General features: G+C 63.0%; 49 protein-coding genes and 2 tRNA genes (2 of these 51 only partly in view). 13 read left to right on the forward strand and 38 right to left on the reverse strand.

Features of this window, described 5'->3' with window-relative positions; all coding sequences use genetic code 11:
• Positions 1-192: 192 nt before the first annotated feature.
• Both P775_RS11690 and soxR read right to left on the reverse strand, forming a co-directional pair.
• Positions 193-268 (reverse strand) — tRNA-Val (locus P775_RS11690).
• A 54-nt stretch (positions 269-322) separates the two neighbouring features.
• Positions 323-805, reverse strand: coding sequence for a redox-sensitive transcriptional activator SoxR (gene soxR, locus P775_RS11695; protein ID WP_245875652.1), 483 nt, complete (start codon positions 803-805; stop codon positions 323-325).
• A 69-nt stretch (positions 806-874) separates the two neighbouring features.
• Here soxR and P775_RS11700 point away from each other — a divergent pair, with 69 nt between their 5' ends.
• The gene (locus tag P775_RS11700) at positions 875-1,090 is read left to right on the forward strand and encodes a hypothetical protein (protein WP_099911166.1); all 216 of its coding nucleotides are present in this window, start codon (positions 875-877) and stop codon (positions 1,088-1,090) included.
• A 71-nt stretch (positions 1,091-1,161) separates the two neighbouring features.
• Here P775_RS11700 and P775_RS11705 read toward each other — a convergent pair.
• From P775_RS11705 to P775_RS11725, 5 genes are all read right to left on the reverse strand, one after another.
• Positions 1,162-1,236 (reverse strand) — tRNA-Val (locus tag P775_RS11705).
• A 215-nt stretch (positions 1,237-1,451) separates the two neighbouring features.
• Complete coding sequence (gene lon, locus P775_RS11710) at positions 1,452-3,860, reverse strand: endopeptidase La (RefSeq protein WP_099911167.1); 2,409 nt, start codon at positions 3,858-3,860, stop codon at positions 1,452-1,454.
• A 332-nt stretch (positions 3,861-4,192) separates the two neighbouring features.
• On the reverse strand, positions 4,193-5,302 hold the full coding sequence (locus tag P775_RS11715) for an alkene reductase (protein ID WP_099911168.1): 1,110 nt from the start codon (positions 5,300-5,302) through the stop codon (positions 4,193-4,195).
• Positions 5,303-5,485: 183 nt separating this feature from the next.
• On the reverse strand, positions 5,486-6,610 hold the full coding sequence (gene tgt / locus P775_RS11720; RefSeq protein ID WP_099911169.1) for a tRNA guanosine(34) transglycosylase Tgt: 1,125 nt from the start codon (positions 6,608-6,610) through the stop codon (positions 5,486-5,488).
• A gap of 205 nt (positions 6,611-6,815) precedes the next feature.
• Positions 6,816-7,400: an NADPH-dependent FMN reductase gene (locus tag P775_RS11725; protein WP_099911170.1), complete on the reverse strand. Its 585-nt coding sequence runs from the start codon at positions 7,398-7,400 to the stop codon at positions 6,816-6,818.
• Between the two features lie 308 nt (positions 7,401-7,708).
• Between P775_RS11725 and rimK the strand changes: the two genes are divergently transcribed.
• Positions 7,709-9,118 carry a 30S ribosomal protein S6--L-glutamate ligase gene (rimK, locus tag P775_RS11730; protein ID WP_099911211.1) on the forward strand — a complete coding sequence of 470 codons (1,410 nt, stop codon included), beginning with the start codon at positions 7,709-7,711 and terminating at the stop codon, positions 9,116-9,118.
• Between the two features lie 237 nt (positions 9,119-9,355).
• Here rimK and ubiG read toward each other — a convergent pair whose 3' ends face one another.
• Positions 9,356-10,099: a bifunctional 2-polyprenyl-6-hydroxyphenol methylase/3-demethylubiquinol 3-O-methyltransferase UbiG gene (gene ubiG, locus P775_RS11735; RefSeq protein WP_099911171.1), complete on the reverse strand. Its 744-nt coding sequence runs from the start codon at positions 10,097-10,099 to the stop codon at positions 9,356-9,358.
• Between the two features lie 215 nt (positions 10,100-10,314).
• On the opposite strand from ubiG, the gene P775_RS11740 reads away from it, so the two are divergent.
• The 4 genes from P775_RS11740 (at position 10,315) to tpiA (ending at position 12,612) form a co-directional block, all read left to right on the forward strand.
• The gene (locus P775_RS11740; RefSeq protein WP_099911172.1) at positions 10,315-10,677 is read left to right on the forward strand and encodes an SUF system Fe-S cluster assembly protein; all 363 of its coding nucleotides are present in this window, start codon (positions 10,315-10,317) and stop codon (positions 10,675-10,677) included.
• A gap of 33 nt (positions 10,678-10,710) precedes the next feature.
• Entirely contained in the window at positions 10,711-11,271 is a 561-nt protein-coding gene (locus tag P775_RS11745; protein ID WP_099911173.1) for a sugar O-acetyltransferase, read from the forward strand.
• Between the two features lie 27 nt (positions 11,272-11,298).
• Complete coding sequence (locus tag P775_RS11750; RefSeq protein WP_099911174.1) at positions 11,299-11,685, forward strand: HesB/IscA family protein; 387 nt, start codon at positions 11,299-11,301, stop codon at positions 11,683-11,685.
• Between the two features lie 171 nt (positions 11,686-11,856).
• A complete protein-coding gene (gene tpiA / locus P775_RS11755) occupies positions 11,857-12,612 on the forward strand; it encodes a triose-phosphate isomerase (protein WP_099911175.1) in 756 nt (251 codons plus the stop codon).
• Positions 12,613-12,763: 151 nt separating this feature from the next.
• On the opposite strand, the gene P775_RS11760 is transcribed toward tpiA, so the two are convergent.
• From P775_RS11760 to P775_RS11780, 5 genes are all read right to left on the reverse strand, one after another.
• Positions 12,764-14,191 (reverse strand): TRAP transporter large permease, encoded by a 1,428-nt coding sequence (locus P775_RS11760; RefSeq protein WP_099911176.1) that lies wholly within the window; start codon positions 14,189-14,191, stop codon positions 12,764-12,766.
• A gap of 4 nt (positions 14,192-14,195) precedes the next feature.
• A complete protein-coding gene (locus P775_RS11765; RefSeq protein ID WP_099911177.1) occupies positions 14,196-14,879 on the reverse strand; it encodes a TRAP transporter small permease in 684 nt (227 codons plus the stop codon).
• Positions 14,880-14,946: 67 nt separating this feature from the next.
• A complete protein-coding gene (locus tag P775_RS11770) occupies positions 14,947-15,951 on the reverse strand; it encodes a DctP family TRAP transporter solute-binding subunit (protein ID WP_099911178.1) in 1,005 nt (334 codons plus the stop codon).
• Positions 15,952-16,369: 418 nt separating this feature from the next.
• On the reverse strand, positions 16,370-17,605 hold the full coding sequence (locus P775_RS11775) for a sigma-54-dependent transcriptional regulator (RefSeq protein ID WP_099911179.1): 1,236 nt from the start codon (positions 17,603-17,605) through the stop codon (positions 16,370-16,372).
• 61 nt (positions 17,606-17,666) lie between these two features.
• Positions 17,667-19,400 (reverse strand): ATP-binding protein, encoded by a 1,734-nt coding sequence (locus P775_RS11780; RefSeq protein WP_099911180.1) that lies wholly within the window; start codon positions 19,398-19,400, stop codon positions 17,667-17,669.
• 68 nt (positions 19,401-19,468) lie between these two features.
• On the opposite strand from P775_RS11780, the gene P775_RS11785 reads away from it, so the two are divergent.
• A complete protein-coding gene (locus P775_RS11785) occupies positions 19,469-20,641 on the forward strand; it encodes a cytochrome P450 (RefSeq protein WP_099911212.1) in 1,173 nt (390 codons plus the stop codon).
• Positions 20,642-20,683: 42 nt separating this feature from the next.
• Here P775_RS11785 and P775_RS11790 read toward each other — a convergent pair whose 3' ends face one another.
• The 3 genes from P775_RS11790 to P775_RS11800 form a co-directional block, all read right to left on the reverse strand.
• Positions 20,684-23,320 (reverse strand): AAA family ATPase, encoded by a 2,637-nt coding sequence (locus tag P775_RS11790; protein ID WP_099911181.1) that lies wholly within the window; start codon positions 23,318-23,320, stop codon positions 20,684-20,686.
• Positions 23,317-24,429 (reverse strand): metallophosphoesterase family protein, encoded by a 1,113-nt coding sequence (locus P775_RS11795; protein WP_099911182.1) that lies wholly within the window; start codon positions 24,427-24,429, stop codon positions 23,317-23,319. Before P775_RS11795 ends, P775_RS11790 begins: the two co-directional genes overlap by 4 nt.
• Positions 24,430-24,512: 83 nt before the next feature.
• The gene (locus P775_RS11800) at positions 24,513-26,789 is read right to left on the reverse strand and encodes an arginine/lysine/ornithine decarboxylase (RefSeq protein WP_099911183.1); all 2,277 of its coding nucleotides are present in this window, start codon (positions 26,787-26,789) and stop codon (positions 24,513-24,515) included.
• A 349-nt stretch (positions 26,790-27,138) separates the two neighbouring features.
• Between P775_RS11800 and P775_RS11805 the strand changes: the two genes are divergently transcribed.
• Entirely contained in the window at positions 27,139-27,696 is a 558-nt protein-coding gene (locus P775_RS11805) for a CHAP domain-containing protein (protein ID WP_099911184.1), read from the forward strand.
• 72 nt (positions 27,697-27,768) lie between these two features.
• Here the strand turns inward: P775_RS11805 and P775_RS11810 are convergent, their stop codons facing one another.
• The 6 genes from P775_RS11810 to P775_RS11835 all read right to left on the reverse strand — a co-directional run bounded on the left by P775_RS11810 (position 27,769) and on the right by P775_RS11835 (position 33,422).
• A complete protein-coding gene (locus tag P775_RS11810) occupies positions 27,769-28,422 on the reverse strand; it encodes a class I SAM-dependent methyltransferase (protein ID WP_099911185.1) in 654 nt (217 codons plus the stop codon).
• Between the two features lie 4 nt (positions 28,423-28,426).
• Entirely contained in the window at positions 28,427-29,650 is a 1,224-nt protein-coding gene (locus P775_RS11815) for a BtaA family protein (protein ID WP_099911186.1), read from the reverse strand.
• 5 nt (positions 29,651-29,655) lie between these two features.
• Positions 29,656-30,474 (reverse strand): UDP-2,3-diacylglucosamine diphosphatase, encoded by an 819-nt coding sequence (locus P775_RS11820; RefSeq protein ID WP_245875653.1) that lies wholly within the window; start codon positions 30,472-30,474, stop codon positions 29,656-29,658.
• Positions 30,475-30,695: 221 nt separating this feature from the next.
• A complete protein-coding gene (locus P775_RS11825) occupies positions 30,696-31,814 on the reverse strand; it encodes a C45 family autoproteolytic acyltransferase/hydrolase (protein WP_099911187.1) in 1,119 nt (372 codons plus the stop codon).
• The gene (locus P775_RS11830) at positions 31,814-32,920 is read right to left on the reverse strand and encodes an extracellular catalytic domain type 1 short-chain-length polyhydroxyalkanoate depolymerase (RefSeq protein ID WP_099911188.1); all 1,107 of its coding nucleotides are present in this window, start codon (positions 32,918-32,920) and stop codon (positions 31,814-31,816) included. Before P775_RS11830 ends, P775_RS11825 begins: the two co-directional genes overlap by 1 nt.
• An 85-nt stretch (positions 32,921-33,005) precedes the next feature.
• A complete protein-coding gene (locus tag P775_RS11835; RefSeq protein WP_099911189.1) occupies positions 33,006-33,422 on the reverse strand; it encodes a CopG family transcriptional regulator in 417 nt (138 codons plus the stop codon).
• Positions 33,423-33,660: 238 nt separating this feature from the next.
• Between P775_RS11835 and minC the strand changes: the two genes are divergently transcribed.
• The 3 genes from minC to minE are packed head-to-tail and all read left to right on the forward strand — an operon-like array spanning position 33,661 to position 35,575.
• Positions 33,661-34,416 carry a septum site-determining protein MinC gene (gene minC, locus P775_RS11840; protein WP_342749648.1) on the forward strand — a complete coding sequence of 252 codons (756 nt, stop codon included), beginning with the start codon at positions 33,661-33,663 and terminating at the stop codon, positions 34,414-34,416.
• Positions 34,413-35,264, forward strand: a complete 852-nt coding sequence (minD, locus tag P775_RS11845) for a septum site-determining protein MinD (RefSeq protein WP_099911190.1) — start codon at positions 34,413-34,415, stop codon at positions 35,262-35,264. Before minC ends, minD begins: the two co-directional genes overlap by 4 nt.
• 2 nt (positions 35,265-35,266) lie before the next feature.
• A complete protein-coding gene (minE, locus tag P775_RS11850; RefSeq protein ID WP_099911191.1) occupies positions 35,267-35,575 on the forward strand; it encodes a cell division topological specificity factor MinE in 309 nt (102 codons plus the stop codon).
• A 184-nt stretch (positions 35,576-35,759) separates the two neighbouring features.
• Here the strand turns inward: minE and cobU are convergent, their stop codons facing one another.
• From cobU to P775_RS11865, 3 genes are read right to left on the reverse strand one after another with little or no spacing between them, the layout of a single operon-like run.
• On the reverse strand, positions 35,760-36,266 hold the full coding sequence (gene cobU / locus P775_RS11855) for a bifunctional adenosylcobinamide kinase/adenosylcobinamide-phosphate guanylyltransferase (RefSeq protein WP_099911192.1): 507 nt from the start codon (positions 36,264-36,266) through the stop codon (positions 35,760-35,762).
• A gap of 12 nt (positions 36,267-36,278) precedes the next feature.
• Entirely contained in the window at positions 36,279-37,751 is a 1,473-nt protein-coding gene (locus P775_RS11860; protein WP_099911193.1) for a cobyric acid synthase, read from the reverse strand.
• The gene (locus P775_RS11865) at positions 37,748-38,617 is read right to left on the reverse strand and encodes an ABC transporter substrate-binding protein (RefSeq protein WP_245875655.1); all 870 of its coding nucleotides are present in this window, start codon (positions 38,615-38,617) and stop codon (positions 37,748-37,750) included. The genes P775_RS11860 and P775_RS11865 overlap by 4 nt, the downstream gene beginning before the upstream one ends.
• 201 nt (positions 38,618-38,818) lie before the next feature.
• On the opposite strand from P775_RS11865, the gene P775_RS11870 reads away from it, so the two are divergent.
• The gene (locus P775_RS11870) at positions 38,819-41,134 is read left to right on the forward strand and encodes a Tex family protein (RefSeq protein ID WP_099911194.1); all 2,316 of its coding nucleotides are present in this window, start codon (positions 38,819-38,821) and stop codon (positions 41,132-41,134) included.
• 184 nt (positions 41,135-41,318) lie between these two features.
• Here the strand turns inward: P775_RS11870 and P775_RS11875 are convergent, their stop codons facing one another.
• Genes P775_RS11875 through P775_RS11895 form a run of 5 tightly spaced genes read right to left on the reverse strand, consistent with a single transcriptional unit; the run spans position 41,319 to position 47,121 of the window.
• On the reverse strand, positions 41,319-42,593 hold the full coding sequence (locus P775_RS11875; protein ID WP_099911195.1) for an amidohydrolase family protein: 1,275 nt from the start codon (positions 42,591-42,593) through the stop codon (positions 41,319-41,321).
• Positions 42,593-43,540, reverse strand: a complete 948-nt coding sequence (locus tag P775_RS11880) for an ABC transporter permease (protein WP_099911196.1) — start codon at positions 43,538-43,540, stop codon at positions 42,593-42,595. Before P775_RS11880 ends, P775_RS11875 begins: the two co-directional genes overlap by 1 nt.
• Positions 43,537-44,583 (reverse strand): ABC transporter permease, encoded by a 1,047-nt coding sequence (locus P775_RS11885; RefSeq protein WP_099911197.1) that lies wholly within the window; start codon positions 44,581-44,583, stop codon positions 43,537-43,539. The genes P775_RS11880 and P775_RS11885 overlap by 4 nt, the downstream gene beginning before the upstream one ends.
• Entirely contained in the window at positions 44,573-46,096 is a 1,524-nt protein-coding gene (locus tag P775_RS11890; protein WP_099911198.1) for an ABC transporter ATP-binding protein, read from the reverse strand. The genes P775_RS11885 and P775_RS11890 overlap by 11 nt, the downstream gene beginning before the upstream one ends.
• Positions 46,096-47,121 carry a BMP family protein gene (locus P775_RS11895; protein WP_099911199.1) on the reverse strand — a complete coding sequence of 342 codons (1,026 nt, stop codon included), beginning with the start codon at positions 47,119-47,121 and terminating at the stop codon, positions 46,096-46,098. Before P775_RS11895 ends, P775_RS11890 begins: the two co-directional genes overlap by 1 nt.
• Before the next feature lie 281 nt (positions 47,122-47,402).
• Here P775_RS11895 and P775_RS11900 point away from each other — a divergent pair, with 281 nt between their 5' ends.
• Entirely contained in the window at positions 47,403-48,998 is a 1,596-nt protein-coding gene (locus tag P775_RS11900) for a gamma-glutamyltransferase family protein (RefSeq protein ID WP_099911216.1), read from the forward strand.
• A 155-nt stretch (positions 48,999-49,153) separates the two neighbouring features.
• On the opposite strand, the gene P775_RS11905 is transcribed toward P775_RS11900, so the two are convergent.
• Positions 49,154-50,443, reverse strand: a complete 1,290-nt coding sequence (locus tag P775_RS11905) for a PQQ-dependent sugar dehydrogenase (RefSeq protein WP_099911217.1) — start codon at positions 50,441-50,443, stop codon at positions 49,154-49,156.
• Between the two features lie 164 nt (positions 50,444-50,607).
• Positions 50,608-51,174 carry a PqiC family protein gene (locus tag P775_RS11910; RefSeq protein WP_099911200.1) on the reverse strand — a complete coding sequence of 189 codons (567 nt, stop codon included), beginning with the start codon at positions 51,172-51,174 and terminating at the stop codon, positions 50,608-50,610.
• Between the two features lie 4 nt (positions 51,175-51,178).
• Positions 51,179-53,653, reverse strand: a complete 2,475-nt coding sequence (locus P775_RS11915; protein ID WP_099911201.1) for a PqiB family protein — start codon at positions 53,651-53,653, stop codon at positions 51,179-51,181.
• Positions 53,650-54,273 carry a paraquat-inducible protein A gene (locus P775_RS11920; RefSeq protein ID WP_245875656.1) on the reverse strand — a complete coding sequence of 208 codons (624 nt, stop codon included), beginning with the start codon at positions 54,271-54,273 and terminating at the stop codon, positions 53,650-53,652. Before P775_RS11920 ends, P775_RS11915 begins: the two co-directional genes overlap by 4 nt.
• Entirely contained in the window at positions 54,270-54,947 is a 678-nt protein-coding gene (locus P775_RS11925; RefSeq protein ID WP_425439902.1) for a paraquat-inducible protein A, read from the reverse strand. The genes P775_RS11920 and P775_RS11925 overlap by 4 nt, the downstream gene beginning before the upstream one ends.
• 179 nt (positions 54,948-55,126) lie before the next feature.
• Positions 55,127-56,164, reverse strand: a complete 1,038-nt coding sequence (locus P775_RS11930) for a TRAP transporter substrate-binding protein (RefSeq protein WP_099911203.1) — start codon at positions 56,162-56,164, stop codon at positions 55,127-55,129.
• Between the two features lie 27 nt (positions 56,165-56,191).
• Positions 56,192-57,497: the 3' portion of a TRAP transporter large permease gene (locus tag P775_RS11935; RefSeq protein ID WP_099911204.1), read on the reverse strand. Its footprint extends 2 nt past the window's final position; 1,306 of the gene's 1,308 nt are visible here — the last part of the coding sequence; its start codon straddles the right edge of the window (only 1 of its three bases is visible, at position 57,497); it ends in the stop codon at positions 56,192-56,194.
• Positions 57,496-57,497, reverse strand: partial view of a TRAP transporter small permease gene (locus P775_RS11940; protein ID WP_180287420.1) — a 2-nt sliver only. It continues 481 nt past the right edge of the window; a 2-nt sliver of its 483-nt coding sequence is all that appears in the window; its start codon lies beyond the right edge, outside the window — the gene reads right to left on this strand; its stop codon straddles the right edge of the window (only 2 of its three bases are visible, at positions 57,496-57,497). Before P775_RS11940 ends, P775_RS11935 begins: the two co-directional genes overlap by 4 nt.

A 57,497-nucleotide genomic window follows, 5' to 3' on the forward strand; every position in this document is an offset into this window, starting at 1 on the left:
GATATCGACGCGCTGCTGCCGTGGAATTACGCCAAATAGGTGGGAACGGCGCACCGCTTACAGTTGATGACGTAAAGGTCAAAGTAATCTGACGTCGCACACTATTGGCAGCAAAACCCGATCAAAGAATGACGCTTCAGGTTCAGTGAACCCAGGCGCACTTCGCAAATCTTAGCTAAGTCATTGATTTTATGGTGGGTGATGAGGGACTCGAACCCCCGACATCTTCGGTGTAAACGAAGCGCTCTACCAACTGAGCTAATCACCCGACTGCGCGGCTTTTAGAATGCCCTGAGGCAGAGATCAAGAGAGCTTTGACCACTCAGCCCGCAGAATCTTTGTCCGCTGCGCCCAGCCAGCGGCGCGGACCTGCCCCCTGCCGCGCCAGAGCATCGCCCGGGTTGTAAAGCGGGCAGTTTTCCAGCGACAGGCAGCCACAGCCCATGCAGTGATCCAGCTGACTGCGAAGCTTGTCCAGCAGCGCCATGCGGCGGTCGATCTCGTCGCGCCACAGGGCCGAGGCATCAGCCCAATCCGCCTTGCCCACCGCTGCGCCCTGCGGCACATGGTGGAGCACCTCGCGCACCTCTGCCAGCGGGATACCCAATGTCTGTGCGACGCGGATGACGGAAACACGCCGCAGTTCGCGCCGGTCATAGCGGCGATGGTTGGACGGGGTGCGCCAGCTGGTGATCAGCCCTTCGGATTCGTAATAATGCAGGGTCGAAACGGCAACACCGGCGCGTTTTGCCATCTCGCCAACGCTCAGATCGTTGGGCACGGTTTTTCTGGCAGGCTTGGACATAGGGCTTGACCTCAAGTTCACTTGAGGACCGAGGGTAGCGAAACAATCCGATTCCACAAGGAGAGTTTCATGTCTGTTCAAGACCTAGATCCGTTGTTCCCGCAGCGCCGCCGAGCGAGCCTCTGGCACCGTCTGACGGGCTGGGCGCGCAGGCGCCGCGACTGTGCGCGGCTGGAGCAGCTGCGCCGCAGTCCACATCTGGCAGAGGACATCGGCCTGCTGCCCCTGCCCCAACGCCCGGCGTCGCATTTGCGGCTGGAGCAGGAGCGGCGCAGCCTGTGGTAGCGCACAGGCCAGACAGCAAACGCCAGAAACAGGAAAAGCGCGCCGGGTCTGGCGCGCTTTTCACAAAATTCTGGTGGGTGATAAGGGATTTGAACCCCTGACATCTTCGATGTGAACGAAGCGCTCTACCACTGAGCTAATCACCCGGTGGGCTTGGACATACCGCTCTGGGCGCAGCTGTGCAAGTGGGGAGTTGGTGATTTTACCCGCAGGATCGTCGCAGACCTGAAAGGGACCCGCGCGCCACGGCGGCCCATCGCGCGTGGCCTTGTCGGGGCCCCCCCGCGCCTGCGTGCGGGGACAGATGCAAACGCAAAAGGGCGCCCCGATGGGGCGCCCTTTTCAGTCATGTATCGCAGGCTTAGTGTGCTACGGCGCTTGAACCTGACGACTGGCTTTTGGCCAAGGCCTGGGCCGCAGCCTCTTCAGCCTCTTCATCCCACTCGATCGGTTCCGGCGCGCGGATCAGCGCCAGCTTCAGCACTTCGGAGACGTGTTCCACGGGGATGATCTCAAGCCCGTTCTTCACGTTGTCCGGCAGCTCGGTCAGGTCCTTTTCGTTCTCTTTCGGGATGAGAACGGTTTTGACCCCGCCGCGCAGTGCCGCGAGCAGCTTTTCCTTCAGCCCGCCGATGGGCATCGCATTGCCACGCAGCGACACCTCGCCCGTCATGGCGATGTCCTTGCGCACCGGGATACCTGTCAGCACAGACACGATGGAGGTCACCATCGCAAGGCCGGCGGAGGGGCCATCCTTGGGCGTTGCGCCGTCGGGTACGTGCACGTGGATATCCCACTTTTCGAACCGCGGCGGTTTGACCCCGATCTGCGGGCTGATGGAGCGGACATAGGACGAGGCAGCTTCGATGGATTCCTTCATCACATCCCCGAGTTTCCCCGTCGTTTTCATACGGCCCTTGCCCGGAAGGCGCAGCGCCTCGATCTGGAGCAGATCGCCCCCGACAGAGGTCCAGGCCAGGCCGGTCACCACACCAATCTGGTGTTCATCCTCAGTCAGACCATAGCGGTGCTTGCGCACGCCAAGGTAGTCCGGCAGGTTTTTCGCATCCACGACAACCGTCTTTTCGGTGCCTCGCACGATCTTGGTCACGGCCTTGCGTGCCAGCTTGGCCAGTTCGCGTTCAAGGTTCCGCACGCCGGCTTCGCGGGTGTAGTATCGCACGATGTCGGTCAGCGCCTCATCCGTGACCTCGAACTCGCCCTTTTTCAGACCGTGGTTCTTGATCTGCTTGGCGATCAGGTGACGCTTTGCGATCTCGGTCTTTTCGTCCTCGGTGTAGCCGGACAGCGGAATGATCTCCATCCGGTCCAGAAGCGGCCCCGGCATATTGTAGGAGTTTGCCGTGGTCAGGAACATCACGTTGGAGAGGTCATATTCCACCTCAAGGTAGTGGTCCGCAAAGGTTGCGTTCTGTTCCGGATCCAGCACCTCGAGCATTGCGGAGGCTGGGTCGCCCCGGAAATCCTGGCCCATTTTGTCGATTTCATCAAGCAAAATCAATGGGTTGGTTGTCTTCGCCTTTTTCAGCGCCTGAATGATCTTGCCCGGCATGGAGCCGATATAAGTCCGCCGGTGGCCGCGGATTTCGGATTCGTCCCGCACGCCGCCCAGAGAGATACGGATGAATTCGCGTCCTGTGGCCTTGGCGACGGATTTGCCCAATGATGTCTTGCCGACGCCCGGAGGGCCGACGAGGCACATGATCGGGCCTTTGAGTTTCTTGGAGCGCTGCTGCACCGCAAGATATTCAACGATCCGCTCTTTCACCTTGTCGAGCGAATAGTGATCGTCATCCAGCACCTTCTGCGCCAGACCAAGATCCTTTTTCACACGGCTTTTCACGCCCCACGGGATGGACAGCATCCAATCGAGGTAGTTGCGCACGACGGTCGCTTCGGCCGACATGGGCGACATGTTCTTGAGCTTCTTGATCTCGGCATCAGCCTTTTCACGGGCCTCTTTGCTCAGCTTGGTTTCCGAGATGCGTTTTTCCAGTTCGGCGACCTCGTTCTGGCCGTCCTCACCATCGCCCAGCTCCTTCTGAATGGCCTTCATCTGCTCATTCAAGTAATATTCGCGCTGGGTGCGCTCCATCTGGGATTTGACCCGGGTCTTGATCTTTTTCTCGACCTGAAGGACGGACATTTCGCCCTGCATCAGGCCATAGACCTTTTCAAGCCGGTCAGAGATAGCAAGCGTTTCCAGAAGCTCCTGCTTCTGAGCCACTTCGATGCCAAGGTGACCCGACACGAGATCAGCGAGTTTTGCCGCCTCGGTGGTTTCCGAAACGGTGCTCAGCGCCTCGTCGGGAATGTTTTTCTTGATCTTGGCATAGCGTTCGAATTCATCACCGACGGTGCGCACTAGCGCCTCGATCGCGGTGGCGTCGCCCTGCATTTCGGTCAGGTACTCGGCTTTTGCCTCAAAGAAATCGGGGTTGTCGAGGTATTCGGTGATACGCACACGTGCCTGACCTTCGACCAGCACCTTGACGGTGCCATCGGGCAGTTTCAGCAGTTGCAGCACATTTGCCAGCACGCCAGCCTTGTAGATCCCGTCGCTGGTGGGATCATCCACCGCCGGGTCGATCTGGGAGGACAGCAGGATCTGCTTGTCGTCCGACATCACCTCTTCCAGTGCCCGCACGGATTTCTCGCGGCCCACAAAGAGCGGCACGATCATGTGTGGGAACACGACGATGTCGCGCAGCGGCAGCACAGGATAAGATGTATTGAGAGGCTTTTTCATGCTCAATCCTTATTCTTGGCAAGATGGCACCGGCCCCGCTTTGCGGCAGCCCCGGCCATCTCCGGTCATAGAGGGTAAAGATGGGGTGTTTTACCCGGTTTTCAAGCGCTTCAAATGCGCCCCGTCTTTACGATCTGTTCGGGGTAACATGCCCGCCGCGTGTGGCAAGAGCAAGGCCCAGCTGGGTCTTGCCTGTGGCGAAGCGGAAAATCAGGGCAATCTTTTAAGTAACGTGTGCCGATGACCAACACAAAGCTGCGCTGGCTGTGGAGGATATCCGTCCGGGATGTGCTGCATGCCGGGGCGTTTGTCCGGCATGCAACAGAAAAGCGTCAGCCCGCTTTCTTGGCCTGTTCTTCGGTAAGGAAGGGGTAATCGGTGTACCCTTTTGCCCCGCCGCCGTAGAAAGTGGCTTTGTCCGGCGCGTTCAGCGGCGCGTTCATTTCAAGCCGCTGGGCAAGATCGGGGTTGGCGATATAGGGCACGCCAAAGGCCACCAGATCGGCGTGACCTTCGTCGACGGCCTTGATGGCCATGTCGCGATCATAGCCGTTGTTGCCCATCCAGGCGCCGCCGAAGGTCTTTTTCAGCTCGTCCATGTTGGTCTCGTTCGGCCATTCGCGCGGGCCGCCGGTCTGGCCTTCGATCATGTGCAGATAGGCGAGGTTATATTTCGCGAGTTTTTCGATCACGAATTCCGCCAGTTTCGCGGGATCGCTGTCGGTCGCGCCATTGGCACCCGAGAACGGGCTGAGGCGGATGCCGACGCGGCCCGGCTCCCAAACCTGCAGCAGGGCATCCAGCGCCTCGAACGTCAGCTTGGTGCGGTTTTCCAGCGATCCGCCATAGGCATCGTCACGCTTGTTAGGGCCGTCCTTCATGAACTGGTCCAGCAGATAGCCATTTGCCGCGTGCAGTTCGATGCCGTCGAAACCGGCCTTCTTGGCGTTCTCTGCCGCATGGCGGTAATCTGCGAGGATACGTGGGATTTCAGACAGTTCCAGCGCGCGGGGCTCTGACGTCTCGACCATCTGCGTGCCGTCAAAGGTCGGTGCACCCGAAGCGATGGCTGAGGGTGCCACCGGCTTTTTGCCATCTTCCTGCAGAGAAGTGTGCGAGACGCGGCCCACGTGCCAGAGTTGCATCACGATCTTGCCACCGGCGGCATGGACGGAATCTGTCACGCGCTTCCAACCCTCGACCTGAGCGTCGGAATAGATGCCGGGGGTCCAGGCGTAGCCCTTGCCCTCGGGCGTGATCTGGGTCGCTTCGGTGATGATGAGGCCAGCACCGGCGCGCTGGGTGTAGTATTCGACATGCAGGTCATAGGGGGTGTCATCTTCGGGCTTGGCCCGGTTGCGCGTCAGCGGCGCCATGACGATACGGTTCTTGAGGTCGATCTTGCCCGCGGTGAAGGGCGTGAATAGGGCATGCTCGGTCATCAGATAATCCTTTTGGTAGAGCCTGAAAGTTGCGGCTTCTTTAACTTAACGCGCAACGGCGGAGGCTGGGTCCCTGCTGTTCTGTTCAGCAGGGCACAGCGTCTGTGCTGAAGGGTCAATTGGGTATGAGCCTGAGCGCAGACAAGGCCCCGGGTAGGATCGCACCATCGGATTGTTAACGGATCAGAGCGGGTCTATGTCGCCCTCGGCGCGCTGTGCGTGGAACTCTGTCTCGAAGGCGGCAAAGGTGCCTGTGCTGATCGCGTCGCGCATGCCCTGCATAAGTTCCTGATAGTAATGCAGATTGTGCCAGGTCAGCAGCATACCGGAAATCATTTCCTGCGCGCGGAAAACGTGGTGCAGATAGGCGCGGGAATAGTTGCGGCAGGTGGGACAGGTGCAATGTTCGTCCAGCGGGCGCGGATCGTCCTGATGGCGGGCGTTCTTCATGTTGAGCTGGCCGCGCCGGGTCCAGGCCTGCGCTGTGCGCCCCGAGCGGGACGGCAAAACGCAATCCATCATGTCGATACCGCGCTTGACGGCACCGACGATATCGTCGGGCTTGCCCACGCCCATGAGGTAACGCGGCTTGTCCTTGGGCAGCATGTCTGTTGCGAAATCAAGGGTTTGCAGCATCATCTCCTGCCCCTCGCCCACGGCCAGACCGCCCACGGCATAGCCATCGAATCCGATGTTTTTCAGCGCCTCGGCGCTTTCTTCGCGCTGGTCGGCAAAGACGCTGCCCTGCTGGATGCCGAACAGCATGTGGCCGGGACGGTCGCCAAAGGCATCGCGCGAGCGCTGCGCCCAGCGCATGGAAAGGCGCATGCTTTCAAGGGCTTGCTCTTGGGTACACGGATATGGCGTGCATTCGTCAAAGGACATGACGATGTCGGAACCCAAAAGGCGCTGAATCTCCATCGAGCGTTCTGGCGTGATCTCGTGTTTTGAGCCGTCGATATGGCTTTTGAAGGTCACGCCGCGTTCGGTCAACTTGCGCAGGGCGGCCAGCGACATGACCTGAAACCCACCGGAATCGGTGAGGATCGGGCGATCCCAGTTCATGAATTTATGCAATCCCCCCAAACGGTTGACCCGTTCTGCCGTGGGGCGCAGCATCAGATGATAGGTGTTGCCCAGCAGGATGTCGGCGCCGGTTGCGCGGACAGATTCGGGCATCATCGCCTTGACCGTGGCGGCGGTGCCAACGGGCATGAAGGCGGGTGTGCGGATGTCGCCACGCGGGGTCGAGATGACGCCGGTGCGGGCCATGCCATCACTGGCAGCGAGGGTGAATGAGGTGCTCATGGGAGCCTGCTTTACGCCGCCCAAAGGGCCTGCACAAGGCATATGGAAGGCGTATGGAAACCGTATGGTTTGCGTATGGCTGGCAGTATGGCGGTTAAGGGACGGCAGATGCAGGCGTCGCGTTGCGGCCACATTAGGGAAAGACAAACCCCGGCCACCTGATCCGGTGCCGGGGTCTGCTGCGCGCTTGGTCTTGGTTTTACGATCAGCCGCGCGCGGCCTTGGTGGCATTTGCCCACCACACCATGTCGTCCAGCAGGTTGGTGGCCGAGGCCATCAGGTGGTCCTCGATGCTTTCGATCGGACCATTGGCGCCCAGCGGATGCACGGCCATGAAATCGCCGCCCGCGATATGCACCGCGCCATGCACCGGCACCATGTCCAGTTCCACCGCGATGTTGCGCAGATGTTCGACCGCGCGTGCGGCCCCGACACCGCCGTAGCCGATGGCCCCCATCGGTTTGCGGTTCCATTCGGTATAGGCCTGATCGAGGGCGTTTTTCAGCGCGCCGGTGATCGAGTGATTGTATTCGGCGGTGACGAAGATGTAGCCATCAAATTCGGCGATCTTCTTTTGCCAGGCGATGGCCTTGGGGTCGCTGGAGGGCATCCATTTGTTCGAGGCGGGTTCGTCAAACAGCGGCAGGTCGAAATCACGCAGATCGACCAGTTCAACCTCCATGTCTGTACGGGCCTTGGCCTGTTTCAGCATCCATTGGGCAGGCTTGTCGGCGAAACGCGTGGCGCGGGTCGAACCGATGATGAGGGCGATTTTGGGTGTGTCGGACATAAACTCTCTCCTGAGATTAGTGAAAGCGACTTGCAGCTTAGCTAGGCGCTATCCTGTCCCTAAACAATCTCTGTAAAAGCACGGTTTCTGTGCGCAAAAGACCAGCAGCCCCCGAAGCGCACCATGCTTGCCGGATCATGCCGCGGATCTTGGTCTGAACACACATCAACGGCAGGCTTCACTTGGGCGGCACCAGCCCCCGCGCCCAAACTGTAACATAAAGGTCATATCCGCCCGCTAGGCACGGCTTGCGGTGTGTCGCCCTGCTTGCTAGGGCTGAGCACCCCTTAGGAGCCACAGGCGTGATCATGACCGACGATATCCCCGCGACCCCAGACCTGATCCGTTTCGGATGGGAGGAATGGGTCGCGCTGCCGGACCTTGGCCTGCCTGCCCTGCGGGCAAAGGTCGATACCGGGGCCAAGACCAGCGCGCTGCATGCCTTTGACATCGAAACCTTCGGATCCGTCAGCGCGCCGCGCGTGCGCTTTACCATCCATCCGATTCCGGGGCGTGAGGATCTGGTGATTGCCTGTTCCGCCGCGATCATCGACCGGCGGTCCGTGATTTCATCCAATGGCGAGAGCGAGAGCCGCTATGTCATCGGATCGACCCTGCGGGTGGGCGGTGAGGTCTGGCCGATCGAGATCACGCTGACCAACCGCGACCGGATGAATTCCCGGATGCTGCTGGGACGTGAGGCGTTGAAAGATCACATTACCATCGTTGCGACCGACCGGTTCTGCCAGCCCGAGCTGAGCTATGATGTCTACTCCTCGCTTGAGGTGCGCCGCTCTGCCCCGCCCCGGGCGCTGCGGGTGGCGGTGCTGAGCCGCGAGAACAATTATTCCACCCGCCGTCTGGTCGAGGAAGGCGAGGCGCGCGGTCATACGGTCGAGGTCATCGACACCACGCGCTGCTACATGGCGATCAATGCCATGGCGCCCGAGGTGCATTATGATGGCAAGCGGCTGCCGCGTTACGATGCGGTGATCCCGCGAATCGGGGCGTCGGTCACATCCTATGGCACGGCGGTGATCCGGCAGTTTGAAACCATCGGGACGTTCTGTGTGAACGGGTCCGAAGGAATCACCGCGTCGCGCGACAAGCTGCATGCGCATCAGCTGATGGCGCAACACCGGATCGGGATGCCGAACACGGCCTTTGCCTCCTCGCCCAAGGATACGGATTCGCTGATGCGACTGGTGGGCACCGCGCCGCTGATCGTGAAACTGCTGGAATCAACCCAAGGCAAGGGTGTGGTGCTGGCCGAGACCAAGAAGGCCGCACAATCGGTGATCGACGCGTTTCGCGGGTTGCGGGCGAATTTCCTGGTGCAGGATTTCGTCAAGGAAGCGGCGGGCGAGGATGTGCGCTGTCTGGTGGTCGGCGGCAAGGTGGTGGCGGCGATGAAACGCACCGGGGCGGATGGGGATTTCCGGTCCAACCTGCATCAGGGCGGCACGGCCAAGGTGGTGCGGATCACCCGCGAAGAGCGCGATGTGGCGATCCGTGCGGCGCGGGCGTTCAAGCTGAACCTTGCCGGGGTGGATCTGCTGCGCTCTGAGACCGGGCCCAAGGTGCTGGAGGTCAATTCCAGCCCCGGTTTCGAGGGGATCGAGGCGGCGTCCAGGAAGAACATCGCCGGGATGCTGTATGATCATATCGAGGAGCGGGTACGCCCTGCCCCAGTCCGGAAGCGCAAGCTGGCGGAGTGAGGTCTTGCCCCGGAGGCGGGAGGCTTGAGAGGCACCTGCGGTACATCTTGTCAGGTGTTGCCCCTTTGGGGCAAACGAGAGGCGCTGCCTCTCGTGCTCTCCGGGATATTTATGGGCAGATGAAGGGGTTGGGGGGCGTGCGTCCCGGATTTGAGATGACATACGGCGCCTGCGTTTCGCCTTGACGGCTGGGCAGACGGGGCGCGAACACGCGGTCCGGGTTTGAGGCGGGGCGCCTCAGAGGCCTGAACCCGGTGCGGTCGGCGGGGGTTTGGCGGCTTTGCGGGCCGTGCCCATGTAGATCACCGTGCGCAGGGGCAGCGGGCCAAAGGTGAGGTCGCCGCGCCGGTTCAGGCCACGGGGGCCGAGGCCGGTTGTGGGGCCGGGTGTGAGGCCCGCCGTGAGGAGTGCGGCGCGCAGCTCTGCCGGGGTGATGAACAGCGCCGGATCATGGGTGCCGCGCGGCAGCAGGCGCAGCACATCCTCGGCCAGGGTGATGGTCGCGAGACGGGCAAGCGGGTTGCGGTTGATCGTGTCGAACAGGAACAGCCCGCCGGGTTTGAGCACGCGCGTGACCTCTGCCAGCACCTGCGCGAGATCCTGCACATGTTCGAGCACATCGACGCAGACCACACGGTCAAAGCACGCGCCTGGATAGGGCAGATCCTCGCCCACACCGGTGTCGTAGCGGATGCTCAGCCCCTCGGATGCGGCATGGCTGCGGGCGGCGGCGATGGCGTCGGTGGCGGGATCAATACCGGTGACGCTGGCACCGCGTCTGGCGAGCGCCTCGGCCATGAAGCCGCCGGCACAGCCGAGATCCAGCACGCTGCGGCCCGGCCAGTCGGTCTGCTGATCGAACCATTTCATCCGTCCGGGCACCATGTTGCGCAGGGTGCGGACCCAGCGGATGTCATCGGACCACCATCGGGCGGCGACATCGTCGTAGATCTTGAGGTCATTGCGGGGTGCGGCGGACATGGCGGGCTTTCTGTGGCGGATATTTCTGTCGCGGATCTTGCGGATCTTCTTGCGGATCTTTCTGTGGCAAAGGCGGCGGCTGGACAGGAGGTAAGGCGATTGCGGGCCCTGTCCAGAAACGGCGATCAGAAGGTGGCGCGACCCACACGCGACCCTTTACGACAGGCAGGCCATTCCCTATATGATTGGTCAGGTAAGACTTGGAAGGACCGTCCATGACCGACGCAAGCCCAAAGCTTGAAGGCACGCCCCTGATCCCGCCATCGAGCACTGATCATCCGCTGTATGATCAGGTGGTCGAGGCCTGTCGTGGTGTCTATGACCCGGAAATTCCGGTCAACATCTATGATCTGGGGCTGATCTATACGATCGACATTTCCCCGGAAAACGCGGTGAACGTGACGATGACCCTGACTGCCCCCGGCTGTCCTGTGGCAGGCGAAATGCCGGGCTGGGTCGCCGAGGCGATCGAGCCGCTGGCTGGGGTCAAGCAGGTGGATGTGGACATGGTGTTCGAGCCGCCCTGGGGGATGGACATGATGTCGGATGAGGCGCGGCTTGAGCTGGGGTTCATGTAATCCGCCGTCGCCGTAAGCAGAGCGCCTGACGCGATGGCCAGCGAAAAGCAGAAGATGATCGCCGGCGATCTGTATCGGGCCGGTGATCCAGAACTGGTGGCCGAGCGCAAGCGCGCGCAGGCGCTGATGCGCGCCTATAATCAGACGATCTATGGCGACGAGGACCGCGCGCCCCTGCTGGCCCAGCTGTTCGGGCGGGCCGAGGGTGTCGCGGTGCGCGCGCCGGTCTATGTGGATTACGGCTATAACATCAGCCTTGGGCGGGATGTGTTCGTGAATTACGGCTGCGTGCTGCTGGATGTCTGCGCGATCAGCATCGGCGACAACACGGCCATTGGCCCCTATGTGCAGATCCTGACGGCGGATCACCCGCGCGATGGGGCGAGCCGGGATGCCGGGCTGGAGTTTGGCCGCCCCATCACCATCGGGCGCAATGTCTGGATCGGGGGCGGTGCGATCCTGCTGCCCGGGGTCACCATTGGCGATGATGCGATCATCGGCGCTGGCAGCGTCGTGACTCGCGATGTCGCTGCGGGCATCACTGTCGCGGGCAGCCCGGCCCGCCCCCTTGTTTCCGGGCCCTCTTCGCCTTAGGTTACAGGCAACACAGGAGTTACGCGCATGTTCGGCATTCCCGGAAAATCCCCGATCACCATGACCCCCGCCGCGATCACCCAGATCAGTCGGCTGATGGCACGCGACCAGCGCGCCGGTCTGCGGATCGGCGTGAAGAAGGGCGGCTGTGCGGGCATGGAATACACCATGGAATACGTGGACATCGCTGACCCCCATGACGAGGTGGTGGAACAGGACGGTGCCTGCGTGATGATCGCGCCGATGGCGCAGATGTTCCTGTTCGGCACCAAGATCGACTACGAGACCTCGCTGCTGGAATCCGGGTTCAAGTTCATCAACCCGAACGTGGTGGATGCCTGCGGTTGCGGCGAATCGATCAAGTTCAAGGATGCGTCCGAGCTTGAATCAGAACAGGCGAACGGCAAGGCCTGAACAGGTCTGCTTTTGGCTGGCTCTGACGCCCAAGGTCCCTGCCCTGTGTGGCAGGGCCTGTGTCGCCCTTTTCCCGAATGGGACATTTGGCGGATCGACATGGGGTCAGAGAGAATATCCCGGTGCTTTGCGCCGGGCTTTTGATATTGAAACAACTGAAAAGGAGCGCGTATGCGACGCAAACTGGCGGCTGGCAACTGGAAGATGAACGGCACACAGGTGTCCCTGGCGGAACTGGCAGCGATGCAGGGGATGTCCAAGGGCAATGTTGAACCGCTGATCTGCCCCCCCGCCACACTGATCTACGCTGCGGCAGGCCTAAAGACCGGTGTGACCATCGGCGCACAGGATTGCCATGCGGGCGAGAACGGCGCGCATACGGGCGATCTGTCGGCGATGATGCTGGCGGATGCCGGTGCGGCCTATGTGATCACCGGCCATTCCGAACGCCGTCAGGACCATGGCGAGACGGACGGCGATGTGTTGGCCAAGACCGAGGCGGCCTGGGCTGCCGGGCTCAAGGTGATCCTGTGCATCGGTGAGAGCGAGGCGCAGCGCGAGGATGGCAGCACGCTTGAGGTATTGGCCACACAGCTGAAGGGGTCTGTGCCCGAGGGCGCGACGGGGTCCAATCTGGTTATCGCTTATGAGCCGATCTGGGCCATTGGCACGGGCAAGGTTCCGACCGTGCAGCAGATCACCGAAGTGCACCGTTTCCTGCGCACCGAGATTGCCAGCCGCTTTGGCGACGATATCGCCGGTGCGATGCGTCTGCTTTATGGCGGCAGTGTCAAGGCATCGAACGCGGCCGAGATCTTTGCGGTCGAGGATGTGGATGGTGCGCTGGTTGGCGGCGCAAGCCTGAAGGCCACGGATTTCATGCCGATCGTTTCGGCGCTGAACGCGTCGCCCACGGCGCAGTCCTGATGTACGGGGGCGGTTAGCGTCCCATAGACAGACACGTAAACGACGCCCCCGAAACGGGGCGTCGTTTTTTTGTGCTCAGGTGCCTGCAGACAAAAAAGGTGCCCGCGCAGAACGCGGGCACCGGTACGAGATAAGAACCTATGAAACGGGCTCAGTTGGTCATGATTTCCGGGCCCATGATCGCGTTGGGCAGGAAGGTCGAGATGATCGGGATGTAGGTGATCATGATCAGGAAGACGAAGAGCACGGCCAGGAAGGGCAGTGCCGCCTTGACGACCCGCATGATCGGCATGCCCGCAACACCGGAGGTGACAAAGAGGTTCAGACCGACCGGGGGTGTGATCATCCCGATTTCCATGTTCACCACCATGATGATGCCCAGATGGATCGGGTCGATGCCCAGCTGAATGGCAATCGGGAACACCAGCGGTGCGACGATCACGATCAGGCCCGAGGGTTCCATGAACTGTCCACCGATCAGCAGGATCACATTGACGATCACCAGGAACATCACCGGACCGAAGCCCGCGCTGAGCATTGAATTGGCGATGCTTTGCGGGATCTGTTCATCGGTCAGCACGTGTTTGAGCAGCAGCGCGTTGGCGATGATGAACATCAGCGTGATGGTCAGCCTGGCACCTTCGAACAGGGTGGCCTGCGTGTCCTTGTGAAAGAAGGCGGTGATGATCGCCAGCGGCTTGCGGTAGAGCGGGATCGGGCGACCGCCCTCTTTTGTGGCCGCGAGGGGCCCCATGTCGCGGTAGATGAAGCTGGCCACGAAGAAGGCGTAGACAGCGGCCACAGCTGCGGCTTCGGTCGGGGTAAAGGCGCCGCCCTTCCAGTAGACGAAGCTGCCGCCGTCGAACCGGATCCAGGGGTGGCCGTAGATGCCGCCCATGATGATCACGATCAGCAGCAGGCCCCAGATGGCATCGCGGAAAGAGGCATAGACCTCGCCCCAGCCGAGCCATTCGCCCTTGGGCATGTTCTTGATCCGGGCGATGACATAGATCGTCACCATCAGCATCACACCGGCCAGCAGGCCCGGAAAGACCCCCGCAAGGAACATCCGGCCCACGGAGACGTCGGTGGCCGAGGCATAGACCACCATCACGATGGAGGGCGGAATGAGGATGCCGAGCGTGCCGGCGTTACAGATCACGCCGGCGGCGAAATCCTTGGTATAGCCGACCTTACGCATCGCCGCGATGACGATGGAGCCGATGGCCACCACGGTGGCCGGGCTGGACCCCGAGAGGGCCGCGAACATCATGCAGGCGAGAACACCGGCGATGGCAAGACCGCCCTGAAGGTGACCAACGCAGGCGATGGCAAAGCGGATGATCCGTTTGGCCACGCCCCCGGTGGACATGAAGCTGGAGGCCAGCACGAAGAACGGGATCGCAAGCAGCGTGTAATGCCCGGCCATGGCGAGATACAGCGACTGTGCAACCGAAGCGAGGGAGGTTTCGGAAAAGGCCAGCTGAAAGAAGATCGATGCAAAGCCAAGCGCCACGGCGATGGGAACACCGATCAGCAACAGGCCGACGATCATGACAAAAAGAAGGAGGACTTCCATGGGCTCAGTCTCCGCGGTTCATGGCTGCGACGTCCTCGATGGCGTCTTCGGCTTCGTGGCTGACAATCAGGCTTTCGTCCTGGTCTTTCCAGACGCGCAAAACGGCCTGGCAGATGCGGAACAGGATCAGCGCAGCGGCGATCGGCAGGATGGTATAGGGGATGACACGGGGCATTTTCGAATAATGTTCGCCGTAGTTGATCCAGTCTTCGAGGAAACGCAGCCAATCGGGCATCGGGATCTGGTCGGTCTCAAAGAAGGACCGCCCGCGCGATGTGGTGTCCAGACCCGTTGGGAACCAGTGCCCTGTGGTCGGCGGAAGATCAGCAAACGGCGCCCACTGGTCCCAGGCGCCCTTGCAGATCAGCAGCGCATAGACGATGCACACGCCGCCAGAGATCAGCGCCAGCACCTTGCGCGGCTTGCGGGGCAGCATGTTGGTGATCGCATCGACCCCAAGATGGGCTGTCACCTTGAAGGCATAGGACACCCCGAAAAGCACCAGCCAGGTGAAGAGCACCAGCACCACCTCAAGGCTCCAGATCAGGGAGCTGTTGAAGACATAACGCAGGATCACGTTGACGAAGGTCAGCATCGTCATCAGACCCAGCATGACGGCGATGGCCGTCTCCTCGAACCCGTGCACGGCCCGGCCTATCGGCCCTTTGGGCGTGTATTTGCCACTCATGGTGTTTCTCCCCCGGCAGAAAACAGGCGGCCCGGTTGATCCGGGCCGCCTTGTGAAGATCCGCGCCTTAGTTCTGCGCGTTGAACTCTTGTGCGGCGGCGATGTTTTCAGCGCCGACTTCTTCCTCGAACTGCGACCAGACGGGTTTCATCACATCAACCCAGTCCTGACGCTGTGCGTCTGTCAGTTCGCGGATCTCGCCGCCTGCATCCTGAATCGCCTGACGCGCCTCAAGATCGACCTTGCCGACATCGGCGTTCCGTTCGGTGGTGACTTCGTCGAGGATGGTCAGGAACTGGTCGCGGGTGTCCGCATCCAGGCTGTCGAGCCAGTCGACCGAAGCCACAACCAAATAGTCGAGCACGCCGTGATTGGTTTCGGTGATGCCGTCCTGCACTTCAAAGAACTTCTGGCCATAGATGTTGGACCATGTGTTTTCCTGCCCGTCGACAACGCCGGTCTGCAGCGCGCCATAGACTTCGGAAAACGCCATCGGCTGCGGCGAGGCCCCCAGCGCGTTCATCTGTGCGACCAGCACGTCAGACGGCTGCACGCGGAACTTGAGGCCATTGGCATCGGCGGGTTCGATGAGCGGCTTGTTGGCGCTGAACTGCTTCATGCCATTGTGCCAGAAGCCCAGACCCTGCAGGCCGCGGCGCTGCATCATGTCCAGCATTTCCTGACCGGTGTCAGAGGCCTGAAAGGCGTCGACCGCATCAATGTTCTTGAACATGAAGGGAAGGTCGAACAGGCGGTAGGCTTTGGTGATGGATTCAAACAGCGACAGCGACGGGGCGGCCAACTGAACGTCGCCGCGCAGCATCGCCTCGATCACCTGTTCGTCGGTGTAGAGCGTGGAGTTCGGGAACACCTCCATGCAGGCCTTGCCGTTCATCTCGTCATTGACGCGCTGCTGCAGCAGGCTGGCGGCGATGCCCTTGGGGTGCTTGTCGGTGTTGGTGACGTGGCTGAACTTGATGACCATTTCGCCGTCTTCGCAGGATGCGGCGGCAGATTGGGCGGTGGCGCCCAGCGCCATCACGGCGGCGGCGGTCATGAGAAACTTATTCATCTTGGTCCTCCCGGAACATTTTGATTTTATGATGCCCAGACACCGCTCCCAAGGCGCCCGGATGCGCATAGAAGACTGTGCGCGGCCCCACAGGGCAAGACTTTGTGTGGCAGCGCCCCTTGTTGTCTGAATATACGTGTTGTTTCAATGTATTGCGCGAGTAACTGGCCCGGTACCACCTTTGCCCCTCGCAGCGTTGTGCGGATTTCCGCACAACCGTTAGCGCAAATCGTGCGGAAATCCGCACAGCATGACTCGTGCAGGAGCGGCGCGTGAGCGGTTCGGCGCTGAGCGTATTGCGCAGGATCAGGGACGGTCAGCAGAGGCCGTTTCACGCAACAGGTGCCCAGGGCGTTTCGCTTCAAACCCGGATCGGGGTTCCGATGGTCAAAGAGTTGTGCCTTGACGCCGAAACGCGTTAGCGGAAGGCCTCGGGCTTCAGCGCGTATTTCGCCAGCTTGTCGTAGAAGGTCTTGCGCGGCAGGCGCAGCGCTTCGGCGGCGGCGCTGGCCTGACCTTCGGCGCGGCGCAGCGCCTCGATCAGCAGGGATCGTTCCACCTGTGCCAGCTGTTCCACCAGCCCCAGCCCGGCATCCGACCGCTCGGCCTCTTGCAGGCCAAGGGCAAAGCGCATGGCTGCGGACATCAGCGCGCGGGCATTGCCGGGCCAGTCCTGTGCCATCAGACCAGCCACCACCTCTGGCGTGATTTCAGGCGGGCGCAGACCGGCCTGTTCGCTGGCCTGTGCGACGTAGTGGCGAAACAGCACCGGGATATCCTCGGGGCGTTCGGACAGCGAGGGGATGTGCACCGACATCACCTGCAGGCGGTAGTAGAGTTCGGCACTCAGCTGCCCCGCCTCGACCAGACCGCCCAGATCCTGCGTGCTGCCCGCGATCAGACGCGCACCGCCGCCCCCAAGCGAGCGTTCGATCGCATCGACCAGAGCCAGCTGCGTGTCCATGGGCAGGGCGCCGATGTCGTCCAGAAACAGCGTGCCGGGACCGCAGGCCTGCCAGATCTCGGCCAGAGTTTCACGCCCCATCCCGGCGGAGGCGCGTTTTTCGAACGGCCCCTTGGCGCGGGGCGAGCAGAGGTGCACCACCTCGGCGATCTTGGAAATCCCGGTGCCGGGTGCCCCGGTGACCAGCACCTCTGTGCCCGACCGTGCGGCGGCGCGCACGGTGCTGCGCAAGCCCTCGGCCAGTGCGGAATTGCCGAACACCAGCCGCGCGGCAGCGTCGCCGGTTTCCAGCTGCACCTTGAGGCGGCGGTTTTCCAGCACCAGCGCGCGCGTGCGCAGGGCGCGTTCGATCACCGCCGTCAGATCTCCCGGCGCGCAGGGTTTTTCAAGGAAATCAAAGGCGCCTGCCGCCATGGCGCGCACGGCCATCGGAATGTCACCCTCGCCCGTCAGCAGGATCACTGGCAGATCGGGGTCCGCCGCGCGGGCGAAATCAAGCAGGTGAAAGCCATCCCGCCCCGGCATGCGCAGATCCGACACCACCACCCCTGCAAAAGACGGCGTGATGTGATCCTTGGCCTCGATGAACGAGGCAGCCGTGATCGCCTGCATCTCGGCCAGCTCCAGCGTCTGGCTCAGCGCATCACGCACCGCCGCATCGTCATCCACCAGAAGCACACGCCGGATCATTGCAGACCTCCTGCGGGATGGCGGGTGGGGCGATGGGCGCCAGCCCGAGCGTCATTCGTCATCATGCGGCGGCCTCCTCAACCCAGGCATCCAGTTCGACCGTGAACATCGCACCGCCCCCGGGGGCATTTGCGCCGCGAATGGTGCCGCCAAAGCTTTGCACCAGACCATAGCTGATCGACAGGCCCAGCCCCATGCCGTCACCGCCCCCCACCGCCTTGGTGGTGTAGAACGGGTCAAAGATCCGCTCCGGCTCTTCAATCCCCGGGCCGGTGTCGCGCACCGTCACCCGCAGCGGCACCGCGTCCACGATCCCGATCTCCAGCCGCCGCAGCGCCGCCCCCTCCATCGCATCCGCCGCATTGGTGATCAGGTTGACAAAGACCTGCCCCAGACGCACCTCGCCGCCGCGCACCCAGACCGGCGCGGGCGGGCGGGTCCAGAGCAGAACCACCCGCGCCTGTTCGCGCCGCGTCTCGGTCAGCTCGACCGCCGATTGCAGCACCGCACACAGATCGACCCGCGTCATCGGCGCGCTTTCCTGCCGGGCAAAGGCGCGCAGGTTGCCGATGATGCGTGCCATGCGCTGCGCCATGTCGGAAATCCGCCCCAGCGCCTCACCCGCCTTTTCCGGGCGCTGGCGGTCCAGAAAGGCCACGCCGTTTTCGGCGTAGGACCGGATCGCCATCAGCGGCTGGTTCAGCTCGTGGCTGATGCCGGCCGACATCTGACCCAGGGCGCTCAGCTTGCCCGCCTGCACCAGTTCGGCCTGGGCACGGCGCAGCGCCTCTTCGGCCTCTTCGCGGTCCAGCACCTCGCGGCGCAAGGCGGTGTTCGTCTCGGACAGGGCGCGGGTGCGGGTCATCACGCGGTCCTCAAGCACCGCATTGGCCAGCGCCAGCGTGCGGCGGCGTTCGGTGGCAAGGAACAGCAGCGCACCCAGAAACAGGCAGACCGCCGCCACCACCGCCGCCTGCAATGTGGCCAGACGGCGCGCCGGTGTCTCGTCGATCAAGGCCACGCCCTCCATGCTGATCACCGGCAGCGGCGTGGTCAGATGCAGCGCGCGTTTGGGCACATAAGGACTCCAGTCCTGCTGCCAGAGTTCATGCCCCCCGACATATTTCACCGCAACCTCATAGCGCACCCCCATGGGTGACATCACGGCGTTTGGCCCCACGCGTTTCCAGAACAGCAGCTCCGAGCGGTTGGTGATAAACACGCGGTCCGCCGCATCGGTGAAATAGACCGTGGGCAGGGTGCCGCGCCAGTCCTGTTCCAGCTCGACCGCGTCGACCACCGCCACCAGCACGCCGCGCACGCGGCCATCGGGGCCAAAATCCGGCGCGGCGAACGAGATGATGCGCTGGCCGTTCCACACGCCCAGCGACACCCCCAGCGCGCCTTGCAATGCGCGGCGGAAATGCGGCGTTTGTGCCAGATCCTGCGGGATGTTTGCGTTGGACGCGGCCAGCTCGTTGCCACGCACGTCCGCATAAAGCGCGATCAGCGTCCCGGTCTTATCCGCAGCGGCCAGCAGGATATCCCCCGCCTCTGCCCGGTTGCCGCCGGTGTGCAGGGCGGCGAGTGTCGGATGCTGTGCCATGAGCACGGCAAATTCGCGGTAGCGCTGCAGTTGCGTCACCAGCCGGTCGGCGGCGAGTTCGAGGTCCGAGCGCCCGCGCGCCGCCACCTGCCCCAGCGCCTGCACATAGCCATAGGCCCAGACCCCCGCCGACAGCACCGTGACGGCGGCAAGGTACAGGGCGATCAGCGCAGAGCGCGAGGTGAGCATGAGACGCATGCCCTTGCATAGCAAAACCCCACTTGCAAAGACCAGCGTCTAACGGCATGGCGCAGGCCATGAAACATTTTGCTCAAGATCCGACCGACGCTGCGTTTGGCCAGAACCCTTATCCGCTCTATGCCGAAATGCGCGCGGCGGGCGATCTGGTCTGGTGGGACGAGTATGACCGCGCCTCAGCCGTCAGCCACCGCGCGGTGAGTGCGATCCTGCGCGACCGCCGCTTTGGCCGCGAGATCCCCGCAGATCTGGCCGCGCCCGTGCCCGAGCATCTGAAACCGTTCTATGCCATCGAGGATCATTCGATGCTGGAGCTGGAGCCGCCCCGCCACACGCGCCTGCGCGGTCTGGTGCTGCGCGCCTTTACCTCGCGCCGGATTGCGGCGCTGGCGCCCGAGATTACGGCGCTGTGTCATCAGCTGATCGACGCCCTGCCCGCCGGCGATTTCGATCTTCTGCCGCAGTTCGCGCAAAAGCTGCCGGTGATCATCATCGCGCGGCTGCTGGGAGTGCCCGATGACCATGCGGATCAGCTGCTGAAATGGTCCAACGCAATGGTTGCGATGTATCAGGCCGGGCGGACCCGCACGATCGAGGATGCCGCCGCCCGCGCCGCTGACGAGTTCGCCACCTTCCTGCGGGGATATATCGAGGCGCGCCGCACTGATCCGCGTGATGATCTTCTGACGCAGCTGATCGCAGCGGAAGAAGCCGGCGAAAAGCTGTCGAATGACGAGCTGATCGCCACCTGTGTGCTGCTGCTGAATGCGGGGCACGAGGCGACGGTGCATACGCTGGGCAATGGTGTCGCCTGTCTGTTGCAGCAGGACGTGACGCCGACCGTGGACACGGCAGAGGCGATCAGCGAAGAGATCCTGCGCTATGACCCGCCGCTGCATATCTTTACCCGCATGGCCTATGAAGAGGTCACGATCTTTGATCACACCTTTCAGCGCGGCGATACCGTGGCGCTGATGCTGGGGTCTGCCAACCGGGACGACGATGTCTGGCCGCAGGCCGAGCGGTTCGATGTGACGCGGGGCGCGGCGCAGCACACCAGTTTTGGCGGCGGGCTGCATTTCTGCGTCGGCGCGCCACTGGCGCGGCTGGAGCTGCAGATCGCGCTGCCGATCCTGTTTGACCGCCTGCCCGGCCTGCGGCTGGCAAAGGCGCCGCGCTATGCGCCGACGTATCATTTTCATGGGCTTGAGGCGCTGCATCTGACCCGGTGAGGTGTCTTGCTGCGATCTGGCTCAGGTTAAAGTCGGACCGTCTCAGGCCAGATCCTGCACCAAGATCAGAGGCCGCTCGCCCCCCAGCCCGGCAAAGGCCAGCTGGCGGCAGGAAAACACGATGATCTGCTGATCGGCGGCAACGCGCGTCAGGGCGGTGAACATCTTTACGATGCGGTCGTCGTCGGAATAGACCAGCGCATCGTCCAGAATGATCGGCAGATGCTGGCCGCGCCGCGCAAAGAGACGCGCAAAGGCCAGACGGGTGAGGATGGCAATCTGTTCCTGCGTGCCGCCGGACAGGGTGTCAAAGGCTTCGACCTCTGCCCCGCGCCGCAGGGCACCGGGCATCAGGCTGTCGCTTTCCCAATCAAGCCCCGCGTCGTCATGCAGAATGCGCAAAAGCGGGCGCAGTTCGGCCTGTACCGGTTCAAAATAAGCTTCGCGTGCGTCATCGCGGGCGGATTCGAGCGTGTCGCGCAAACGGGACAGGCCTGCGACCTCGGCCGCGTAGCGTGCGGCGGTGTCGCAGGCGGTCTGCAGCTGGCCGGTCACCTCGTCACGGCGTTCCTCGATCCCCTCATCGGCGCGGGTGTCGATGCGGGCGGACAGATCAGCGCGGCGTTCCCCCAGATGGGCGCGGCGCTTGCGCGCGACGTCAGCGGCGGCTTCGGCCCGGGTGAGGTTGGCCTGCGCCGTGGCGGCGTCAGGGGCGTCGGCCTGCACTGAGGCAAGGGCAGCAGCAAGGGTTTGCACCGTCTGGCGCGCGGTGTCTGCGGTCAGGCGCAGGGCCGTGGCGCGGGGGGCGCGGGTCTGCTGTGGTCCGGCCTGGGTGTCGGCGCGGTCCTTCTGGCTGCGGGCAGAGGTCAGAGATGCGTCAGCTGAGGCCAAGGATTCACGGGCCGATGCCACCTTTTCGCTGCACTGGGTCAGGTGGGCGCGGGCCGCAGCCTGGGCCGTTTCCGCAGTGTCGAGGTCAGGGCGCAGGCTGTCGGCGGCGCGGATCGGGGTTTCGGGGGCGGCGTCCAGAACGGCACGCGCCCGGGCAAGATCCTGTTCCAGCGCATCAGTGCCCAGCGGCGCCAGCGTGCGCAGCATTTCGCCCGCCAGATGCGCCTTGTGGTCATCCGCCTGCCGCGCCTGTGCCTTTTGCCGTGCTTCGGCCAGCGTTTGTGCGCCGCAGGCCTGCAGCGCGGTCTGTTCCTGCGCCACGGCATCGCTCTGGGTCTGTTCCGCCCCGGTGCCGCCGGCATCCTGTGGCAGATCAAAGCGCAGGGCGCCGATGCCCGGAAGGGTGATGTCCTGACCGCTGTGCAGCGCAATGGGCACATCGCCGGGAAGGTCCACGCCCGACTGGGACAGCCGCAAAGCGCCGCTGTAGCGGATGGTCATGTGCGCGGCGCGCGCACTGGCGGCAGTGCGCAGGCGGCTGGCGGCGGCGACAGCTGCCTCCGCCGCTGTCAGATGGTCGGGGGTTGCGGTGTTTTCGGCAATGCGCGCCAGTGCATCCGCACGGGCGGTGATATGGGCGCGCGCCTGTGTCAGCGTGCTGTCGAGCCGGGCGATGTCGTCGCGGGCGCGCTGTGCGGCGGCCGCGCGGTCGGCCAAAGCCAGCGCGTCGCGCAGGGATTTGGTTGCGGCCTCTGCCGTGGTCAGGGTGCTGCGGGCCTGTGTTTCGCCGTCCCGGGCTGTGGTCAGCGTTTGCGCCGCCAGTCTATGGCGGGGTTCGGACTGCGTGAGGAGCTGTGCCGCCTCTTCTGCTGCGGTGATGGCGGCGGCAAGGGCGGTCTGGTCACGCTCTGCCTCGCCCAGTTGCAGGGTGGCGATGTCGAGGTCGCGTTGGGCGGCCGTGACCTTTTGCGCATGGCTTTCTGCGGCCTGATGGGCGGCGCGGGCGGCGCGCAGATCGGCGTCGCGCCGCGCCTTTTCGCCCGGATCATCCAGACGGCGCAGCTCTTCGTCGACCTTGCGCCGTTCGCCCAGCGCGTCGGCCAGATCGGCGCATTGACGGTCCAGAACATCCAGTTCGGCCTGCAGATCGCGGGTGGCATCCACCGCCTCTTTCCATGCCCCACGGGGCGCGAGCGTCTTGCCCGTGGCGATCTGCGACAGATCCTCGGCGCAGCGGCGCAGGATCGCATCCATGGTGCGCCCGCCGGTGACCTGATCAATCTCTCCGGCAACGGAGCTGAGCAGATCGCGGCGCACCTCTGTCAGCTTGTCGCGCTCGGCGGGTTTGGCATCAGCCGGTTCCAGCCCGACCACGCCCTGCCGCACCCAGAGCAGACCGGTCGGCCCCTGATCCGGGGCACCGATGTGGCGGGTGATCCAGTCTTCGGCTTCTCCATCACGGGCGATGACCGTGCCGCGGGCCATATCGGTGACGCTGGCGCCCTTTTGGGTGAGGAAGCGTTTTTCGATGGCATAGTGCGCGCCGTCTATGTCCACCTCTGCCCCGATGCGCATGGCCCCGCCGGCATGGGGCAGCAGCGATTTCACGCTTTTGCCGCTGGCGGTATGTTTTTCAAAGAACACTGCGTGCAGGGCGTCAAAGAAGGTGGATTTGCCGAATTCATTGGCTTCGGAGATGACTGTGATTCCGTCGCCGATGTCGCGGATCGTGACGCTCTTGCCGCCGAATTTGCGCACGTTCTGGAGCGTGAGGGCGCGGAGTTTCATTTCAGCTCCAGTGCATAGGAATAGAGCCGCCGCAGGGCGAGAGCTGCTGCCGCATCGCCGGTGTCAGCAGCTTTGGCGAGGGATTCGGCGGCGTCGCGCACGGCGCCGCGGTCGTCGATCTGCGACAGGTCGGTCACGTCATGGCTGACCGCGAGGGCAGAGAGGTCGCTGTCGGCCCAGAGGAAATCAGGGGTGACAGCCGCTAAGGCCTGCATCAGGGCCGCCTGGGAGGCAAGGCAGGCGCGGCCCGTGGCGCGGATGTCGATCAGCGTGCGGTCGCGCGTGGAGAGGGGCGGCAGGGCGTCAGAGAGCCGCGCGGCGGCATCGTCGCTGTCCAGAAGATCGAGGGGGAGGTTCTGCCAGCTGAGCTGACCGGTTTCGATCTCTTGCACCTCTGCCCGCGCCCCCTGCCCTGCGAGCGTGACCAAGAGCGCGCCGGCAGGGCGGTGGGGTTTGAAGCTGTCCGGTTCCGGCGTGCCGGAATACCAGGTGTTGGGCGAGACTTCGATGCGGCCATGCCAGTCGCCAAAGCCAAGGTAGTCTAGCCCGGCCCGGGCGGCGCGGTCAGGTGCGATCACGCCGCCGCCGCCCTCGGCCAGATCCTCGGCTGCGGCAAAGTCGCGGATAGAGCCATGGGCGAGGCCGATACGAAGCGCTCCCCCGGTTTCAGCGCTGTCCATCCATTCGGTCAGGTCGCGCCCCGGTGCGCGCGCGGTGCAGGGCGCGGGCAGCAGGGTGGCGCCGTCGGTCAAGGGCATGGGGGTGGGATCAAGGGCGAGCAGGACATTCGCAGGGTGTTCGCGCGCCAGCACATCCCAGATTTCCGAAGCCCTGAGGTGGTCGTGATTGCCCGGCATCAGCACCCATGTCAGATCGTCCGCCGCCGCCATGGCGTTCATCGCGTGGCGCAGGGTGGTGCGGCTGGGTGTCTCGGCATCAAACGTGTCGCCGGCCAGCAAGATATGGCTGGCAGCGCCGGTGCGGGCGGCCGTGGCAAGGCGCGCGATGCTGTCCTGACGGGCCTGACGCAGGCGGTGGCGCACCTCTTCGGGAAAGCGGCCAAAGGGCTTGCCGAGATGCAGATCAGAGGTGTGAAGAAAGCGGATCATGCGCCAGCCTTTTGATCGGTTTCACTCCGGGGTCAGCGTCAGAGGGGCGTGCCGGGCAGCGCTGGGCGCCCGGCAGCAACAGATCACGCCGCGACGCAATCCGCAAAGTAATGCACATGACCGTCGGTGCCGACCTCCTGCACCAGACCGTGAATGTCCGTTTCGAACCCCGGGCATTCATGGGCAAAGGCGCGGTTGAACTTGAGGTATTCGACGATCTTGCGATTGAACACCTCGCCCGGGACCAGCAGGGGAATGCCCGGCGGATAGGGGGTGACGAGGCTGGTGGTGATGCGCCCCTCAAGATCATCGATCGGCACGCGCTGGGTTGTGCGCTGCGCGATATGGCTGAAGGCATTGCTGGGTGTCATCGCCGGGGTGTGATCGCTGAGGTACATGTCCGTGGACAGACGCGCCACATCGTATTTCGCATAAAGCGTGTGAACGTGCTGGCACAGATCGCGCAGGCCCATGCCTTCGTACCGGGGATGTTTCGCGCAGAATTCCGGCATGCTTTTCCACATCGGCTGGTTCTTGGCATAGTCATCCTTGAACTGTTGCAGTGCGGTCAGCAGCGTGTTCCAGCGGCCCTTGGTGATGCCGATGGTGAACATGATGAAGAAGCTGTAGAGGCCGGTCTTTTCCACCACGACGCCATGTTCGGCCAGAAACTTGGTGACGATCGAGGCGGGAATGCCCGTCTCCTCGAACCGGCCATCAAGGTTGAGGCCGGGCGTGATGATTGTGGATTTGATCGGGTCGAGCATGTTGAAGCCATGCGCCATGTCGCCAAAGCCATGCCAGGTTTCGGCGGCACCCTCTTTGCCGGTCTTGCCGAGGATCCAGTCATCGGTGGTGCCAAGCCCCTCTTCGCCAAGCTCATCCGGGCCCCAGACCTGAAACCACCAGTCATCGTCGCCGAATTCGGCGTCAACCTTGCGCATGGCGCGGCGGAAATCCAGCGCCTCGGCCAGGCTCTCCTCGACCAGCGCGGTGCCGCCCGGGGGTTCCATCATCGCCGCCGCCACATCGCAGCTGGCGATGATGCTGTATTGCGGGCTGGTCGAGGTGTGCATGAGGTAGGCTTCGTTGAACAGATGGCGGTCGAGCTTGGTGTCCTGAGAATCCTGCACCAGAACGTGGCTTGCCTGACTGATCCCGGCCAGCAGCTTGTGAATCGACTGGGTGGCATAGGTCACGGAATGGCGGGGCCGTTCGCGTTTGCGCCCCATGGCGTGATAGCCGCCGTAGAAGGGGTGGAATGCGGCGTGGGGCAGCCAAGCCTCGTCAAAATGCAGGTTCTCGATATAACCGTCGAGCAGATCTTTGATCGTCTCAGTGTTATAAAGCACGCCGTCATAGGTCGACTGGGTCAGCGTCAGAATGCGCGGCTTGACCGTATCCGCATCCACATGGGCGAGCAGCGGGTTGGCGCGGATCTTGGCCCGGATCGCGTCGATGCTGAATTCGCTTTTCGGGATCGGGCCGATGATGCCGTAATGGTTGCGCGTGGGTTTGAGGAAGACCGGGATCGCGCCGGTCATGATGATGCTGTGCAGGATCGACTTGTGACAGTTGCGGTCCACCACAACCACATCGCCGGGGGCGACAGTGTGGTGCCAGACCATCTTGTTCGACGTGCTGGTGCCGTTGGTCACAAAGAAGCAGTGATCGGCGTTGAAGATGCGCGCGGCATTGCGTTCGGATGCACCGATGGCGCCGTTGTGGTCCAGCAGCTGGCCCAGCTCCTCGACCGAGTTGCAGACGTCGGCGCGCAGCATGTTTTCACCGTAGAACTGGTGATACATCTGACCGATCGGACTTTTGAGGAACGCGACGCCGCCGGAATGCCCGGGGCAGTGCCACGAATAGGACCCATCCTCGGCATAATCCAGCAGGGCCTTGAAAAACGGCGGCTGGATGCCTTCAAGATAGCTTTTCGCCTCGCGGATGATGTGGCGGGCGACGAATTCCGGCGTATCCTCGAACATGTGGATGAAGCCGTGCAGTTCGCGCAGGATGTCGTTGGGCAGGTGGCGCGATGTCTTTGTCTCTCCATAGACATAGATCGGCACATCTTCGTTCTTGCGCCGCACCTCCTGGATAAAACTGCGCAGGTTCACCACGGCGGGGTCCAGATCGGGGCCGGGGCTGAATTCTTCGTCGTCGATGGACAGGACAAAGGCGCTGGCGCGGGACTGCTGCTGGGCGAACTGGGACAGGTCGCCGTAGCTGGTCACACCCAGCACCTCGAATCCCTCGGTCTCGATCGCCTCGGCCATGGCGCGGATGCCAAGACCAGAGGAGTTTTCGGAGCGGAAATCTTCGTCGATGATGACGATGGGAAAGCGAAACTTCATGTCGGTCTCCTGCCGCGAAACAGCCGCCAAGGTGGCCCCGGTCCGGGTCGGTTGGATTCAGAATTCGAACCTGTTTGTTTCTGTTCAGGACCAAGAGGTCAAGGGCTGACGGCCCCGCCGCCGCCGCCCGGTCGGGAACAGAGCGCCCTGACGTGGCGCAAAGTGGCCGAGACACAGGCTGCGAAAAATACGGGCAAGAAAAGTTGCCATGGGCGGGAACCTGCCGGTGCCGAAAAACGCGCTTTGCTTTATAAAGTTTTAATCAACTAATTGTAATAGAATGTCATCAAAATGAAGACATCGTCGATCAGATGTCCACGAACAACAAAAGACTGAGGGACGAAGACGAATGAGCGTAGAATACGCCGCACCGTCGAAACGCAAGCTGAGCAGTTTTTGCGTTTTGCTTCTACTCTGTGCCGCCTGTGCAAAGCCAGGGCCCACAGTGTCCACCCAATCCTCTCGTGCCGGTCTTGATCCGGCGCGACAGACGCTTGCGCTGAATGAGGCAAAGGCCTTGCGCGCCAAGGGGCAACGCGTCTGGTGCGTGCCTTTCGCCCGCAATGCCAGTGGCGTCGATATCCGCGGCAACGCCGAAACATGGTGGAGCAAGGCAACGGGTCTATATGACCGCGGCGCAGAACCAGAAGTGGGTGCCGTGATGGCGTTCAAATCGACAGGCAGCATGCCGATGGGCCATGTGGCCGTGGTGTCCCAGGTCATTTCGCCCCGCGAAGTGCTGGTCGATCACGCGAACTGGCACCGCAACGAGGTGTCGCTGAAAATGCCGGTGATTGATGTGTCTGAACGCAACGACTGGTCCGCCGTGCGTCTGGCGAGCGAGCCGAGCAGCTTTGGCAGCGTCTATCCGGTGAACGGCTTTATCTATCCCAAACACAACGGCTGAAGACGCCGGGGGGCGGTATTGCCCCCCATACCGATCTGCGGTCCGTGCAGCGGGTGGCAAAGCGTTTCGGCGTTACCCTGAGACGCTGTCGGGGCGGCTGAGCACGCCGTAGCGGGCATAATCCCGAAAAAGCGGGCGAAACTGCAGTGTCAGCCCAAGAAGACGGGCAACCGCCTGCATCTTATCCTGCAGATCCGCGCGCGGTGTGACGTGAAACCGCCCCAGCCAGAGGTGCAGACCGCTGCGAAACCAGCGGGGCAGACCGTCCTGACCGCCAAAATCAACCACATGCAGTTGTCCTCCCGGGCGCAGCTGGGTTGCGGCCTGACACAAGGCGGCCTGCCAGTCGGGGATCATCGACAGGCTGTAGGACAGCACCACACGGTCGAACCCGCCGGGGCCGAACAGGGCATCACCGTCGAAATCGCAGGCATCGGCCTGAACCAGCCGCGCCTGATCGCCCAGCTTGGCCCGGGCAGAGCGCAGCATTTCCTGCGAGATGTCCAAGCCGCACAATGCGCGGCCCGGATAGGTCTGTGCGATCCGCTGCAGATTGCGCCCGGTGCCGCAGGCGATTTCAAGCACGCGGCCATCGGGGGGCGGCGCAAGCTCTGCCACCAGCCGGTCACGTCCCAGAAGGTAGTGGCGGCGCGTGATGTCATAGATCCGCCGCTGGTAGCGGTAGGTGCTGTCCATCAGGGCGGCATGGGCCTGTGTCTCGCTCATCTGGTCAGCCCTGAAAGCGGTAAAGGTGGAAGCCGCCGTAGATGGCGGAGCGGTCATTGGCAAAGCCGGTTGCTGAGGCCGCTGCATCATAGCACCAGCGGTTCAGGACGGATGGGTCGAGCCGTCCGGGCAGGATGTCATCCGCCCCGCCGGTGCGAAAGATCACCCGCGCGCCGGGCCGGGCGGTTCGGCTGATCTGCTGCCACAGGGCGTTGAGCTGATCATCATTCATCCAGTCCTGCGCATCAAGCAGCACATAGGCGTCCAGCGATCCGGCGTCACTTTCCCCCAGCAGGTCGGTCATCGAACGGTTGAGGATGGTGAACCTGCACGCGCCGCTCCGCAGGATGTCAAAGTGCCGGGGGTCCAGATAGGGCGGCAGCGACCCCTGCCCCACCGGCGCATATCTGCGGCCAAAGGCCTGCCAGGCAAAGTAGTTTTCACCAATCGGGAAATCGCAGGCAAGCTTGCGCACCCGTTCCTTGAGCACGGGCAGGACATCCCCGCCGCCATCGGCGGCCAGCTTGTCATATTGCGCAGGCGGAATGCCAAGGCCGAAGAGCGAGGCGCGGCGCCGCGCCATCCAGCGCACGGGGCCGGAGTCGAGCACCGGCAGGATCCGGGTTTCGTAAAAGGCGCGCTGTTCTTCAAGGCTTTGCGCGGCCAGCAGCGGGCCATAGGTCAGCCCGCCGAGGCGTGAGACGATGTGCACCACGCCCAGAAACCGGCCCAGCAGACCGAAGCGGTGAAAGCCCCGCGCGAACATGCTGATGCGGCGACGGCCCAAAACGCGCGCGTCCCAAAAGGCACGGCTGTCCGCATCAAGCTGCGCCGCGAGCCTTTGATCATAGAGCGTGACATTGGCAGGGCGGTCAGCATGGACAAAGAAATCAAAGAACTCTTCCTGGCTCAGATGCTGGGCGGCTGCGATCTTGAGCCGCCCCAGCGCCACATGGGCGGGCGACAGATCCACCGCCGTGACCGATCCGGGGTTTGCGGTAAGGTACGACATCGCGTTACAGGACCCTGAGGCGATGCAGAACACATCCTCACCCGGCTGAAGGGTCAGCGCGGCCATATCAACCACAGGATCCTCCCAGATCTGAGGATAGACCAGCCCGGTGAACAGATGCGAAAACAGCCGTTCCAGCAGGCCGGTGCGGTTCAGGGCGCTGTTCTGGTGCACGGCGGCACCCAGCTGTCCGGTGACATCGGGGGTATCGGTCATGTCTATCAGGCCACTTCTTTTTGTTTCTGGCGGTTCTGGCTGCGGCGCGCGAGGCGGCCTTGCGGTGTCTCGCGACGGCGCATTTCGGCAGCCCAGTCGATCAGATGCAGGCTGCCATCGGCGGATTCGACAACGGCGGTGCAGCTTTCGACCCAGTCGCCGGTGTTGATGTAGTCAAGTTCATCGATCTTGCGGATGCAGGCCGCGTGGATGTGGCCGCAGATCACACCGTCAAATCCCTTGCGGCGCGCCTCGTCCGCCAGCACCGCCTCGTATTCGCTGATGAAGCTGACGGCCTGCTTGACCTGTTGCTTGGCCCAGTTGGACAGCGACCAGTATTGCCCGCCCCAGAGCCTGCGCGCCCGGTTCAGCCATGTGTTGAGCCAGAGCGCGAATTCATAGGCGCGGTCCCCCAGATGGGCGAGCCATTTGGCGTTGACCACGATGGAGTCGAACTGATCGCCATGGGTGATCAGCAGGCGGCGGCCATCGGCGGTGACGTGGGGGGCGGTTTCGACCACCTCGATCCCGCCGAAATGGGTACCAAGGTAGTTGCGCAAAACCTCGTCATGGTTGCCGGGCACATAGCAGATCCGCACCCCGTCGTGGGCGCGCGCCAACAGGTCCTGCACGACGTCATCATGTGCCTGAGGCCAGAACCAGCCGCGCCGCAGCCGCCAGGCATCAACGATGTCGCCGATCAGATAGATCGTGTCGGCGCGGTTGTGTTTGAGAAAGTCCAGCAGCATGCCGGCCTGACACCCCGATGTGCCGAGGTGAACGTCCGAGAGGAATATTGTCCGGTGCCGCACAGATCCATCCACGCCTTGGGGTTCCTTGCGGATGTCTTAGCCTGCGTAGAACTCGGATTTGTGACAATGGTGGATTTTCGGCGGGATTGGGCTTTGTTAATCTCCCGTGTCCCTGCGCGTCATCGCCGGGGGAGCAGTCTGCGTGACCTGCCCGGCCTCAAGCCGAAATGGCAAACGGGGCACGCCAGACCCTCATCCAGCGCGCCCCGTCAGTTTGATAAATCCAAGCCCGCTCAGTTTGGCAGGTAACACTGCACATCTTGTCCGCAGCCACTTGCGTAGTCACGCGCAAGCGCCTGCCAGTCGATCTGCGCAGCGCGGCTCCAGTCATGCGGCTCGGACGTCTGCTCAGGCTCTGAGTGCGGTGCCTCTGACACCCGTCCACGGGCATAATCGACAACGCGACGGCCCTCTTTGAAGGCTGCCAGTGACTGATCCCAGCGCGCCTTTGGCCAAAGCAGGCTCATGGCCCGCGTCCCGGGATTGTACTCTGCAGTGAACAGAGTGCCAAAGCCTTCGATATAGCGGTCCTGATGCAGGGGGTGCTGCAGGAATTGATGTTTCAGGGCCTCTGGCGCGACCTGCAAGCGCGACAGATGCGCGTGGCGTTCATAGGTCCGGGTGAAGGGTGCCCGGTCAGGCAGATCCTTGCCGCTTTGGTGGTTGGTCGCGATCGCCATTGGCATCCGGCGCATGCCGCCGCCCGCGATCATCTCGACGCTGGCGGTGGCGCCCGTCGCGTCGGCCAGTACGAGGTTATAGGCCATATGCGACGGCACGCGGTGCAGCACGGCAAGTGCGTCGGCAACAGTGTCGCAAGTTTGCAGCACATAGCGCAGGATCGTCGTGATCCCGAACCCCGGGCCCGTGTCCGACCGCCCGCCATAGGCCAGCGCGATACTCAGTCCCGCGTCATTGATCCCGTCCGACAACCCCCAGAGGAATTCCACCATCCCCATCACCGGTCTGCCGCCCCATTCTGTGCGCAGCAGCAGCCCTTCGTTCAGATCCGGCGACAGGTCGTAATTGCGCAGCAGTCGCACCTCGTCCCCCTGCGACATCGCGGCGAGCGAGCAGCCGCCGAGGTATTTCGGCGGGCACCAGGTGGACAGGAACCGCGCCGCCCTGTCGCCACCCCCGGCCAGCGCAACAAGATCTTCATAGACCGGCACCAGTTCGGGCATATGCGTCTTCAACGCCTTGCGGCAGGCAGTCGCAGAAGGCCCCGCATCGCCGTTTCGCGACAGGAACCATGCCTTGTAAGCAGGCCAGGACCGCGTCCAGCGGGCCTGCCATTTCGGACCGGGGGTTGGTTCGGCGACCGCGTCAAAGGTCAGGGACATGTTTGCCATCAGGCAGCGCCTTTGCTGGTTTCAAAGAAAAAACCCACCATTTCGGCGCTGGCATCGGGGCCTTTGGCGTCGGTGAAAGATCCCGCCGCCTGTCCGCCGGACCAGGCATGGCCCAGACCGTCGATGTGCCAATAGTCAAGCGTGACCGCGCCGTCCGGGGTGGTCACCGTCTTGCGCTGATAGCTGCGCCCTTCGATGGTGCCGGTGGTTTCGTCATGCAGGGTCTGCGCTGCGCCGCGGGCCAAGGCGTGCTGATAGATCCGCTCTGCATTCACCGGGTGCACGGTGGAATCCGCGCTGCCCTGAAAAAGAATGGTGCGCGGGGTCTGCCTGCCCGAGACCGGAGGGGTGATATCGGGACCATTGCCCTGCATCGCCGCAAAGGCCGAAGCGACGTCATGCGCCGCCCCCGTGGGCAGGCCGGAATGCACACCGATGGCGGAAAAGACATCCGGATAGGTATCGCCCAGGATCATCGCCATCGCGCCCCCGGCCGACAGGCCCGCCACAAAGGTCCGGCCCGCAGGCACGCCATGGGCCTGCGCCACCTGCCGTGTCATGCCGGCCAAGATCGCCGGTTCGCCCCTGTCGCGGCGCTGATCATTGGGGCTGAACCAGTTCCAGCAGGACTGCGCATTGTTGCCGCGCGCCTGTTCCGGGTAGAGCACGATGAAACGGTGAGTTTCTGCCAGCGCGTTCATCCCGGTGCCTGCGGCAAAATCTTCGGGATTCTGGGTACAGCCGTGCAGCATCACGACCAGCCCGGTCACGCCCTGCTCCACCGATTTGGGCACATAGCTGCGATAGTTTCGCGTGCCAGCCGCACAGGTAAAGCTGCCCGGCTGCATGACATCGCCTGCGAGAACAGTGCTGTCCTGCCCCACATCCCCGCCAAGGCCCTGCATATGCGACATCATCGTCTGCATGGTGTTGTGAGTGTTCTGCATGAGCGAGCCCACAAAGCCCGCCGAGGACATGCCGCCCGCGGGTGTGGCCAGGCCGCGTTCGGCAAGTGTGCGTTTCACCAGATCACTGGCCGCCGACAGGTGCGTCTGACGGACACCCCGGGGCATGGCACGCGCGGCGCCGTCGAATATTTTGGTCATCTCTTTGATCCTTCAGGAAATTTCTGGTCTTTTGGAGTGCTGTGGTCCTGTGCACTTTTGTGCCTGCGTGACCATCTGCGGCACGTCATATGATACGCTCGGCCAAGGCTTTCTTGACCGCTGCACTGGCTTGCAACGCACCCAGTACGGTCAGCGATCCGATGGTTTGCAACGCCAGTTCGGGCGTCACATCGGGGGCGATCCGGGCCAGCCCCACAACCTTGATATGCAGGATTTCACCTGCAGCCTTGACGGATTCCAGATCTGCGACGGAATAGTCGCGCAGGCCCAGGTCCATCGTGTGACGTTCGATCGACCGCGCCACAGTATCGCCATGTGTGTCGAGCTGGTTGCGGATGGCAGTGCGGATAAAGTCGCTGCGGTTGGAGTAAAATCCCTCCTGCACCAGAAGATCCACCCGGCCAAGGTCGACAAACCCCAGATTGATGGTGATCTTTTCGCTGTCGGGCACCCTGTCCCTGATCTGTCTTACAGTCGACATTCTAATTTCTCCATCCACATGGATGGCATATGGATGTTAAAACACCTTTTACAAGACTTGTCCGCCCACAACTGCCGCTTTGCGCACGTCGAGAGGCGTGAATCTGCAGGCGCGGCTTTGCCGAACGGAAATATCTGCTTAACATGAGGTGGACCGCGCAGCCCCCAGCGCATAGACACGACCGAAATGTTACAGACTCGAATCTGTCACAAGCCCTGAGCAGGAGCAGCAGTTGAACGTGGCCAAGGATACACCACCGGACCATCGCGCAGAGTCCCGCACATCGGTGCGGCCTATAAATATTCGCGGCAGGTTCCTGACCGCCGTGGCGCTGAAGATTGACGGCGGACTGCCGGATGACGACTTTTACGCGGCATTGGATGACATGCTGCGCCAGAGGCCGCATTTTCTGGTTGATGCGCCCCTGATCCTAGATCTGGATGGCGCTGACAGCCTGACCCGGTCCACGGAGATGAAGGATCTCGTCGCCAATCTGAAGGCGCGCAAATTCAATGCCTTCGGCGTGCAGAATGCCAGCGATATGCAGCTGGCCGCCGCCGAAGAGGCCGGTCTGATCGCCGTCCCCCCCGGACGCGATGCACCGCTGCGCGATGATCGCCCGGAAAGGCGTCGCAGCGCGGGAACAACTGAAAAGCAGCCCACTGCCGTTACGCGCACGGTGACCGTGCCGATCCGTTCGGGTCAGACGGTGGTGGCTGAGCATGGCGATCTGGTGGTGATCGGGCCTGTGGCGTCCGGCGCAGAGCTGATCGCCCGGGGCAACATCCATATCTACGGCACCCTGCGCGGGCGGGCCATGGCAGGCTGTCATGGCGATACGGAAGCGCGGATCTTCTGCCAGAACATGGATGCAGAACTATTGGCAGTGGCCGGGCTGTACCGGACCAGTGAAAACCTGGGGCAAGAGATACGCAAACGCAGCGTACAGGTCTTTCTTCAGGATGAACGGCTTTGTGTGGAGACACTTGGATGACATCGAATTTGACACAGAAACCCAAGGTGCAGGGCAAGATCATCGTGATCACCTCGGGCAAGGGCGGCGTGGGCAAGACAACCTCTGCCGCCGCAATCAGCGCGGGACTGGCCCAGCGCGGGCACAAGACAGTTGTGATCGACTTTGACGTGGGTCTGCGCAACCTCGACATGATCATGGGCTGCGAACGCCGGGTCGTGTTCGACTTTATCAACGTGATTCAGGGGGATGCGCGTCTGAAACAGGCGCTGATCAAGGACAAGCGCCTTGAAAACCTGTTCATCCTGCCCACCTCGCAGACTCGCGACAAGGATGCGCTGACCAAAGAGGGCGTCGAGAAGGTTCTGAACGAGCTGCGCGACGAATTCGAATACATCGTCTGCGACAGCCCCGCCGGGATCGAGCGCGGCGCCCAGATGGCGATGTATTTCGCGGATGAGGCTGTTGTGGTCACCAACCCCGAAGTGTCGTCGGTGCGTGACAGCGACCGCGTTCTTGGCCTGCTGAGCAGCAAGACCGCCCGCGCGGAACGCCCGGGCGCCGAGCCGATCAAGGCGCAGGTGCTGCTGACACGCTATGACGTGCAGCGCATCGCCAGGGGCGAGATGATGACGGTCGATGACGTGCTTGAGATTCTGGCCGTGCCGCTGCTGGGTATCGTGCCGGAAAGTCCTGCTGTGCTGCGTGCGTCCAACGAAGGCGTTCCGGTCACGATGGATGAGCCTTCTGCGGCATCCGCAGCCTATATGGATGCGGTTGCGCGCCTGACGGGCGAAGAGGTCGAGATGCGCCTTGCCTCGGACAAGCGCCCCGGGCTGTTCCAGCGCCTCTTCGGACGGACGGGCTAAGCATGTTTGGCTTTATCTTCCGCCCCCGCAAAACCAAGTCGGCACAAACAGCCAAGGACCGCCTTCAGATCCTGCTTGCGCATGAGCGCGGCAGCGGCCCTGCCCCTGACTTTCTGCCGGAACTCCAGCGTGAGATCCTTGAAGTGATCCGGCGCCACATGAAGATCGACAAGGACGCTGTCGAGATCAAGATGGATCGCGGCGACGAATGGTCGAGCCTTGAGATCAACATCGAATTTCCGAACAAGGAAAAGGATGATTCGGACAAGGAAGCCGATAAGGACGAAGGCGAGGATAAAGCCAAGGCGTGACGCCTGAAAGTTCGCCAGCCTACAGCGTTTGGATGTAAACCTGAGTTGCCTTTCGCGGCGTCAGATCAGAGATTTGAATGCGAAAGGCGATGGACCATTGTCTTGGGCCAACGTCGAAACGCGGCGCGCGGGCGGGCGATTTCTCGGGCCTGACCCTGTCCGGGTTACGCCACGCTGCGGATCACTACTTGACCCGCAGCGGATGACCGCAGACCACAAGGTCGATCCGGTCGACCACGGCGCCAATGCGCTGGTTCATGGCGCCGCAGCTGTCGCGATAGGCACGTGCCAGTGCATTGTCGGGCACGATGCCCGATCCGACCTCGTTGGTGACCATCACCACCGGGCTGGTCTGGGCCTTGAGGGTCTGTGACAAGTCCGCAAGCGCGGCGTCGATATCCAGATCCTGCATCATCAGATTGGACAGCCACAGCGTCAGGCAATCGACCAGACGCGGGCCGCGCCCGTCGGTGCGTTGCAGGGCGCCACACAGGTCCAGCGGTTCCTCGACCGTGTGCCAGCCCGGCCCGCGCTGCAGCAGATGGGCGGCGATGCGGTGCGACATCTCTTCATCCAGCGCCTCGGCCGTCGCGATATAGATGGGCTGAGCGCCCATCGCCCGCACAAGGCCTTCGGCAAAGCGGCTCTTGCCGGATTTAGCACCACCGGTGACAAGCGCGAGGTTTTCCATGGTGCTCCCAGCTCAGGTCTGGGGCAGCGCAATCAGCGCCGCCGCGTCAAAAAGGGCAGAAACGTCGAGGTGACGTTCCATATGATCGGCAAGGGCATCAAGCGTATCCTCGATCGTCTTGCCATAGGAAGTCGCGCCGGAGGCCGCGCCCTGCTGCGCGAGCCAGGCAGCACGAAAGCCGTCGTCCGAGAAAAGGCCATGCAGATAGCTGCCCATGACCTGACCGTCTGGCGATTGCGCGCCTTCGGCACTGCCGCCGATCCGGGCAAAGGGGCGCGCGCAATCCGGGCCATTGGTGCGCCCGATATGGATTTCATAGCCGTTGAAATCTGTCCCCGTGCCCTCATGCCGGGCAGAAACGCGGGTCAGGGTCTTGTCCGCTGCCATCTCTGTTTCGACGTCCAGCAGGCCCAGACCCGGCGTTGATCCCGGCGCGCCTTCGAGTCCCGCGGGGTCGTTGATCCGCTGGCCGAGCATCTGATAGCCGCCGCACAGGCCCAGCACACGCCCGCCCCGGCGCAGATGCGCGGCAATGTCGATATCCCAGCCCTGCGCGCGCAGAAAATCCAGATCCCCGCGTGTGGATTTTGTGCCCGGCAGGATCACCAGATCCGCATCGCCGGGCAAGGGCCGCCCGGGGGGCACCATGGTCAGCCGCACACCGGGTTCCGCCGCCAGCGGGTCGAGGTCATCGAAATTGGCAATCCGCGACAGCATCGGGCAGACGATGTGAAACGCGCCGTCACCTTTGGCGCGGGTCAGATCCACCGCATCCTCGGCCGGCAGCAGATGGGCGTCGCGGAACCACGGCAGCACGCCGAAACCACGCCAGCCGGTGCGGGTTTCGATATCCGCATAGCCCGCGTCGAACAGAGAGACATCACCGCGAAACTTGTTGATCACGAAGCCCGCAACCATTGCGGCATCTTCGGGGTCCAGCACCACCTGCGTGCCGACAATCTGCGCGATCACCCCGCCACGGTCGATATCGCCCGCCAGCACCACCGGCACTCGGGCAGCGCGGGCAAAGCCCATGTTGGCGATATCCCCCCGGCGCAGGTTGGTTTCCGCCGGGCTGCCCGCCCCCTCGACGATGATCAGATCGGCACTCTGCGCCAGCCGTGCAAAGCTGTCCAGCACGGGCGCCAGCAGGGCGCCACGCGCAGCGCCAAAGTCGCGCGCCGCGATCCGGCTGACCGCGCGGCCCTGAATGACCACCTGCGATCCGGTATCGCTTTCGGGTTTCAGCAGGACGGGGTTCATATGCACGCTGGGCGCACGGCCACAGGCCAGCGCCTGCAAGGCCTGGGCGCGACCGATCTCTCCGCCATCTTCGGTGACGGCGGCGTTGTTGGACATGTTCTGCGGCTTGAACGGGGCGACGGAGATGCCCCGGCGCAGCGCAGCGCGGCAAAGCCCGGCCACCAGCATGGATTTGCCGACGTTGGACCCGGTGCCCTGAATCATGATCGCCCGTGCGGTCATTGTTCGCCCTCCAGTGTTGCGCGGACAGCCGCGACATCCGCAACTGCCCGCAGGGTGAGGGGCGTGCCGCAGACCCAGTCGGACGAGCTGTAGACAACCCGACCCGCCTGAGCGTAGCCCGCCAGCGCGGGGTGAAAGGCAAGGTCTTCGGACCGTGACTGTCCCGGATAGCGCGGCGCAGAAATCAGTACATCCGGCGCATGTTCCACCAGCTGTTCCAGCGACAGCCGACCGCCGCCCGCCATGCCCAGCATCTGCGCCAGATTGCGAAACCCCGCGTGCGTTACGATGTCATTGCTGAGCGTATCCGCCCCCAGAGAATAGCCGTTGGGATAGAAAAAGGCCGCAACCGGCGCATCCGGCGGCGCGATGCCAAGGGCGGCGATGCGGGCATCGACACCCGCTGCCAGCGCTTCGGCGCGGGTCTCTTGATGCAGCACGACCCCGACCGCGCGGATCTGCTGCGGGATGTCGGACAGGGCAGAGGTGATCGGGATTTGTTCGACCTGCAGGCCCAGACGGCGCAGCATCGCCACCACGGTCGGGTCAGAATAGCGCCCGGCCAGAACGACATCCGGTTTCAGGGCAAAAATCTCCTCAGCGCCACCGCTGTTCTGCAGATACTCTGTGGCCTCTGTCGCCATGGAGGAAGAGCGCGGATCGCCCGCCAGCCGGGACAGCGACAGGATCTGATCGGGATCGGCCAGCAGCAGGACAAGCTGATCGGTGCAGAGGTTCATCGACGCAACCCTTGGCAGGGTGTCGGCGGCTGTGCTGCCGGGGGGAAGCAGGGCGCAGAGGATCAGCGCCGCACGCGCCATCCGGTCAAATCGGGGCCGGGGCTGGCCTGTCATGTCTTTGCGCACCGGGAATGTCCTGTCGGCTGTCCTGTTCACACGTCCCAGATGCCGCGTTGCGCGACAGGACACAACACAAAGCAGAGGGAAGAGGCGGCAAAAGCGATGATGCGCAGAATGAGCGCCCGCCTGCCACCCTGCCCTATCCCCCTTGGACTTCGGCTGAAGCGGCGGTATGTCTCGGCTCCCGCATGCTCACAGGAGGCGCCCATGGACACCGCAACGCGTATCGCACAGACCATCGCGACCGAGATCGCCGCACGGCCCGATCAGGTTGCCTCGGCCATTGCCCTGCTGGATGGTGGCGCAACCGTGCCGTTTGTCGCACGCTACCGCAAGGAAGCGACAGGCGGGCTCGATGACACGCAGCTGCGCAAGCTCAACGACCGCATGACCTATCTGCGCGAGCTGGAATCGCGCCGCGCGGCAATCCTCGACTCGATCCGGTCGCAGGACAAGCTGACCGATGCGCTGGCCCGCGCGCTGGCCGGGGCCGAGACGAAATCGGTGCTGGAAGACATTTACCTGCCGTTCAAGCCCAAGCGGCGCACCAAGGCGATGATCGCGCGGGAAAATGGGCTTGAGCCGCTGCTTGAGGCGATTCTGGCCACGCGTGGCACCGATCCAGAGGCGCTGGCCCGTACCTATCTGTCCGAGGCCGTGCCAGAGGTGAAACAGGCGCTTGAGGGCGCACGCGACATCCTGTCCGAACGGCTGAGCGAGAACGCCGCCCTGCTGGGGGATCTGCGCGATTTCATGCAGAAAGAAGCGGTGCTGAGCGCACGGGTGATCGAAGGGCAGGAAGAGAAAGGGGCCAAATTTTCGGACTATTTCGCGCATTCCGAACCCTGGTCGAAGGTCCCGTCACACCGCGCACTGGCGATGCTGCGCGCGTCGAAAGAGGGTGTGGTCTATGTGGACATCGCGCCGGAGCCGGAAACCGGGGCCGCGCGGGCCGAAGGCATTTTGTGCAAATACATCGGCATTCCGGGCAATGGGCCGGGCGACACATGGCTGCGCAAGATTGCAGGCTGGACATGGCGGGTCAAGCTGAGTTCGACCATGATGCTGGACCTGTTGGGCGATCTGCGCGCACGGGCGCATGAAGAGGCGATCGAGGTGTTTGCCCGCAACCTAAAGGATCTGCTGCTGGCCGCCCCTGCGGGGGCGCGCGCGACGCTGGGTCTGGATCCGGGCATCCGCACCGGGGTCAAGGCGGCGGTGGTCGATGCAACGGGCCGTGTGCTGGCGACCGAAACGCTGTATCCGTTCCAGCCCAAGAATGATCTGCGCGGCGCAGAGGCGGCGATTGCGCGGCTGATCACGGTGCATGGTGTTGAACTGATCGCCATCGGCAACGGCACGGCAAGCCGCGAGACGGAAAGGCTGGTCACCGATACGCTGTCCCATCTGCCGTCCGGTGTGCAGAAACCCACCAAGGTGATTGTGTCCGAAGCCGGGGCATCGGTCTATTCCGCATCGGAACTGGCGGCGCGTGAATTCCCCGATCTGGATGTGTCCCTGCGGGGTGCGGTGTCGATTGCGCGCCGCTTGCAGGACCCGCTGGCCGAGCTGGTCAAGATCGAACCCAAGAGCATTGGCGTCGGGCAGTATCAGCATGATGTGGACCAGTCGCGGCTGGACAAATCGCTGGAGGCGGTGGTCGAGGATGCGGTGAACGCCGTGGGCGTCGACCTTAACACTGCCTCTGCCCCCTTGCTTGCCCATGTGTCGGGCCTGGGGCCGGGACTGGCCGAGGCGATTGTGGCGCATCGTGACGCATCCGGTGCGTTCAAGTCGCGCAAGGAGCTTTTGAAGGTCGCGCGGCTGGGGCCACGGGCGTTCGAGCAATGCGCCGGTTTCCTGCGCATCCGCGACGGGGCCGAGCCGCTGGATGCGTCGTCTGTCCACCCCGAAGCTTACGGCGTGGCGCGCAAGATCGTGAAGGCCTGCGGACGGGATCTGCGCGCGATCATGGGCGATCCTACCGCACTGAGCGGAGTGCGGGCAGAACAGTTCGTGGACGACTCGTTCGGCCTGCCCACGGTGCGCGACATCCTGTCAGAGCTGGAAAAGCCGGGCCGCGATCCGCGCCCCAGCTTCAAGACGGCGGTGTTTGCCGACGGGGTCGAGGATATCAAGGATCTGAAATCCGGCATGGTGCTGGAAGGCACTGTGACCAATGTCGCGGCCTTTGGTGCGTTTGTGGACATCGGCGTGCATCAGGACGGATTGGTGCATGTAAGCCAGCTGGCCGACAAATTCGTCAAGGACCCGCATGAGGTGGTCAAGGCCGGCGATGTGGTGCGCGTTCGCGTGACCGAGGTGGACATTCCGCGCAAACGCATCGGGCTGAGCATGCGCAAGGATGGCGGTTCTTCTGCACGCGAAGATCAGGCCGAACGCGGGCCAAAGAACAGCAAACCGCAGGGCAAGGGCAAACCGGTGACCTCTGCCGCGCCCCCAAAAAGCGACGCGCCCGGCGCCTTTGGTTCTGCGCTGATGGATGCGATGAAGCGGCGGTAGATCGGTAGGGATGCCGGGCGGGCAGGCGTTCGCCCGGCATCTTTTGCCTAAAGAGTTTCGGGCTAAACTTGGATCGGATATTCGCGGTCTCTCCCCTTGGTCGAACGCGAAATCCGATACCCGTTGTCTAAAGTTAAACCCGAAACGCTGGTGTGCCGGGCTGCGCTAGGTTTCTGACGTGAGCTCAGTGCCGACGGCGCACGGACCCGGGCCGACCATCCAGCGCAAGCCGTGCATCGTTGCGGGTCTTGCGCGAAACCACGCGCCCTTTGGACACAACCGCCAGCCGGTCGGGGCGCAGGCGCACCGCCTCTGTCGCATTGCCCGCATCGAGCACCACCAGAGAGGCTACAGCGCCCTTGACCAGCCCATAATCCGCCAGCCCCATAATCCGCGCGTTTTCTACCGTGACCATGTCGAAACAGCGCTGCATCTCGGCCGGAGAGGTCATCTGCGCCACATGCAACCCCATGAAGGCGACATCCAGCATGTCGCCCGTTCCAAGAGAATACCAGGGATCGCGCACGCAATCCTGCCCCCAGCCGACGGTGATGCCTTGGGCCTGCATTTCCCTGACCCGGGTCAGACCGCGCCGTTTGGGATAGCTGTCATGCCGCCCCTGCAGGGTGATGTTGATCAGCGGGTTGGGGATGGCAGATACTTGCGCCTCGGCAATCAGGGGCAGCAGTTTGGAGACATAGTAGGTGTCCATCGAATGCATCGAGGTCAGATGCGATCCCGCCACCCGACCCTGCAGCCCCAGGCGCTGAGTCTCATAAGCGAGGGTTTCGATATGACGGCTGAGGGGATCATCGCTTTCGTCGCAATGCAGATCGACGGGCAGGCCGCGTTCGGCGGCAATCTCGCAAAGATCACGCACAGAGGCGCGCCCCTCGTCCATCGTACGTTCAAAATGCGGGATACCGCCCACGACGTTCACCCCCATGTCGAGTGCGCGCAAGAGGTTGGCCCGCCCGGTGGGTGAGCGGTAGAGCCCGTCCTGCGGAAAGGCGACCAGTTGCAGATCAAGATAGGGTTTCACGATGCGCTGCACCTCAAGCATCGCGGTCACGGTGTTGAGGTGATCGGGCGTCGTGTCCACATGGCTGCGGATCGCCAGCAGGCCCATGGACACCGCCCAGTCGCAATAAGTCAGCGCGCGCTCAACCATCTCGTCCACCGTGGCAGTCTGGCGCAACTCTCCCCACAGGCTGATCCCTTCGAGCAGGGTGCCAGAGGCGTTGATGCGCGGTGTGCCATAGCTGAGCGTTGCATCCAGATGAAAATGCGGGTCCACAAAGGGCGGCGCGACCAGATCGCCGGTGGCATCAATCACCTCGCCTGCCTGCGCCCCGGCCAGTGCGCCTATGGCGATGATCCGGTCACCGCGAATGCCGATATCGCCCTCGGTCCCGTCGGGCAGCGTGCCACCTTTCACCAGAAGATCGAAATCGGCCATCAGCGTTCTCCGCGATTGTAAGGCACCATCAGAGCCGCCGGCACGTTTGCGCGGCGCGACATCAGGACAAGCGCCAGAATGGACAGGATGTATGGGATCATCAGGAACACCTGATAAGGCACCATCGCACCGAATGACGTCTGCTGCAACCGCACCTGCAGCGCATCAAAGCCCGCGAACAGCAGCGCGCCCATCATCGCCTTGGACGGTGACCAGGCGCCAAAGACAACCAAGGCGATGCAGATCCAGCCGCGCCCGTTCACCATCTCAAAGAAGAACGACGAAAAGGCCGACAGCGTCAGGAAGGCGCCGCCGACCGCCATCAGCCCCGATCCCACGATGACCGCCCCCATGCGCAGGGCGGTGACAGACAGGCCCTGCGCCTCGACCGCCGAAGGGTTTTCCCCGACGGCGCGCAGGGCAAGACCGAGCGGCGTTCGATAGAGGACAAAGGCAACCACCAGCACGGTGAAGAAGGCGAAATAAGTCAGCGGAGTTTGCGAAAACAGCGCGGTGCCGATGAAAGGAATGTCCGACAGACCGGGGATATCCACGGGCTGAAACGGTTCAATGCGCGGCGGGGAGGTGACTTCGGGCAGGCTGAGCCGGTAGGCGTAATAGGCCGAGGATGTGGCGATCAGCGTGATGCCGATGCCCACCACATGCTGTGACAGGCCAAAGGGCACCGTCAGCACCGCATGGATCAACCCGAAGGCCATGCCCGACAGCATCGCCACCGCCACGCCGCCCCAGAGCGGCAGACCGGCGTAGACCGCAATCCAGCCGGCAAAAGCCCCCATGACCATGATCCCCTCGATCCCGAGGTTCAGCACCCCGGCGCGTTCGCAGATCAGTTCGCCCATCGTGGCAAAGATCAGCGGAGAGGCAATGCGCAGAATGGCAGCCCAGAAGCTGGCCGAGATCAGGATATCGACGATCTCATTCATCCGCGCAGCACCCTGAATTTGGTCAGAAGGATTGCCAGCACCATGAACAGCAGCGCCGTGGCAAGCAGGATATCGGCGATATAGGTCGGCACCTCGGCCGCGCGGCTCATCCCGTCGGCGCCGACAAAGATGCCCGCGACAAAGATGGCCGAGACCACGACGCCCAGCGGATTGAGCAGGGCCAGCATCGCAACGACGATGCCCGTGTAGCCAAAACCGGGCGAGAGATCGAGCGTCAGGGTGCCCCTGAGGCCCGCCACCTCGGAAAACCCTGCGAGCGCCGCGAGGCCACCGGACAGCAGCGCGGTCTTGATCATGACCTTGCCCACCGGAATACCCGCAAACCGCGCAGCGGCGGCGTTCAGGCCAACGGCGCGGATTTCATAGCCCAGCGTGGTGCGGGTCTGGATCACCCAAACCACAATCGCCGAGAGGATGGCGATGCCAAAGCCCCAGTGCAGGCGCAGTCCTTCAACCAGACGCGGCAGGCGGGCGTCCCTTGGGATCGCCTCGGATTTTGGCCAGCCCATGCCCATCGGGTCCTTCAGCGGCCCCTCAAGCAACATGGAAATCACCAAGAGCATGATGAAATTCAGCAGCAGCGTGGTCACCACCTCATCCACCCCCAGCCGGGTTTTCAGCAGCACTGGCCCCAGCAGCACGAGTCCCCCGGCAACCAGTGCGCCGATGCCCATCAGAGGGATCAGCACCACGCCCGGCAGCGCCAGCTTGGTCCCGATCAGGATGGTGACCAGCGCCCCGGCATAAAGCTGCGCCTCGGCACCGATGTTCCAGAGCCTGGCACGAAAAGCGACAGCCACGGCCAGACCGGTAAAGATCAGCGGCGTGGCGCGGTTCAGCGTTTCCAGCAGGGCGAATTTTGATCCTGCCGCGCCCTTGAGGATCAGACCGAAGGTCAGCAGCGGGTTGGCCCCGGCAAGCATGGCAAGCATACCGCCGACCACAAAGGTCGCCACCAAGGCCAGCACCGGCAGGCCGATGGATCGCGCCAGCGTCGGGTTGGCAATCGCCTCAAGCCGCATATTCGAACCCCTGCCCGGCCATCCATTGGCCCAGATCCGCCGGTTTCATGGTGCCGCGTGGAAAGGCGGGCGACAGCCGCCCCTCGGAAATCACATGGATCACATCCGACAGCGTCAGGATCTCGTCCAGATCCTCGGAAATCAGCAGAACGGCGGCGCCGGAATCGCGCGCATTTAGCAGCTGGTTCTGCACATAGGTGACAGCGCCGATATCAAGGCCCCGGACGGGCTGATTGGCAAGGATCACGCGGGGCGATTCCTCAAGCACGCGGCCAAGGATCAGCTTTTGCATGTTGCCCCCCGACAGCAGACGGATGCGGGTGCCCGGCCCCGGGCAGCGGATGTCATATTGCGCGATGATCGCTTCTGCACGCTGCTCTGCGCCGCGCCAGTCCATCCAGCCATAGCGGCTGTTGGGAATATCGGCATAGGTTTCCAGAATCGCATTTTCGGTCAGGGTGAAATCGGCGATCGTGCCTGTCTTGTGGCGGTCTTCGGGGATACGCCCGATCCCGGCGGCAATGGCGCGGCGCGGCGTCCAGTCCGTGACGGTGTCCCCGGCAATTTCCAGCGTGCCGGCCCTCGGCACGGCAAGCCCCGACAGCAGATCGGCCAAGGCCCCCTGCCCGTTGCCCGACACACCCGCCAGCCCCGTGATCTGCCCCGCGCGCAGCGTCAGCGACACATCACGCAGGCCAGCGGTGGTGACCCGGTTCAGCATCAGCAAGGGCACGCCGGGGGTGGCTTTGGACGGTGCGGGAGGGATGATTTCAGCGCCGACCATCATTTCGGCCAGCTTGTGACGGTCGGTATCTTGCGTCGCCACAGCGCCCACCAGACGGCCGTGGCGCAGCACAAGAACACGGGTCGAAATCGCCATGACCTCATGCAACTTGTGCGAGATGAAGATCACCGACAGGCCCAGGGCGACAGCGCGGCGCAGGGTGTCGAACAGCGCGTCGGTTTCCTGCGGCGTCAGAACGGCGGTGGGCTCATCCAGGATCAGGATTCTGGCGTCACGATAGAGCGCCTTCAGGATCTCGACCCGCTGCCGTTCGCCGACAGACAGGGCGGCGATCACCGCATCTGGATCCACCTCCAGCCCGAAATCGCGTGACAGCGCCGCGACACGCGCCCGCGCCGCGCCACGCCCCAATCCGAACTTCCAGAGGGATTCGGTGCCCAGCAGGATGTTGTCCAGCACGGTCATGTTGTCGGCCAGCGTGAAATGCTGATGCACCATGCCGACGCCCGCTCGCAGCGCAGCCCCCGGCTGACCGGGTGGCAGCGTCTGGCCAAACACCTCGACCGATCCGTCATCGGCGCTGTAGTGACCGAACAGGATGTTCATCAGCGTCGTCTTGCCCGCGCCGTTTTCACCCAGCAGGGCCATGACCTCCCCCCGAGCGAGGTCAAAACTGATGCCGTCATTGGCCGTCAGCGCGCCAAAGCGTTTGGTGATATTGCACAGGCGCAGGACGGGATCATCCTGCGCCAAAGGTGTGGCCGTCATCAGATGGACGGGTCGGTATCGTTGATCTCAACCACAAAGGTGCCTGCCTTAATCGCCGCTTCCCTCTCGGTCACCAGATCCAGCGCGCCTTGCGGCACCTTGCCGGCAAACGTACCCAGCGGGGCGAGCGAACACCCACCTTCCTTCATGAAGGAAAAGACGCCGTAATTGTCGGCCTTGAAGGCATCAGCCGCGATATTTGCAAGTGCTGCCTGCAGGGTCGGTTCAAAATGCCAGAGCGCCGAGGCGACAACCGTCTTGGGATATTCCGACTGCGTGTCGATCACGTTGCCGATGGCCAGAATGCCTTTTTCCATCGCAGCATCCGAAACGCCAAAGCGTTCGGCATAGATCATGTCAACGCCGCCTTCGATCATCGCAAATGCCGTTTCCTTGGCATTGGGCGGATCGAACCAGGACCCGATGAAGCTGACCTGGAATTCCGCATCTGGGCGCGTTTCCTTCACACCGGCCATAAAGGCATGCATCAGGCGGCTTACTTCGGGGATGGGAAAGCCGCCGACCATACCGATCTTACCGGTCTGTGTCATCGCGCCCGCAACGATCCCGGACAGATAGGATGCGTCCTGAATATAGTTATCGAACACCGCAAGGTTGGGGTATTCCGGATCGGCAGGCAGGGAGGAGCCGAGCAGGAAGGCGGTGTCGGGATAGTCCAGCACAACCTCGCGCGCCTCTGTCTCGACCCCGAACACCTCTCCCACGATCAGCTTGACCCCGCTTTCGGCATATTCGCGCATGACGCGGGGATAGTCGGTGTTGGCGGTGTTTTCGGAAAAAGTATAGGTGATCTGCCCGGCGGCCTTGGCGGCTTCGGCGGCGATATGGATGCGGCTGACCCATTGCTGTTCCACCGGCACGGTGTAGATGCCCGCAACCGAGATCGGGTCCTGCGCAAAGGCGCGCAACGGCAGGCTGGTCGCGGCAGCGGCGGCCAGCGAACGTTTCATCAGGCCACGGCGGCTGATCAGGCCGGAGTGCGGGGAAAGACGTCTGTCGCGCATGGGGTATCCTCTGACTGTCGGGAATGCGGGTTGTTATGACGCTGACCCTAGAGGCGGGATTTGTAAACGGTCAAGAAACTTGCATAGTTTTTTGACCAATGAATAAAATTTCGCCTGTCTTCTGGGCGGTCCCCGTCGGCACCCTGCGCGCGCCGCCTCGCGGCTTCTGGGCTTTCCTGATCCTGCGGCCTATGATTTGTCGGCGCCCGGTGATCCCATTGACCGGATTTCGACAGATTGCCAAAAACGAACAGGCCAAAACCGTACAGGAAAGACATGACATGAAGCTGCGCCACGATCCCCTTTACGCCTCGCGGCGCTCACCCGTTCTGGCCGACAACATGGTTGCGACCTCTCATCCGCTGGCCGCACAGGCTGGGCTTGCCATGCTGGCCAAGGGCGGCAATGCCGTCGATGCGGCCATTGCGACGGCGGCGGTGCTGACCGTGGTCGAACCCACCGGTAACGGTCTGGGCTCAGATGCTTTCTGCATTCTGTGGGACGGCGCTGAGCTGCACGGGCTGAACGCCTCGGGTCCCGCGCCAATGGGCTGGACACCCGACTATTTCGCCGGGCAGGACACGGTGCCGTTCCGCGGCTGGAACAGCGTGACCGTGCCAGGGGCCGTCGCGGCCTGGGCAGCGCTGTCGGAGCGTTTCGGCAAGCTCGACTTTGCCACGCTGCTGGAACCTGCCGTGCGCTACGCCGAAAACGGCTTTGCCGTCTCGCCAATCGTCGGCAAATTGTGGGAGATTGGCGCTGCGACTTTGGGTGACCAACCCGGATTCGCACAGAACTTTATGCCCGGTGGCCGTGCGCCCAAAGCAGGCGAGCGGTTTGCCAACCCCGCAATGGCGGCAAGCCTGACACGGATCGCAGAAACCAAGGGGCGCGATTTCTACGAAGGGGCGCTGGCCGGAAAAATCGCCGCCTTTGCCCGCGCGCATGGCGCCGCACTGAACGAGGCGGATCTGGCCGCCTTTGCCCCGGAATGGTGCGGGACGATCTCGATGGGTTTTGACGATGTCGCCCTGCATGAGATCCCGCCAAACGGTCAGGGCATTGCCGCGCTGATGGCTCTGGGTATCCTAGATCACACGCGGATCCGCGACTTTGGCCCCGATGATGCAGAGGCGCTGCATCTGCAGATCGAGGCGATCAAGCTCGCCTTTGCGGACCTTTACGCCTACGTCGCCGACCGACCGCACATGCAGGACGTGACGCCAGAGGCGCTTCTGGACCGCGACTATCTGGCCAGCCGCGCGGCGCTGATCCGCGCGGATCAAGCACAGGATTTCAAGTCAGGCGTGCCGAAAAACGGCGGCACGGTTTACCTCAGCACCGCGGACAGCAGCGGCATGATGGTGTCGTTTATCCAGTCGAACTATGCCGGGTTCGGGTCGGGTGTCGTGGTGCCCGACACCGGCATCAGCCTGCAGAACCGTGGTGCGGGGTTTTCGCTGAAACCCGGCCATCCCAATCTGGTCGCCCCCGGCAAACGTCCGTTTCAGACGATCATCCCCGGTTTCCTGATGAAGGACGGCGCGCCGCTGATGAGCTTTGGTGTGATGGGCGGGCCGATGCAGGCGCAGGGCCATCTGGTCATGACGCTGCGCACCCAGCTTTGGGGGCAGGATGTGCAATCGGCGGTGGATGCGCCGCGCTGGCGGTTCACCAAAGGTCTTGAAGTTGCCGTCGAAACCGCGCTGCCGGTCGAAACCCGCGAGGCGTTGACTGCTCTGGGTCATGACATCCTGGTCGAAGCGCCCGACAGCGCCTTCGGCTTTGGCGGTGCGCAGCTGGTGCAAAAGCTGGAGTCCGGCGGCTATATCGCCGGGTCCGATCCGCGCAAGGATGGGCAGGCAGTCGGCTACTGACCTCAAATCCCCCCCGGGCGGCACTTTTGCGCGCCCGGGATTGGATGGCCTTTGCTATGGCGTCCCACGGCTAAGCTGAAACACACTTATCGTTTTTTGCGCTGGCGGAGTAGCCGACAGGCCGCGACCAAGCGGTCAGGTCAAGGCGGTATGCTTTACGCGCCCGTGACCCGCCAGATCACATCGCCCACATCATCCGCCATCAGCAGCGATTTTCCGTCCGGGCCGATGGTCACACCCACCGGGCGACCGTAAGACACCTTTTCATCCTCCGACAGGAACCCCCAGAGGATGTCGCGCGGCGCGCCAGATGGGCGTCCGTCGGCAAAGGGTACAAAGATCAGCTTGTAGCCGCTGAGCGTGGAGCGGTTCCACGATCCGTGCTGACCGATCACCATACCGTCGCCGAACCCGGGCAAGGTGCCCGACGGCATCCAGCACAAACCGAGCGAGGCTGTATGCCCGCCCAGTGCGTAATCTGGCGTAATTGCGCGGGCAACCAGATCCGCGTTCTGTTTGACCCGATCATCCACCACCTTGCCCCAGTAGCAATAGGGCCAGCCGTAGAACCCGCCGTCCTGAACCGAAGTCAGATAATCCGGCGGCGTCTCATCCCCCAGGCCGTCGCGTTCATTGACCACGGTCCAGAGCTTGCCTGTGACCGGCTCCCATGCTGTACCGACCGCATTGCGCAGACCAGAGGCAAAGATGCGTGCCTTTTCCGTGGCCAGATCCAGCTCCCAGATCGCGGCGCGGCCCTCTTCGGCCTCCATCCCGTCATCGCCGATGTTCGACAGCGACCCGACCCCGGCATAGATTTTGGTCTTGTCCGGTGACACGATCAGGCTGCGCGTCCAGTGGCCACCGGGTTTGAAATCAACCAGCTTGCGACCCCGCCCTTCGATCTTGGAGGAGCCGTCTACATAGGGAAAGGCCACGATGCCGTCGGTGTTGCCAACGTAAAACGTATCCCCGACCAGCGCCATGCCGAACGGCTGGTTCTGCCCCTCAAGAAACACCTCGCGCACCTCGGCGACGCCATCCCCGTCGGGGTCACGCCACAGGCTGATGCGGTTGGCGCTGATGCCAATTGCCTTGGCGCGTCGCATGGTTGCCTGCATGGCACGATCCATCAGCGATTCGGGTTTGCTTTCCTGCTGCAGCGCTTCGGCGACCAGAACGTCGCCGTTGGGCAGCACCTCAATCCAGCGCGGATGGGCAAGACCGCTGGCAAAGGCGTTGACCTTTAGCCCCTCGGCGGCCTTGGGCACATGCCCGGGTGCCCAGCCTTTGGCAGTGGGCATCTTCAGCGTCATAATTCCCTGTGCTTTCGCGTCTGGGATGCTTGGCGTCAGTCCGACGGCCTGCACCGCCGGGGCGCTCATCCGTCTCAGCATGACCATTGTTGCGCCCACTAGGGACGTCGCGCTTGCGATGAAATCCATGATATATTCCGATGATTGTGCGCCTGCAGCATAGAGACTGACCGCCAAGGATCAACGGCTTTACCCCCCCTGCCCGGCGTTTTACAGAGCCTTCGAACCTGAGTGTAGAGCGGCGGCCAAAGTCCGCCCCGAGGCGCAAAGCCCCGGGGGATGGACCGCGTGCCCTAGCGTAGCGCGCTGCCTGCGATCTGTTCAGCCAGCTGCAGGGTTGCCACACCCCGGGCGGCGGCGATCTGTGCGGCGCTTGCATCCTCTGGCAACGGCACGGCAATGGCGAACCGGCCAGAGCGTTCGCGCCCCTCCTGTTCCGGCGCGACAAAGTACTGACCGGCCAGACGGAACTGCCCGGAAGAGGTTGCAACCATCTCCTCGAACCGCACATCGACCCGCGCGTCGGAAAATCCGCGGAACGGCCAGGGTTCCGGCGCCACGGTCGCACCGGTGATCGAGCCCAGATCGCGGGCGAGCTGCAGCGTCATCGCGCGCGACGGCAGATCCGCCCAGAGCGGCCCCAGCGGTTTCAGAGCCCCATCGGGCTGCTGGAGGTAGATATCCTCGGCCCCGGCATAGGTGGGCAGCGTCACCTCGACCACCTCAAGGCTTCGGTAGCGCGACGCGATCTTGACGGTGGATTCCACGGCGGGCGTGGCAAAGCGGGTGTCGCTGGAGCAAGCCGCGACAGCCAGGGTGAGCGCCATCAGAAGGCTTTTGGAAAAGAGGCGTGTCTGCATGATGTTACCGTCCCAGGATCAGCGAATTCGGATTGCGTTCGATGGTCCGCGCCAGACGTTCAATCGCCTCGGCTGCAGACTGGATCTGCCGGATTGCGGTCCGGGTTTCGCGGGTGAAGTTGGAATCGTCAGAATAGGCCGACAGCGTCGTGTTGGCCTGCGTCGCCACAGCGCGCAGATCCGCCGCAAGACCCGGCAAGGTTGCCGAAGCTTCGGCAATGGCATCCGCCGCATCGCGCGCAGACGACAGCGTGGCGTTGGCGTTGTTCACCAGCCCCCCCTCCTGCAGCTCACGCAGCACGGCGCTGACTTCGGCCAGGGCCGTGTTCAGCTCGCCCGGCAAGGCACGTGTCGTGTCCTGATCCACCAGCGCATTGGCCGAGGCGAGCAGTTGCGTCGCCTGATCCGACAGCCGGTCCAGCGGGATCCTGTTGGCATTCTCGACAATCCCGCGCGCCTGTTCGATCAGCGACGGCAGGCCATCAGCTGCCTGCGCCACATCGTCGATGGCTGCGGTCAGCTTGCCCACCGTGTCCTCTGTCTCAATATCGCGCAGCAGACGGCTGAGCGTGGTGGAACTGTCCTGCAGACCGGCCAACAGTTCGGTCACCCGCGTCGGCAGCGCCTGCACATCGGCACTGGTGGTGACATCGCGCACCGAAGACAGGATGCCGCGCAGCTGGGTCGGCAACGCCTGAACATCCTCGCTCGCAACCAGCGCATCGGCATCTGACAGCAGCGACTGGGCCGAGGCCAGCAGATCGGTCACGTTCTGCGACAGCTCTGCCAGCGGCACATCCTGCGCCTTGGCCAGCACGGCGCGGATGTCAGCCACCAGATCTGGCAAGGTTTCAGTCGCGATGCCGACATTGGCGATGGCCGTGGTCAGCTTGCCCGCAGCATCCTGATCCTCAAGCACGGAAATCACGCGGTTGAGCGTCGCGCTGGTGGTTTGCAGATCGTTCAGCAGCGTGCTGATCTGATCGGGCAGACCCTGCACACCATCGCTTTCGGCGACACCGCGCACGGCGGACAGGATGCCGGTCAACTCTGCCGGGGCGCGCTGCAGTTCTTCGCTGCCGATCAGAGCCGAGGCATTGTTCAGGAAGTCGGTGATGGATTGCATCACTTCTTCGATCGGAAGATCATTGACACGCTGCAACACACCCTGTGCCGTCGCACCCACATCGGTGAGCGTAGCAGTGGCCGTCGGGATCCGGGGCAGCGGTTCCGCCTCGGCATCCAGCGTGGCGGCCGGTTCATCAGGCAGAACCACCAGCTCTACCTTCAGCCCGCCCGTGAAGATCGAGGCATTGGTCAGACGGGCGCGCAGACCTTCGCCGATGCGTGTCGACAGATAGGCAAGCAGTTCGGTTTCGCCCGCATCCTGCCCCAGACCGATCCGGCCCGGGTTGATGCGCGCGGTTGCGATCAGGCGCGCCTCGTTGTCACCAAAGCGTTCCGGGTCGACGATGCCGTTCAGACCGGTGATTTCCCCCACCTTCAGCCCGCCCAGTTCGACCGGCGCACCGGCGGACAGACCCGCCAGATTCTGTTCAAAAATCATTGACACATCAACAGCCTGCCCGTCGCCATCGACAAGGAAATCGTCGCGCGCCGTGGTCTCGTCCGCAAACAGATCAAAGGTCGTGCCTTCGGCCAGCGGCGCGCCGCCAGAGCCGATTTCCGCAAAGGTCACACCGCCTGAAATCAGCGAGGCGAGCGAGGTAAAGTTCAGCTGCGCGCCCGAGGCGCCGACAGAAAAGCTAAAGCCCGAGATGTCCCAGAACCGGGTCGAGTTGGTCACGAAGTTGCTGTAGGGCTTGTAGATCACAGCCTCTGCAGAGACACTGGTGCCGTCGTCATTGACGTTCGGGGTGCCCACAACGCCGACCTCGACGCCCTTGTAGAGGATCGGCGTTCCGGCGCCGGGCAGACCATCATCGGAACGCAGGCTGATGCTGACACCCTCGCGGCCCAGACCCAGCAGCGGCGCATCCTTCAGCCCCTGAAAACGATCATGAAATTGGCCCGGTTCGCTGTCCCAAGCGCCTTGGATATAGACACCCGACAGAACGGTATCGAGTCCCGAGACACCGCGCGCGCTGACCTCGGGGCGCACGACCCAGAACTTGGAATCCTCGTTGATGTAGGGGCCAAGGTCCTTGTTGATCCGGATCGAGGCAACGACCTCGGTCAGGTCGTCGTTCAGGCCCAGATCCTCGACCGTGCCGACGCTGATGTCGCGGTAGCGCAGCTGGGTTTCCCCCGCCTTGACGCCGGCCGCGTTTTCAAAGACCACCTCGATCAGCGGACCCTGCGCGTTGTAATTGCGCCAGGCAGCGCCCAGCGCTACGGCAAGGGCGATGACGGGAATGAGCCAGACAAGCGACGCGCTGTCCCAGAACGATTTTCTGCCAGATTTGATCGGGACGGTCCCGGGCCGCGCCGCATCGTTTTCTTGGGGTGAATCAGTCACGTCGTGTCATTCCTTTGGTTCTGGCCCTGGTCCTTGGTGTCCCAGAAGAGACGGGTGTCGAACGCCTGTGCCGACAACATTGTAAAGATGACGGACAGCGCAAAAGTCAACGCCGCCGATCCGGGATGAATGGAGGCAACCACCGACAACTGCACCAGAGAACTGAGGATCGCCACCACGAAGACATCGATCATAGACCAGCGCCCGATGAATTCCACGACTTCATAAAGATGGTGACGCCGCGCGGCAGAAACGTCGGATCCGCGCCGTACCGAAATGGCAAGATAAGCGATGGCCAGAAATTTCCCCATGGGAATCAGCACGCTCGCCGCCAGAATGATCAGTGCCACGCCGATCGATCCGTGGTGGATGAGCTCGACCGCGCCCCCCACGATGGTGCTGTTTGAGGTCGACAGCAGCGTCTGCGTGATCAGCATCGGGTAGATATTGGCCGGAATGTAGCAGATCACCCCCGCGATCCACAGCGCCCAGACCCGGCTGAGGCTTCCGGTGTCGCGCGATTGCAGATGACTGCCGCAGCGGGCGCACCGCTCGGTTCCCATGGGCCAGACCCGCGCGCAGCGACGGCAGGCGACAAGGCCCGCCTCGCGCGCGGTCATGCCTCGCGCTGATCCAGTTCCAGTGATTTCCATACCGACCATGTGCAGAGGTAATTGTCATTGATGAGGACGATGATCACCAGTACGGCGAACATCCAGAAGGCAGGGCCAAAGCCGATATGTGCAAGGTCCGCCACCTTGACCAACGCAACGGCGCAGCCGATGGCAAAGATCTCTGCCATGGCCCAGGGTTTGAGCTCTTGTGTCAGACGGAAGGCGCGTTTGGCATGGGCATAGGGCGGGCGGTCCCCGACGATGGGGATCAGCACATAAAGGATCAGCAGCGTGCGGATCAGCGGGATCACCACAATCATCCCCGCCACGGCCAGAGACAGGAACACCATCGGCCCCGATTGAAAGCTTGAGGCGGAATCAAGGATCGATGCGTTGTTGCCAAAGCCCGCCGCGCTGATCGTCAGAAACGGAAAGAACAGCGCCGCCACAACAAGGATGATCACCGCCAGCGTCAGCGCGATAATCTTGAACCCTGCTTTGCGCTTTGGCGCGATCAGAACGGTGTGACACCGCGCGCAGATGGCACGTTCGCCGACGGCAGGCATTTCAGCCACATAAAGCGCATCACACTGCGGACAGGCCATCAGCGAGTCCAGCGGCATGCCGCCCAAGGCCCCGCCGGGGGCCAAAGTCGCCTGATCTGTGGTTGCAGCGCTCATCTTACCTGTGACACCTGTTGACCGATCTGCGCCCCGGGACCCGAGGTACCTTGGCGTTGTTACAGCTTTAAAGCGTGAAACGTAACAGCTACTTCGGGTGCGTTCTGGTCAAAGCTCTGTGTTCTGGGCACCCGTTGCACAAGAGCGACTTCCGGCACCGGGGCCGCTCTTGCTGCGGATCATTCGATTTTGACGTTCAGAAACGTGCCGACTGTGTCGTTCCAGGTGGTCGTGCACTCTGCCCCGCAGCGTTCGGCAAAGGCCGGCAGGATCACCGCCTTCAGCGCCTCGGCCCGCAGCGCCTCATCCTCGGGCGTCAGCGGGACAAGCGTCATGCCCGCAGGTTCGCCCGCCGGACAGGGACCGGTGGTGTTGCAGGCAATGCCGGTTTCCGTCTCGGTTGCGGCAAGTTCAAAGACACCATCCTCAAGCCCCTTGAGCTTTTCCTCCAGCAGCGTCTGCACCGATGCGTCCAGCCCGTTCCACCAGTCGAGATTCGCAAGATGCGCGGCCAGACCAAAGGTCACCGGCATGGGCGAAATGAACTTGGCCGATTCATACCACTTGGCCTTGTAGCCCGACAGCGCACCGGTGATGGCGCAGTCCACCACGCCGCTCGCCAGTGCAGGCTGTACCTCGGCAAAGGCAATGCTCATGGGCGAGCCGCCAAGGAAATCCACAAAGGCCTGCTGCGATGCACCAGAGGCGCGGACCTTGCGGCCTTTCAGATCAGCGATGAATGTGAATTCATCGCGGCAATAGATCACCTGCGCCTGATAGGTGCCATAGCCCAGCAATTTGATATTGTGCTGCTTTTCCAGGAAATCGGCATAGGTCGGGCGGAAGGCATCTGCCACCTCGTGCAACTGCGCCACCGAACCGACCAGACCGACCAGATCCGTCGCCTCGTTCATCGGCACCTCGCCCGAATTATAGGCCAGCACCGTGGTCGCCATCTGCAACGTGCCGTTGGACACCAAGCGGAAGATTTCGCCGCCCTTGAAGCCCAGCTCGGTAAAGGGTTTCACCTGCACCGTGATCTTGCCGCCCGAGGTCTCGGGGATTTCCGTGGTCCAGAACGGCAGTTCCTTGTCGGTATACATCGACAGCGTGCCGATAGAGCCTACGACGTTGAATTGAGTCTCTGGCATGTCCTGCGCGAGGGCCGGCAGCGCCAGTGTGGCGGCGACCAGCGGGGCGATCAGTCTGTGGATCATTTTGTCTCTCCTGTTGGCATCGGCGGTTTATCCGCCTGTCTTTGGGTTGAGGATTGTCGGCAGCCATAGCGCGAGCTGCGGAAACAGGATCAGCAGGCCGATCATCGCCAGCATGGCGATCAGGAAGGGCGCCGATCCCTTGAACAGATCGCTGAAGGCGCCGCCACCGGTGCGCACGGCCTGCACGACATAAAGGTTCATGCCCACGGGCGGGGTGATCAGCGCCGCCTCGATCAGGATCACAAACACCACGCCCCACCAGACCGGCGAATAGCCTAGGCCGACAATGACCGGCACGATGATCGGTGTTGTCGCGATCATCATGCTCAGCGTCTCCATGAAACAGCCCAGCAGCAGGTAAAAGACGACGATGGCAAACAGCATACCCAGCGGCGGCCAGCCCAGCGACAGAACCGCATCGGTGATGGCGGACACCAGACCGATCGAGACCATGACGAAATTGAGGAAAAAGGCGGAGATGACGATCAGCATGATCATGCAGGTGGTCCTGACCGTGCCCTCAAAGGCGGCCAGCATCACCGGCAGGGTCAGCGCGCCGTTCAGCGCCACCAGCGCCACGGTAGCCATCAGACCCAGCGCTGCTGCCTCGGTCGGCGTCGCGACACCGGCGTATATCGACCCGACGACAACACAGAACAGGCCCAGCGGCGGGATAAGGTGTTTCAGCCCCTTCAGGCGTTCGGGCCAGAGCGAGGCATACGGCAACTCATGCCCGCCCCATGCGGGCCGCCACAGCACCAGCGCCAGCACGATACCGGAAAACAGCGCCGCCAGAACAAAACCCGGGATGAACCCGGCCGCATAAAGGTCGGCGACCGAGGTGTCCGTCAGCACCGCATAGATGATCATGTTGATCGACGGTGGGATCAGAATGCCCAGCGTGCCGCCCGCCGCGATGGACCCCAGGAACAAAGGGCGGTTGTAGCCACCCTTGTCCATGTTCGGGATCGCCACCGTGCCGATGGTGGCGGCCGTGGCCAAAGAGCTGCCAGAGGTCGCCGCGAACACCGCAGAGGCGGCGATATTGGTGTGCATCAGCCGCCCCGGCACGCGCGCAAACCATGGCGTGAGCGCGGTGAACAGCTTTTCGCTGATGCCGGAGCGGTGCATCAGCTCGCCCATCATGATGAACATCGGGGCGGCAATCAGGATAAAGTCATTCGACGAATTCCACGCAAGCTCCCCCGCCGCCCCGGTCATCGGGAAAAACGCATAGTTTTCCGACAGCACATAGCCGGTCAGCGCCAGCACCGCCGCCACCGGTAGGCTGAGCGCGAGGCAGATCAGCAGCATCAGGAACGCGGTCAGGATC

The sequence above is a fragment of the Puniceibacterium antarcticum genome (assembly GCF_002760615.1).
Classification (GTDB): domain Bacteria; phylum Pseudomonadota; class Alphaproteobacteria; order Rhodobacterales; family Rhodobacteraceae; genus Puniceibacterium; species Puniceibacterium antarcticum.

Excerpts from the sequence above, each read along its gene's own strand:
- soxR (WP_245875652.1), bottom strand. The coding sequence starts at position 805 with ATGTCCAAGCCTGCCAGAAAAACCGTGCCCAACGATCTGAGCGTTGGC.
- P775_RS11700 (WP_099911166.1), top strand. The coding sequence starts at position 875 with ATGTCTGTTCAAGACCTAGATCCGTTGTTCCCGCAGCGCCGCCGAGCG.
- lon (WP_099911167.1), bottom strand. The coding sequence starts at position 3,860 with ATGAAAAAGCCTCTCAATACATCTTATCCTGTGCTGCCGCTGCGCGAC.
- P775_RS11715 (WP_099911168.1), bottom strand. The coding sequence starts at position 5,302 with ATGACCGAGCATGCCCTATTCACGCCCTTCACCGCGGGCAAGATCGAC.
- tgt (WP_099911169.1), bottom strand. The coding sequence starts at position 6,610 with ATGAGCACCTCATTCACCCTCGCTGCCAGTGATGGCATGGCCCGCACC.
- P775_RS11725 (WP_099911170.1), bottom strand. The coding sequence starts at position 7,400 with ATGTCCGACACACCCAAAATCGCCCTCATCATCGGTTCGACCCGCGCC.
- rimK (WP_099911211.1), top strand. The coding sequence starts at position 7,709 with ATGACCGACGATATCCCCGCGACCCCAGACCTGATCCGTTTCGGATGG.
- ubiG (WP_099911171.1), bottom strand. The coding sequence starts at position 10,099 with ATGTCCGCCGCACCCCGCAATGACCTCAAGATCTACGACGATGTCGCC.
- P775_RS11740 (WP_099911172.1), top strand. The coding sequence starts at position 10,315 with ATGACCGACGCAAGCCCAAAGCTTGAAGGCACGCCCCTGATCCCGCCA.
- P775_RS11745 (WP_099911173.1), top strand. The coding sequence starts at position 10,711 with ATGGCCAGCGAAAAGCAGAAGATGATCGCCGGCGATCTGTATCGGGCC.
- P775_RS11750 (WP_099911174.1), top strand. The coding sequence starts at position 11,299 with ATGTTCGGCATTCCCGGAAAATCCCCGATCACCATGACCCCCGCCGCG.
- tpiA (WP_099911175.1), top strand. The coding sequence starts at position 11,857 with ATGCGACGCAAACTGGCGGCTGGCAACTGGAAGATGAACGGCACACAG.
- P775_RS11760 (WP_099911176.1), bottom strand. The coding sequence starts at position 14,191 with ATGGAAGTCCTCCTTCTTTTTGTCATGATCGTCGGCCTGTTGCTGATC.
- P775_RS11765 (WP_099911177.1), bottom strand. The coding sequence starts at position 14,879 with ATGAGTGGCAAATACACGCCCAAAGGGCCGATAGGCCGGGCCGTGCAC.
- P775_RS11770 (WP_099911178.1), bottom strand. The coding sequence starts at position 15,951 with ATGAATAAGTTTCTCATGACCGCCGCCGCCGTGATGGCGCTGGGCGCC.
- P775_RS11775 (WP_099911179.1), bottom strand. The coding sequence starts at position 17,605 with ATGATCCGGCGTGTGCTTCTGGTGGATGACGATGCGGCGGTGCGTGAT.
- P775_RS11780 (WP_099911180.1), bottom strand. The coding sequence starts at position 19,400 with ATGCTCACCTCGCGCTCTGCGCTGATCGCCCTGTACCTTGCCGCCGTC.
- P775_RS11785 (WP_099911212.1), top strand. The coding sequence starts at position 19,469 with ATGAAACATTTTGCTCAAGATCCGACCGACGCTGCGTTTGGCCAGAAC.
- P775_RS11790 (WP_099911181.1), bottom strand. The coding sequence starts at position 23,320 with ATGAAACTCCGCGCCCTCACGCTCCAGAACGTGCGCAAATTCGGCGGC.
- P775_RS11795 (WP_099911182.1), bottom strand. The coding sequence starts at position 24,429 with ATGATCCGCTTTCTTCACACCTCTGATCTGCATCTCGGCAAGCCCTTT.
- P775_RS11800 (WP_099911183.1), bottom strand. The coding sequence starts at position 26,789 with ATGAAGTTTCGCTTTCCCATCGTCATCATCGACGAAGATTTCCGCTCC.
- P775_RS11805 (WP_099911184.1), top strand. The coding sequence starts at position 27,139 with ATGAGCGTAGAATACGCCGCACCGTCGAAACGCAAGCTGAGCAGTTTT.
- P775_RS11810 (WP_099911185.1), bottom strand. The coding sequence starts at position 28,422 with ATGAGCGAGACACAGGCCCATGCCGCCCTGATGGACAGCACCTACCGC.
- P775_RS11815 (WP_099911186.1), bottom strand. The coding sequence starts at position 29,650 with ATGACCGATACCCCCGATGTCACCGGACAGCTGGGTGCCGCCGTGCAC.
- P775_RS11825 (WP_099911187.1), bottom strand. The coding sequence starts at position 31,814 with ATGGCAAACATGTCCCTGACCTTTGACGCGGTCGCCGAACCAACCCCC.
- P775_RS11830 (WP_099911188.1), bottom strand. The coding sequence starts at position 32,920 with ATGACCAAAATATTCGACGGCGCCGCGCGTGCCATGCCCCGGGGTGTC.
- P775_RS11835 (WP_099911189.1), bottom strand. The coding sequence starts at position 33,422 with ATGTCGACTGTAAGACAGATCAGGGACAGGGTGCCCGACAGCGAAAAG.
- minD (WP_099911190.1), top strand. The coding sequence starts at position 34,413 with ATGACATCGAATTTGACACAGAAACCCAAGGTGCAGGGCAAGATCATC.
- minE (WP_099911191.1), top strand. The coding sequence starts at position 35,267 with ATGTTTGGCTTTATCTTCCGCCCCCGCAAAACCAAGTCGGCACAAACA.
- cobU (WP_099911192.1), bottom strand. The coding sequence starts at position 36,266 with ATGGAAAACCTCGCGCTTGTCACCGGTGGTGCTAAATCCGGCAAGAGC.
- P775_RS11860 (WP_099911193.1), bottom strand. The coding sequence starts at position 37,751 with ATGACCGCACGGGCGATCATGATTCAGGGCACCGGGTCCAACGTCGGC.
- P775_RS11870 (WP_099911194.1), top strand. The coding sequence starts at position 38,819 with ATGGACACCGCAACGCGTATCGCACAGACCATCGCGACCGAGATCGCC.
- P775_RS11875 (WP_099911195.1), bottom strand. The coding sequence starts at position 42,593 with ATGGCCGATTTCGATCTTCTGGTGAAAGGTGGCACGCTGCCCGACGGG.
- P775_RS11880 (WP_099911196.1), bottom strand. The coding sequence starts at position 43,540 with ATGAATGAGATCGTCGATATCCTGATCTCGGCCAGCTTCTGGGCTGCC.
- P775_RS11885 (WP_099911197.1), bottom strand. The coding sequence starts at position 44,583 with ATGCGGCTTGAGGCGATTGCCAACCCGACGCTGGCGCGATCCATCGGC.
- P775_RS11890 (WP_099911198.1), bottom strand. The coding sequence starts at position 46,096 with ATGACGGCCACACCTTTGGCGCAGGATGATCCCGTCCTGCGCCTGTGC.
- P775_RS11895 (WP_099911199.1), bottom strand. The coding sequence starts at position 47,121 with ATGCGCGACAGACGTCTTTCCCCGCACTCCGGCCTGATCAGCCGCCGT.
- P775_RS11900 (WP_099911216.1), top strand. The coding sequence starts at position 47,403 with ATGAAGCTGCGCCACGATCCCCTTTACGCCTCGCGGCGCTCACCCGTT.
- P775_RS11905 (WP_099911217.1), bottom strand. The coding sequence starts at position 50,443 with ATGGATTTCATCGCAAGCGCGACGTCCCTAGTGGGCGCAACAATGGTC.
- P775_RS11910 (WP_099911200.1), bottom strand. The coding sequence starts at position 51,174 with ATGCAGACACGCCTCTTTTCCAAAAGCCTTCTGATGGCGCTCACCCTG.
- P775_RS11920 (WP_245875656.1), bottom strand. The coding sequence starts at position 54,273 with ATGACCGCGCGCGAGGCGGGCCTTGTCGCCTGCCGTCGCTGCGCGCGG.
- P775_RS11925 (WP_425439902.1), bottom strand. The coding sequence starts at position 54,947 with ATGAGCGCTGCAACCACAGATCAGGCGACTTTGGCCCCCGGCGGGGCC.
- P775_RS11930 (WP_099911203.1), bottom strand. The coding sequence starts at position 56,164 with ATGATCCACAGACTGATCGCCCCGCTGGTCGCCGCCACACTGGCGCTG.